Consider the following 48,632-nt stretch of genomic DNA (forward strand, 5'->3'; position numbering starts at 1 on the left):
CGGAAGGCGTGACCGCCATCGTCGGCGGCTACTGCTCGGGCGCCGTCTTGCCGACATTAAAGATCTATGGTGACGCCGGCATTCCGTTCGTCATCATCGGAGCGAACTCGACCAAGCTGGTCGCCGCCAATCAGGGCAATGCCTTCCTCGCCAATTCGACCGGCGACATGCAGGCGACGACAGCCGTCGAACTCTTCAAGAAGAACGGCTACAAGAAGTTCGCGTTCGTGGACGAAGGCGATGCCTATTCGTCCGACCTGGCCAAGTTGACCGCCGAAGCTTTCAAGAGCGCTGGCGGCGAAATTGCCGCCAAGGAGACCACCACGGCCGGCGAGCAGGACTATTCGGCGGTCGTCACCAAGATCAAGTCGAGCGGCGCCGATGCTGTCTTCTGGACCGCCTACCATGCCGGTGGCGCTCTGCTCACCAAGCAGCTCCGGCAGGCCGGGTTCCAGGGCGGCATCGTGCTGGGCGACGGCAACAATTCACCGGAATATCTGGAGATCGCCGGGTCGGCCGGTGAGGGCGTGTACCTGTTGTCTCCGCCGACTGTCGACCTCTTGTCCGGCGCCGCCGACTTCAAGGCCAAGTACAAGGAAACCTATGGCCGCGACGCCGGCGCCTATGCGGCGCTCTCCCACGATGTGGGCGACCTGATCGTCGATGCGATCTCGCGGGCCAAGTCGGCGGATCAGAAGGCGATCATCGAGGCGCTCAAGGCCAGCGATTTCAAGGGCCTCGCCGGTGAAATCAAGTTCACCGACAAGAACACGCTCCAGACCTCGAACTTCCGCCCGGTGATTGCAAAGGGCGGCAAGTGGGTGGCTGTCGAATAAAGGCCAGCCGGATTGATGCCGAGGCAGGCCTTGTGGCGGCCTCGGCGTCACCGCCGATTGTCTGGTGCGCCGACGCTGCGCCCAGACAAGACTTTTTCAATTCTGCTCTGGAGCATCAATGACGCTCGACCTGCTTATTCAGCAACTGGTGAACGGTCTTATCGTCGGCTCGTTCTATGCCCTGATCGCGCTTGGCTACAGCATGGTCTTCGGCGTCATCAAGCTCCTGAATTTCGCCCATGGCGACATCTACATGAACGGCGCCTTCGTCGGCCTCATCGTGTTCTCCTTTGTCGGCATATGGGTCGGCAATGGCTGGCTGGGCGTGGTCTGCGCCCTGCTTGTGTCGATGCTGGCTGTCGGCTTGCTCGGCGTCATCATCGAACGCTTCGCCTATCGGCCGATGCGCAATGCGCCGCGCCTCTCCATCCTCATCACGGCGCTTGGTGCCTCGATGGTGTTGAACGGCACGGCACTCGCCCTGACCGGCGGGCGGCATTACGCCTTCAACACCGACCTCGGTTTTGCCGGTGTCGACATTTCCACCGTTCATATCACCTACACGCAGATGGTTCTGGTGGCCGCCTCCATTGCTCTTATGGCAGGCATGCAGGCCTTTGTCTCCCGCACCATGTACGGCAAGGCGATGCGCGCCGTGTCCATCGACATGGGGGCGAGCCGCCTGATGGGCATCGATGTCGACCGGGTGATCGCCTTGACGTTTTTCATGGGCTCGGCGCTCGCTGCCGGCGGTGGGGTCATGGCCGGCGCCTATTATGGCAGTGTCCATTTCTTCATGGGCTTCATCATGGGGCTCAAGGCCTTCACCGCCGCTGTCATAGGCGGGATCGGCAGCGTGCCGGGCGCCATGCTCGGCGGCTTGCTGCTCGGCCTGCTCGAGGCTTTCGGTTCGTCCTTGCCCTTCGTCGGATCGGAGTGGCGTGACGTCTTCGTTTTCGGGACCCTGATCCTGTTCCTTGTGTTCAAGCCGACCGGCCTTCTTGGACGCTCTGTCGTGGAGCGGGTGTGATGATCGACGAAGTCAGAACCATGCCGACCGCCGTGCAACCGCAATTGATGCGCTGGTCCGTCGTGCTGCCCGGCCTGACGGCACTCGCCGTCGCGCTGGTGTTGCCGCAATTCGCCAACGGCTATGTGACGGAGGTGGCAACCACGGCGCTGCTCTATGTCGTTCTGTGCCTCGGCCTCAACATTGTCGTCGGCTATGCAGGCCTGCTCGACCTCGGCTACGCCGCCTTCTTCGCAGTCGGCGCGTACACGTCAGGCATCCTGACCGCCGAATTCGGGTTCAATTTCTGGCTCACCATCCCGGTCGCCATGGCGGCAGCCTGCGTGGCTGGCATCATCATCGGGGCTCCGACATTGAGATTGCGCAGCGACTATCTGGCGATCGTGACGCTGGGCTTCGGCGAAATCGTGCGCATCATCGCCCGCAACCTCGATATCACTGGTGGCGCGAGCGGACTCATCGGCATCGAGCGCCCGGAGATATTCGGCTTCAGGTTGATGCAGGTGCAGCACTTCTACTATGCGTTCCTGGTGCTTGCGCTGCTCACCGCCTTCGTCTGTCTGAGCGTCGAGCGATCGCGAATGGGACGAGCCTGGTTCTACGTTCGCTACGATGAGGACGCCGCCGCTGGCATCGGCATCAACCGTGTCACGGCCAAGCTGCAAGCCTATATGATGGGCGCTGTGATCGCTTCCGTGGCCGGATGCCTCTACGCAGCCAAGATGACGGCCATCTCGCCGGAGAGTTTCACCTTCAACCAATCGCTGCTCATCCTTCTCGGCGTCGTCCTGGGCGGCATGGGCCGCATTCCCGGCGTCGTCCTTGGTGCTGTTCTCGTGGCCCTGCTTCCGGAGGTGCTGCGCGGCGCGGGGACCTATCGTCCGCTGGTGACTGCGGTTGCGCTGCTGGCAATCATGCTCTTCAGGCCGAACGGGCTGTGGCCGGACAAGCGAGTTTGACCATGGCGCTGCTGGAAGTCCGCGATCTGCGCCTCAGTTTCGGAGGACTGAAAGTCCTTCACGACATTTCGTTCTCAGTTGAGAAAGGCGCCATCAACAGTCTTATCGGGCCGAACGGGGCCGGCAAGACATCACTCTTCAATTGCCTGACCGGCTTCTACAAGCCGAAGGGCGGCTCGATCAGTCTGGGCGGCCGGCCAATCACCGGCTTGCCGCCGCATCGCATCACCGCGCTCGGCCTCGCCCGTACGTTCCAGAACATCCGGCTGTTCAAGGAAATGACCGTTCTGGAAAACGCCATGTCCGGCCAGCATTGCCGCAGCCGCCACGGCATCATGTCGGCGATCCTGCACTTGCCGGCACAGCGGCGCGAGGAGGAGGCGATCCGCGCGGCTGGCATGCGCTGGCTCGATTTTGTCGGCATCGAGCAGCATGCGCATCGCCGTGCCGGTGGTCTTTCCTATGGCGAACAACGGCGGCTCGAACTCGCAAGAGCCCTGGCGTCGACGCCCGAGCTCATCCTGCTGGACGAGCCCGCCGCCGGCCTGAACGAGCGCGAGAAGCTGGACCTTGTGCACCTGATCCGCCGCATCCGTGACGAAACCGGTGTCACCGTCCTGCTGATCGAGCACGATATGGGCCTGGTCATGCAGGTGTCGGAGAAGATCGTGGTGTTCGACTATGGGCAGAAGATCGCCGACGGACCGCCGGAGGCCGTGCGAACAGACCCCAGGGTCATCGAAGCCTATCTCGGCACGGAGGAATGATGGACGCCGAAATCGTTCTTTCCGCGGACCGCATCGTCGCGCGCTATGACGGCATCGAAGCCCTTCATGGTGTCAGCCTTTCGGTCAAACGCGGCCAGATCGTCGCCCTGCTTGGCGCGAATGGTGCGGGCAAGAGCACCACGCTGCGCACGCTGTCCGGCCTCGTTGCCGCATCCTCCGGATGTGTCCGCTTCCTGGGCGAGGACATAACCAAGGTCCCTGCCCATCGCCTGCCGCATCGCGGGCTCGTCCACGTCCCGGAGGGAAGGCGTATTTTCGGCGACATGACGATCAAGGAGAACCTTGACCTGGGCTCGTTTACGCTTGCCGACGACGCCGAGCGCCGCAGGCGGCTGGATCATGTTTTTGAGCTCTTCCCCATCCTTGCGCGCAGACAGAATGGCGATGCAAGGAACCTCTCGGGAGGCGAGCAGCAGATGCTGGCGATCGGCAGAGCCCTCATGGCCGCGCCCAAGGTGCTGTTGCTCGACGAGCCTTCCATGGGTCTGGCGCCGCAACTGATCAAGGAAGTCATGAACATCGTGCAGCGCCTCAATCGTGAAGGCGTGACCATCCTGCTTGTTGTGGAGCAGAATAGCAAAGTCGCCTTGAAATTCGCCGACTACGGCTACGTTCTCAAGGCTGGACGCGTTGTTCTTGAGGGACCAGGCAGCGATCTCGCGAGCAATGAAGCGGTTATCAGCGCCTATTTAGGTGGCGTCGCTGCTTAGCTGGCAAAGCTGCCAACGCCCGGATTTTTACAAAATGAGGCCGCCGCTCCAGTCCAGCCCCTAACATATTGATTTGTGCAGGAAGCACTGACCCTCAGAGACTAACATAATCATTATTTGTCAACAGGTTACGAAGCGGTCCGCTCAAATCGATTCAGGAAGCTGATCCAGCCATTTCGCTGACCGAATTTATCTCAAGCCGAACGGCGGCTTTGCGCCTCAAGTCGGTCATTAAGACCAGCTTCGCCGTTTCCCGAAAGCGACATCATCGGACTACGCTGGCTTAAGATAACTGTGCCTGTAGACGGACGGCGGCGACAGGATGAAAAGCGCTTGCGCCTGCTTGGTGGCGGAACTGTTGCGGAAGGTGTGGAGGCGTCTTGGGTCGAAGGTCATGGCGTCGCCTTCGAGTAGGACGACCTCAATTGATGGCGCAGGCTGAGCGTAAAGGAATGGGTCGTGGCCTGTGAGAGCAAGACGAGCGTCGAGTTCCAGGAACATCCGTCGTTGATTTGCGTTTGCTCTCCGAGGTTAGACGTTTTCAAACCGAAGGAGAACGGTGTCATGGACTGGAACCGCGTGGAAGGAAACTGGAAACAGGTGAAAGGCAAGGTCAAGGAGCAGTGGGGTAAACTCACGGATGACGACCTTGACCGCATCGCCGGCAAGCGCGATCAACTCGAAGGCAAGATCCAGGAGCGTTATGGCCTCGAAAAGGACCGTGTGCGGCGCGATATCGATGACTGGTACGGTCAGCAGGGCTGGTAAGCGCGTGAGGCCCGGGCCGCGGCCAATTCCAAGACGCGGCCCAACAGTTGAATTTTGCAGCAAGGATTTCGTACTGTGTCAGAAGATATCTCTCGCAAGCAAGAGCAACGGGGGACAAGAAGGATCGTCATGTGGGCGATCGCAGTTATCGCTGTGATTTTCCTTGTTCTGCTGGCTACATTCGTGTTCGGCCCACTGGTATGATTTTCGTCGCGATGGTTGAGCTGTCTACAGCAAGATCCGGGGATGATCGGGCTTTTGAGGGCGCTTGCAGCGGTCACCGGGCCGCGTCTTGCGGCGGCAGCAGGCGCGGATGAGCCGACAACCCGTCAGGCTGATGCCACTGCCTTGGGTGGCAGGCGTATCCGCGGCGGTCGTCATTGTTCCGGTGGGTTGCGCCATCAACTTGGTCCGCGGCGACAATCTCCGGGAAACCACCATTGCACAGGCCATCGGGGGCGACCCTGACCGGGCCGTCCCGGCAATGATCCGCAACGGCTGTGGCGGATGTCACGAAATCCCGGGAGTGCCCGGCGCCCGTGGCACCGTCGGTCCGTCCCTGCAAGGCGTCGTCGAAAGAGGATATACCGGGCCGTCGCGAGCCACCCCGGATGCGATGATGCGCTGGATCAGCAGGGCGCGGGACGTTGACCCGAAGACGGCCATGCCCAATACAAATCTGTCGCCTCAAGAGGCGCGCGACATTACCGCCTATCTCTATGCGCGAACATGAGGCTCGCTTAAGTCGCCCTACGGCGCAGGCGTCTTGCCAGCAAAAGCAGCAGGCCAAGCATCAACACGGCGGCGCCCGCTACAAGTGATTGAACCGCCAGAATGATGATTGTCTGGCTGGTTGTCGTTCCTGCCCGCATCTGGCGTACATCGGCCGCGGTGACGCTGAGGTCGGGATTTCCGAACCGCGCGGTGACGTAATTTGCAAGAGCTGCCACCTGGCCATCATCCAGCCAGCCGCCGAAGGCCGCCATCGATTGACGCCCGGCCACGTCACCAGCTTTTACGCCTTCAAGGATGGTCATGACGACATCCTCGGGCGTGGCCGCGCCGGGGGTGCTGTTACTGGTCAAGGACCGATAGGATCCGTCTGATGATCCGCCTCCGTTCGCCCCATGGCACGTCGAAAAAAGCGATCGATAGAGATCATCGCCGGTTGCGGTTCCGCTGCCTTGCGTCATCCCTTCGGTTCCAGCATCGCCGTCGGCCGCGGCCGCGGCCGCGTTACCCCATGAGAAACGCGGCTGCTTCTCGTCTCCCGGTTGGGCGGGCACGTCCCTGAGATAGGCGACAATAGCCTGGATGTCGTCGTCGGAAAGATGCTGCAGGCTGTTCATGACCGTTTCCGCCATCGGCCCGCCTGCGTAGGCCTTCCCGGGCACGACGCCGGTTTTGAGGAATCGAGACAACTCTTCGTTGCTCCAGCCGCCGACGCCTGCGATCTTGTCGCTGGTGATGTTGCCAGATGCCGGCGGTGCCGCCGGCAAGCTTGTGGTCTTCATCCATGCCGAACGTCGCATTCCTTGGCGTGTGGCAGGCACCGCAGTGGCCGAGCACCTCGACAAGGTAGGCTCCCCTGTTCCATGCGGCGGTCCGGCTCCGATCAGGCGTGAAACTGCCGCTTTGGAGGTTCGTGAGCTTCCACAGCGCAACCGTCCAGCGCTGGTTGAATGGAAAAGGCAGAATGTTTCGCGGCCGCGGCTGGGAAATCGGCGGCTGCGCAAGGAGATAGGCCCGGATCGCAAGCACGTCCTCGCAGCTCATTGCGGCGAAGCTGTCATAGGGCATGGCGGGGTAGAGATCGGCTCCGTCGCGCCTGATACCTTTCTGGACGGCTCGCACGAACTCGTCCGCGGAATAGCGTCCGATGCCCGTTTCGAGATCTGGTGTGATGTTGGTCGAGTATACATCGCCGAAGGGTGTCGGCACGCGATAGCCTCCAGCGAAGGGGCGGCTCGGATTGGACGTGTGACAGCCGATGCAGTCGGCCGCTCGCGTGAGATATTCACCCCTCTGGATTTCGCTCGCCCGCAGCTCGGTGCAAAGCGCCAACGACGACCGCCCGAGAAATGACGGCTGGGAATGGAATGCCCGTGGCAGGCCAAAGCGCGTACCGGCGGCGGATGGCCAATCTCCGCGTCTTTGGCGTCGTCACAGTTCGCACCCGCTGAAGATCAGCCCTGCCACCACTTGCGCCAGCAAGATGAGCGTGAACAGCGCCCCGATGCCCACCGAAGTCCTGGCAAGGAACGCGCGCGTGCGCGCCTTCCGGGGCGGGATCGTACCATGCCCGCGGTCATGAACGGCGTGCCACGACAGGAGCGTGCCTGCCAGGGCGACAGCGGCGCCTATCAATGAGAACAAGGCAGTGGGACGAAAGCCGGCATGGCACTGCCAGGATGCAATGGAGTAATCGAGCTGCAGGGCTATTGCCCATGCAACTGGCCCGCTGACCAGGCCTGCCCAGGAAACGCCGGTACGGATCGCCTGCATCTCACATCCTCGGAGCCCAATAGATAACAAGATAGAGCACGACCCATGAGACGACGACGAAGTCCCAGTAGAACGCATTGTCCGAGACGTCGCTGAAGCGGCGGCCCGCCTTGCCTTTTTGCGTGAACATGAGAACCGCCAGGACGATCGTGTCGCCGACATCGGTAAGAAGATGCGTGGTATGCAGTCCAAGCAGGAACCACACGATCGATCCGTAAGCGTTCTGATCCCAGGAAATCCGCAGAGCCGGAAATTCCCAGATGCGAACGATCAGCGGAAGAATCCCGACGACCGACATGACGACCATGCCAAGGCGAACTTTCGCGAGGTCCTGGCGACGCGCCCAAAACTCGATCAGGTGGTTGGGCACGACGCTCGCAACCAGAATGATCAACACTGCCGTGCCCGGCAGCAAATCTGGCGCCGGGGCTCCGATGGGCCAATGCCGGGCCAGCACGGCCAAATAGAAGTAGGTGCCTATCGCCAAGGCAAAACCTGTTGCCTCGAGAGCAATGAAGGCAAGGGTTCCCCACCACATCGGGCTCGCCGACCCGAAATCATATGTGGGCAGGTGGCTGACGTCGGCGACGGGACGGTGCCTCATTCCTCGTCCTCCGGCTCGCCTTTCGGCCAGAACCAACAGATGAAGCCGATCGAAACCGGGATCGCTCCCCAGACCACCGCCCATGGCGTGTATATCGAACGGAGAAATGCACCGCCCACCGCAATGGCCGACAGAAGCGGCCAGATGGAGTTGTCAGCCGATGGCACCCTTAGTTGCGGCACCGCATCGGCGACCGTGCCGGCGAGCACCTCGCGTGCGTCGACACGCAGACCCTCGACCACGGGAAGCGTATCGGGCTCGGCCCAAAGCGGTTCGAGGTGAGTTACCACGGGCAGCCGCGAAAAATCGTAGGAGGGCGGCGGCGACGTCGTCGCCCATTCGAGCGTGCTCGCGCCCCAGGGATTGTCTCCGGCAATGCGGCCGTTGCGAAGGCTGAGCAGGAGGTTCAGGAAGAAAAGCGCAAAGCCGGCGAACACCACCAGTGAAGAGAGGCTGATGAAGAGGTTCATCTCGCCCCAGCCGCTCGCCGGCGGATACGTATAAACGCGGCGCGGCATGCCTTGCAGACCGAAAATATGCATGGGGAAGAAGGTGAGATTGAACCCGAGGAAGACGAGCCAGAAATTCCAGCGGCCGAGCCTCTCGGACAGCATGCGTCCGGTGATCTTGGGAAACCAGTAGTAAACGGCGCCGAGCAGGGGGAAGACGGCGCCCCCGACCAGCACATAGTGGAAATGGGCAACCACGAAATAGGTGTCGTGTACCTGCAGGTCGAGCGGCACCGAGGCGACCATGACCCCGGTCAGGCCGCCGATCACAAAGGTGAAGATGAAGCCGAGCACGAAAAGCATGGGCGTGGCGAAGATCGGCCGGCCGCCCCAGATCGTCGCAATCCAGCAGAAGATCTGAATGCCGCTCGGAATGGCGATCATCATCGAGGAAGCGGTAAAGAAGCTTTCGCCGAGCTGCGGCAGGCCGGTAGCGAACATGTGGTGCACCCACAGGCCGAAGGAAAGAAAACCGATCGCGATCAACGACAGGACGATCCCGAGATAGCCAAAGATCGGGCGGCGAACGAAGGTCGGCAGGATCGCGGAGACGAAGCCGGTCGCCGGAATGAAGATGATGTAGACCTCGGGATGGCCGAAGAACCAGAACAGATTCTGCCACAGCAGTGCATCGCCGCCTGCAGCGGGATCGAAGAATTTCGTGCCGACCAGGCGGTCCAGGATCAGCATTGTGCTCGAGACCATCACGGCCGGCATGGCGAACAGGATGACGAAAGCCGTGACGAGGACGGACCAGACATAGAGCGGGATGCGGTCAAGCGACATGCCGGGAGCACGTTGTTTGAACACTGTCGCGATGATCTCGACCGCTACCGCGAGCGCGGACACTTCAGTGTAGGTCACCATCTGCGCCCAAAAATCGGGGCGCTTGCCGATGCCATATTCGGGTCCGGCGAGCGGTACGTAGGAAAACCAGCCGGCATCCGCACCGGTTTCGAAGGCGAAGGCGATCCAGATCATCAGCCCGCCGGAAAGATAGACCCAGTAGCTGAATGCATTGAGCCGCGGAAAGGCGACATTGCGAGTGCCGATCATCAGCGGCACCAGGTAAATGGCGAAAGCTTCCATCACCGGCACGGCGAACAGAAACATCATCGTCGTGCCATGCATGGTGAACAGCTGGTTGTAGAGATCGGGGCCGATGTGGCCGGCCTCAGGCTGGGCAAGCTGGAAACGCATGGCGAGCGCTGATAGACCCGCAAGGATGAGAAACAGGAAAGCCGTCACGATATAGCGCCGTCCGATCAGCTTGTGATCGACCGTGACCAGCCAGCCGTAGAAGCCTTTCGGCGTTCGCCAGGCATGCCCCAGAAAGGCGCGCAGTCTCACCTCTTCGAGGCCGGTGTCACGGATGCCTTTCAGGCCCTCCTGGGTATGCTCGGCCGGCTTTCTCCCAAAGCCGCTCATTCGAGGCTTCCGAGATAGGCGACGACCGCGTTGAGATCGTCGGCGCTAAGGGCAATGCGCGGCATCTTGGCGCCGGGCTTTACCGACTGTGGATCGGCAATCCAGGCGGCGAGCGCGCCAGGGGTCATGGCCAGCGTATCTGCGGCCAGTGCACGTCGGCTGGCGAGATGCGTAAGATCAGGACCGACCGTTCCGCTGGCAGGCGTGCCTCTTATCGTATGGCAGAGCGCACAGCCGGTGAAAAGAAATGCCTGTTGGCCGCGGCGTTCTTCCTCGCCGCCAGGCGCGGATGCGACGGCGTTTTGCCTGGATTGCCATGCGTCGAACGCTTCGCGGCTTTCCGCGATGACGGTGATGGCCATATGGGCGTGCTGATAGCCGCAAAATTCGGCACACTGGCCACGATAGATGCCGGGCTTATCGGCGATGAGGGTAAGCTGGCTTGGCCGGCCCGGAATGAGATCGCGCTTACCGGCAAGGTTCGGCACCCAGAAGCTATGAATAACATCGAGCGAATCGAGTTCGACCTTGACCGGTTCGCCAACCGGGACATGGATTTCATTTGCCGTGACGATCGATTGCGAGGGATCATTACCGGCATACCGGACCTCCCACCACCATTGGTGCCCCGTGATCCGCACGGCAAGCGTTTCCGTTCCGCTCAGCGAAGCAATGGATTTGCCGGCGAAAAAACTCGCTATCGTCATCATGACGAGCACCAGAACGGTCAGCGCAACGGCGCTGCCGACAGCGCGGGTAAATCGGCGCTCCTGATGTGAATCGATCTCGAGCGGCGAGCGCGTTGTCTCGGAGAGGCGGCGACGCAAAAGCGCTGCCGCCAAGACCAGCATGACAAGCAGCCACGTGGCCGCCGCGACTGCGCTGAAAGACCAGATCAGATCAAGGATTCTCCGGGCGTTCGCACCGTGTGCATGGAGGGCCGATTGCCGATCGCCGCAACGTCGACGCTGCGCTGACCCACCTCAAACGCGGTTGCGCAGCCTTTCCCGGAACAATGCCAGTCAGGATTTGCGTTGGACATGTAAAGGCAAGCGACATTTGCGGTCATGTCCGCCTGCGAGAGCGGGCCAACGGACTCATGCACCTCGCCATGAAGAATCCACCATCGTTGCCAAGGCCATAACGCAGCTGGCTGAAAAAGGATGCTTGGCAACACCGCCCGGTGAAAACCGACGTGAAGCGGTGCGGGTTAGACGATGCGCAACTCCTGGGGAGCCTGATGCCGCCGGCTGCTCGTTTGAATCCAGAAAGCGACCGAGAGCAGTGCGGCTCCGCCATAGATCAGGCCAGCGGGAATCCACATGATCAAGCCTGCAAGTTGCTGGTCCTCGAGCGGGCTGAGCCCCCACAGATCCGAGCCGACGGCATTAGCCGGATACCACAGCTTTGGCGAGACGACGAGCAAAACCCCGAGCAGCCCGGTGTGGAGCGAGGTGAAGAAGAGATGCATCACCGCATTGCCGCAAGCGTGCTCGCGGCCAGGGCGAGGCAGCAGCACCCACCAGAACAAAAGCCCGGTACCGAGGAAGCTCGCATGCTGGGCATAGTGCAGGAAACCCTGCTGGAGGGCAGCCTCGAACAGCGCCGGGACATGCCAAATCCATATCGCGGCTCCGTGCAGGACGGTCGCGACCACAGGGCGGCTGATGAACGACCAGATCGCCCGAAGCGTATTTGCATGTCCGGCCGCTCCGAATATCTGGCGCAGCTGTACCGGCAGTGCCCACATCATCGCCGCTGTCGGGCGGGAGGCAACCAGCAGAGGCGCTGCGACCGCCATCAGCAATTCATGCTCGATCATGTGCGCCGCAAACACATGTTCGCCCAACGCATGGATCGGGCTTACAAGGGCGAACGCCAGGACGGCCCAACCGGCAGCAAACTGGAAGTCCTGCCGTGATCGCAAGCGACGTCCGCGTCCGCTCCGTCGCCACAGTCGGCTGGCGCCCGCTGTATAGAGCGACACGACTGCCAGGAGCGGCAATGTGATTGGAAGCGCCAGTGTCCAACCGGCTTGCGGGGCGCCGTTGCCATAGCAGATCAGGTCGAAAAGAGCGCGTCGAAGCTCATGATCCGCATCCGTCAGCCGGAAGAGCACCGGAGCTCCGGTTCATCTGGAAAGATCCAGATTGAAGCCACTGAGGCGCTGTTCTCACCTCCGTGCCTCTAGGCGTCCATCATCGATTTCGCCGGCTCCCGGGCGATGTTTTCTTCTATGCGTTCGTGTCCCGGCGTCCGCGGCAGGGCCTGGCGGAAGTTCTTGGCGTAGTCTGCCGGCATTTTGGGCGGCATCAGCGGCTCATACGCATCTACCAGCGCTTCGATCACGACTGGGCCTTGCGTGGCGAAAGCCTGGTCGAGAACCGTCTCGATCTGATCGGCCCGCTCGATGCGAAAACCCTTTGCGCCCATTGCTTCCGCCGCCATGGCAAAATCGATCGGCTGCAATTCGCAACCGAATTGCGGATTGCCCAGAAACATCATCTGCTCCCAGGCGATCTGATTGAGCATGTTGTTCTTGATCACCAGAACCTTCAGCGGGATCTTGTAGCGCACCGCCGTCGAGAATTCGCCAAGCTGCATGGCAAAGCCGCCATCCCCGACGATGGCGGCAATCGGTCGACCGGGGAACGCGATGCCGGCAGCGATGGCGTAGGCGAGACCGCAAGCCATCGACGCCAGCGATCCGGACACCCCGAATGCCTGGCCGCTGCGAAGATCGACATGGCGTGCGGCCAACTCCGTGTTCTGACCGGAATCCGTGGCCAGCACTGTGTCGTCGGCCAACCGTTGTCCGAACGCCCGGGCAATCGCTTGTGGCTTCAAGGGTTGCGCCTGCATGTCTTCCGACTGCCGCATCATCTCGCGCCATTTTCTCATGGTCTCCTGGGAACGGTGCAGGAATTCATCGGAGGGCTTCTGCGTCAGACGTTGGTTGAGCGCGCGCAATGTCTCGGCCGCGTCGCCGACAAGGCCGGCCTCGACCGGAAAGCGCAAGCCGATCCGCTGCGCATCGCTGTCGATCTGGACGCCACGGGCCTGCCCGGGCTGCGGGTAGTATTCGATATAGGGAAAGGTCGAACCGACAATCAGCACCGCGTCACAGCTCTCCATCGCCTCTTGCGAAGCCAGGGTTCCAAGAATGCCGATCCCGCCGGTGGTGTAAGGATGGTCGTCCGGCAGCACCGCCTTGCCCAGCAAGGCCTTCGCGACAGGCGCCTGCAACAGGCGCGCCGTGTGTTCGAGTTCGGCGGCCGCGCCGATGGCGCCGCGTCCGGCCAGGATCGCAACCCGCGAAGCGTCATTGAGAATGGCGGCGGCTTTGTCGAGCTCAACCTCCAGCGGTACGCTGTGACCGGCGAACATATCCTGCGGCGTGTGCGCCGGGCGATTGCGCTTGGAGCGCTTCGACGGATCGCTCTCCTGCTCCTGGATGTCGCTGGCAATTGAAAGATGGGCGACGCCCTTGCGCGCCAGCGCGGTTCGGCAGGCAAGGCTGGCGACGTTTTCCATATGCGCGGCGTCGGCGACATGTGCATTGTAAACGGAGACATCGTGGAACACGCGCGTCAGATCGACATCCTGTTGCGTGAACGTCTCGATCAGATCGTGGAACTGCATGCCCGTAATCGCCAGCACCGGAGCCTGGTCGAGCTTGGCGTCATAGAGGCCGGTCAGAAGATGTGTTCCGCCGGGACCGGACGTCGCAAGGCACACGCCCAGCTTTCCTGTCCACTTGGCATACGCACATGCCATGAAGGCAGCCGACTCTTCATGCCGGACCTGAACGAAGGCAATCTTGTCGCGCCGCGTCCGCAACGCTTCTATGACGCCGTTTATGCCGTCTCCCGGCAAGCCGAACACCACCTCCACGTCCCAGGCGACGAGCGTATCGATGAGAATTTCTGCTGCATTTGGCATGTCGGGGTAGCTCCGGTGGATGGTGTCCGAACCGGTGAATCCCGAGTTGGTTCCTTCGTCACAATAAATCGTGGAAGCGATCTTCCAGGAGCGGTCTATTCGATCTGCTCAAACGTGCATTGCCGTGGCGCCTTGTCGGGGCGCCAGCGCAGCAGTTTGGTGCCGTGGCGGAACCGATTGCCGGTAACGTGGTCGAAGCGGACCTCCACCACCAGTTCAGGCTGCAAGGGTTCCCATTGTCCGCTGCGCTCCGTGCTCCAGCGGCTCGGGCCGCCGGGCGCCTTGCCGGTGAATCCGGGCTCTGACCGCAGCCCTTCCAGCCGGCGCGTGAGCGCTCCTCTGTCGGTCCTGGCGATGGTCGACGTGAAGCCGACGTGATCGAGCTTGCCGTCGTCATTGTAGAGGCCGAGGAGCAGCGAGCCAACCTCACGACTGTCCGCGAGATAACGGAAACCGCCGACAACGCAATCGGCGGTGCGCCTCGGCTTTACCTTCACCATCGCACGTTCGCCGCACAGATAATGCTCATCAAGCACTTTGGCCATGATGCCGTCGGTCGATGCATGGCCGGAGCCGTGTAGCCATCGAGCCGCCGTGGCTGCATCATAAGTGCACTTCGACAGGCGAAGATCTGGACTGTTCGAGGAGGTCACCAAGTCCTCGATCGCTCGCCGCCGTTCCACAAGTGGCTTGCCCGTGATGACCTCGCCGCCCGGCCTGGCAAGCATGTCGAAGAGGATCAGACTGGCAGGCGTCTGCGAACTCAGTTTGCGGATTCTGCTTTGTGCCGGGTGAAGGCGCATCTGCAGCGCCTCGAAGGAAAGCTCACCGTCAACCTCAATGACAATCTCGCCGTCGATGACGAAGTGCCCGCGCTTGAGGTCACGCAAAATGTCCGTGATTTCCGGAAAATAGCGGCCGAGCGGCTTGCCGGATTTGGCGCGCAGGTCAACGGTGTCGTCGCTCTTGAAAGCCAGGCAGCGAAAACCGTCCCATTTGGGCTCGTACTGCCAGCGGTTTCCATCCCGGGGGATTTCATCGGCAAGCTTGGCCTCCATCGGAGACGTGTCCAGCGGGAGCGGGAAGGCGTTTATTGGTTCATGCACGGGTAGGCCTCCAAAACCGGTTCAGGAACGGCTCCGGCTTTTTTCAACTTCCAGGACTGGCACCGCGTTCCATCTGACGGTTCATGCCTGGTTCTTCGCGATGGGACATTTTCATTTGCCGCGGAACCCGGATGACGGCTGGCCGCTTTGATGTCATCGGCAGCGCTAACGGAGATGCCCCATCGATCCCTCATTGTGGATAGCTTTTGTCGGAACCGTCATTCTCATGCAGGTGCCGCCAGGTCCCGACAGCATGCTGGTGATGGCCCGCGGCATTGGACAGGGGCGCGACGTGGCGCTGTTCACGGTGCTCGGCATGACGCTGGGCGCCGGACTTGTGCAGCTTCCGCTGATTGCATTCGGCCTGTCCTCGCTTGTCCACGCCTCGCCCCTGGCGTTCAATCTGCTTCGATGGGCCGGGGCGGCCTACATCGTCTGGCTGGGTGTCCGGCTGCTGCTTTCATCCTCGGCAACCATTCCCACAGGTGACCTCAAGGCCCTGCGGCCGCTCGCCGCCGCCCAGGAAGGAATGATCGCCAATCTGAGCAATCCCTGGCCTTTGATGTTCATGGTTGCGTTCCTGCCGCAGTTGTCGATCCGCACAGGGGCTCCGTCACGTTGCAGCTGGTGCTGCTTGGCGCAACACAGAAGATAACCGGTGTGCTGGTGCTGGGAGCCTATGCCTTGGCATCGGGCGCGGCCGGCGCATGGGTCATGCGGCACCCTCGCGCAAGGCTTTGGCAGCAGCGGCTCGCCGGCTGTCTCATCATCGGCCTCGGCTTACGGATGGCGATCGGCGGCGGTACGAGCCGCTGACCAAGCGGATGAACGGGCTGGGCCGAACACTCGACTTTGGCGCCGCGGGATTTTCTTTCGGGGAAAGTTTTGTGCCAAGTCGCCTGAATGACAGGCTCCGACACCCTTCTTCAGTGGAGCGGAGCATTCGCTTGGATGTCCGCTCCGCCGAAAGAACCCGCATCGGATGAAACGTCGTCGCGGGCCGGGACTGGTCCAGGAACAAAAAGCCTGACCAGAGGTTCGAGCCTCGATCTCAATGCAGCTTGAAACGGCTGCTTCATCGCCGTCCGATTGGAATGTTCGTCATGATTTCTTGCGTGGCCTCGGTAAAGACGCGCCTTCAATGAACAAGCCACCTGACGAGGGCCAAAGGGCAAGCGGGCAAAAAAAGGGCGGCGTCGTTCGGGCTCTCGGGCTTGGTCTGATCACCGGCGCGGCCGATGACGACTGCTCGGCCATCGGTACCTACGCGAGCGCCGGAGCGCGGTTCGGGCCTGACCTGCTGTGGACGGCACCTGTCACGCTGCCGATGATGTATGTCGTCGTCTATCTTTCATCCAAACTAGGCCAGGTTTCGGGTCGCGGGCTTTTCAAGGTCATATCGCACTTCTATCCGCGTTGGCTGCTATGGTCCGTGCTGGTGGGCGTGCTGATTGGCAACACGATCGAGGCAGCCGCAGATCTTGGCGCCATGTCGGCGGCCATCGTGCTGTTCGTTCCTCTGCCTGCTCCCTTGGTCGTCATTGCCGTTGCGGTGGTCATTTTTGCCCTGCAGGTGTTCGGATCGTATAAATTGATCCGAAATGTGTTCCGGTGGCTGGCTCTGGCTCTGCTTGCCTATGTGGTCTCCGCGGTGCTTGCCAAACCGGATGCAGCCTCCGTTCTGCGCGGCACGCTATTGCCAAAAATCGAATTCAGCCGCGAATACCTGTCCATCCTCGTGGCCATCATCGGGACCACGCTCTCCGCATACCTTTACACGTGGCAGTCCAATCAGGAGGTGGAGGAGGAGATAGCCAAGGGTCGAACGAGCCTCGAAGAGCGCAAAGGCGCCACGGAGAGCGAACTGCGCCGATCCCGCCGCGACATCCTGATCGGCATGACGTTCTCCAATCTGATCATGTATTTCATCATTCTTTCGACAGGTTCGACGCTCTACAAGGCCGGGCAGACGCAGATCGAGACAGCGGCACAGGCGGCCGAAGCGCTGCGGCCGCTTGCCGGCGACGCTGCCAGCATTCTGTTTGCGGCCGGTGTAATTGGCGTTGGCTTTCTGGCCGTGCCGATCATGACCGCTGGCGCCGCTTTCGATTTCGCTCAGGCGATGGGATGGAAGAATAGCCTGCATTCCAAACCCCGCCAGGCTCCCAAATTCTACATCGTGATCGGGATCATAACGCTGGTGGCGGTGGGCCTCAATTTCTTCGGCTTCAACCCGATGAAGGCCCTGGTCTGGTCGGGCATTGTGCAAGGATTTTCAACGCCACCTCTGCTGCTTCTCATCCTCATCATGACCAACAACCGCAAAATCATGGGCGACAAGGTCAACAGCACAAGCACGAACATCCTGGGCGGCGTGACGACCCTGGCGATTTTTGCGGCGTCGGCGGGACTGGTGGCAAGCTGGTTCCTGTAGCTCGCCGGGCGGGAAGGATGTTCAGGCGCGGTGGAACATCGGCGGTCAATTCTCGTTGAGACGCTTGTGGGAGAGGAGATGTCCATGTCAAAGTTGCAGGCCGCCACTCCGGATCGTCTAAGACAACTCAGGCTTGAGGCGTCGGCCCATTTCGCTCCGTTAATGCTGCACGAGGCTTTGCTGCGTCTTTCCCATGCCTGTGGGAGTGAAAGTCTTGAGCGGTTCGAGAAAGCCATGGTCAATCGCATCGAAGAAGCAAAAGACGATCGTGCGGACTTCGAAACTATCAAGGAATTAGCGATCGAGCAGTTATATTCCTTGATTCGAGACGCGAACGATTCGCCAAAAAAGAAACAGCCGCTGGAGAACATAGAAAGTCGCAGAACGCACGGCCGCTCCGAAGAACCCCAAACACTCGAGGATCAGTTACAGGCAGGATTGGAGGATTCTTTTCCGGCCAGCGATCCGCCTGCGGTCGTATCCACAGCAATTCCGGGTGGAGCGAAGAAGCTGGTCGGAACCGACGAAGTTTTGAAAAAGCAGCGAGAACAAGCAGCTAGAAAGAGCAGCTAATCATAGGGCGCCGTGCCAGAAGGCTAGGAGGCGAACCACCCAGATTGCGGCAGCCGGCATCTTGCCGGCTGTTATCGCGTCAAAGCTTTACAGCCGCCTCCCTTGCCCAGAGCCGCAGTTTGCGGCACGACTGCACAAATGTCTCGACCGAGGCTGCCGTATCCAATGCTATCAGCCCCTCATCGGCATCGGGAGCGACGCCTGCTTTGGCCAGGAGCGGCTCGGCCCCCGGGGTGAAGCCGATGAACTTGCAGTGCGCAAACGCGTCAGACACGAAATCCTTCGCAGCGGCCTCCTTAACCAGCAACTCGGCGCCCGCCTCGGAGAGGAGCAGCACCACCGCGTCGAACAACACGGACGGACCGCCGTCGATCATGTGCCTTGCCTCGATGTGAGTGCCGTCGGCGGCTTCGACGCCGCCCACCTTGGGCGCAACCACCTCCATCACCGCGCCTTCCGCTTCGATGGCGGAACGAAGTTCCTCGAACAGCGCGACATCGGCTCCATCGCTAAGCATGACACCGACTTTGCGGCCCTCGAAACTGTCAGGCCCGTTTTGGATGATGCTGAGCGCCGGCGACGGCGGCAAGTCATCGCGCGGTGAAACGGCGGCTTCGGCAGGTTGGGGCATGTCACGGATGCCGAGCTTGTCGGCGACCGTGGTCGCCAGCGTTTCATCGATGTTCAACAAATGCGAAACCATGCGCTCGCGGATCGCCGGCGCCTGGACCTTGCTCAGTTCAAATGTCAGCGCCATCGCGATGTGACGCTGCTCCGGTGGTGTCTGGCTGTTGAAGAATTGCCGGGCCTGGCTGTAGTGATCGGCGAAGCTCTCCGCGCGCAGACGTACTTTCTGCCCTTCTTCGGCATCGGCGAAAGAACGGAAGCCACGCTGCGGATCCTCGCGCGGTCCCAGTCCCCATGAGTTCGGCTCATAATTGGCGCGACCGGCCGGATTGCGCATGGCCATGTGCCCATCCTGTTGAAAATGGGCGAACGGGCACTTCGGCGCATTGATCGGCAGATGGGTAAAGTTCGGGCTGCCCAGTCGCTTCAATTGGGTATCGAGATAGGAGAAGTTGCGGCCTTGCAGAAGCGGATCGTTGGAAAAATCGATTCCGGGCGGCACATTCTGCGTCATGAATGCAACCTGCTCGGTCTCGGCGAAGAAATTGTCCGGCATCCGGTCGAGCACCAGCCGACCGACTGGAATTGGCTCGAGGATCTCCTCCGGAATGATCTTCGTTGCGTCCAGGATATCGAAGTCAAAACTGTCGGCAAATGCCTGATCGAACAGTTGCACCGTCAACTCCCATTCCGGGAAATTGCCGGCCTGTATGGCCTCCCACAGATCGCGGCGATGGAAGTCGGGGTCGGCGCCATTGATCTTGACCGCCTCGTTCCAGACCACCGATTGCATGCCGAGCTTCGGTTTCCAGATGAACTTGACGAAGGTGGATTCGTCCTTCGCGTTGACGAGGCGGAACGTGTGCACACCAAAGCCTTGCATGAAGCGGAAGGAACGCGGGATCGCGCGATCCGACATGATCCACATCACCATGTGCATCGATTCCGGCATCAGGCTGATGAAGTCCCAGAAATTGTCGTGCGCCGTCTGTGCCTGGGGGAAGGCACGGTCCGGCTCCTGTTTGGCGGCGTGGATCAGATCGGGAAACTTGATGGCGTCCTGGATGAAGAAGACCGGGATGTTGTTGCCGACCAGATCCCAATTGCCCTCCTTGGTGTAGAGCTTGACCGCGAAGCCGCGCACGTCGCGGGCGAGATCGAACGAGCCCTTGTTGCCGGCAACAGTCGAGAAACGAACAAATGCCGGCGTCTTTTCGCCAACTCGCTGGAAAATGTCGGCACGTGTGTATTTGGCAAGTGACTCGTAGGTCTCGAAAAAACCATGCGCGCCATAGCCGCGGGCATGAACGACCCTTTCCGGGATGCGTTCGTGGTCGAAGTGGAAAATCTTCTCGCGAAAGTGAAAGTCTTCGATCAGCGATGGTCCGCGCTCACCGATCCGCAATGTGTTTTGGTCGTCGGAGACAGGCGTTCCGAGCGCCGTCGTGAGCGCAGGCGTTTCGTCCCCCGCGATCTGGTGCAACTCGCCGCCATTTCCGCGCGCGCTATTCTGATCCAGTCCACTTGCCGATTGGCGAGCGGAGGGGCGAGCGGATTTGGCCATGACAGGTCCTCGATCGATACCGGAAGGTTGAAGTGGTCAAGCCATCAAACTGCCGGTGAGCGGCTTTGTTCCCGTAAAAATGGACGCTGAAGACACCGCTGTCGGTGGAGCCGTGACTGCTGCGGCGATGGTGCGCGCCAATCGGATGACAGATATCTCCGCCTGCGCAGAATTTATGAAGAGTTGCCTCCAGCAGGAGGAACGAACCAAACTTCCATGCATTTAGCTGGGGCTGCGTTCACACACTCTTTCTTCTGGGAGCTGGACCATTGTCATCCGGAGGCTGCCTTTTGGCCGACCAGGAAACCAATGAAGTTTCCATCGTTGACCTGATACCTGCTCTGCGGGCATTCGCGCGCACCTTCTGCCGCGTCCCCGACGACGCCGACGATCTCGTGCAGGAGACACTGACCAAGGGTCTCGCCAACATCGACAAGTTCGAACCCGGTACGCGCATGAAGTCGTGGCTCTTCACCATCATGCGCAACACTTATTATACCCGGGTCAAGATCGCTGCCCGGGAATCGCCAGGCTTGCTCGACTGCGCGTCTTCGAGACCAATTTCGGAAGCCACCCAGGAATGGACCGTTCAGAGCAAGGAAGTTCACGGCGCCATTCAAAGGCTGCCTGAACACCAACGCGAGGTCCTGATGCTGATCGGCGTTTTGGGAGTGAGCTACGAGGAAACCGCCGACATATGCGGTTGCGCGGTCGGGACGGTCAAAAGCCGCCTGAACCGTGCGCGCGCCAACATCCTTGAATTCCTGGGGGAGAGTTCGCTGCAGACATTGATGGAAAGACGAAACCAGCTGTCGGATGGTCAGCTCGATGTCGAGGTCGACGGCCGGAGATAGTCAGTTCTTCACGTCGCGCCGACGTTTCCCGACGAGCGCGTTCTGCAATTCGATCGCCAGCTTGGTCAGGCGGTCTGGAATTTTTTCCTGCTCTATGGCGGCCAGCAGGGAAGCAATCTCCTGATCCACAGCCATCTCGACATGCGGATCCGGGGTATCGTCGCTCGAACGAGACATCACATTCTCTTGATAGCGGGTCCCTTGATCCTAGTGTGGTGATAAGCGCCTGGCATTACAAGGCGGTGTCCGCCGCCAAGAAGCTCACCAGCGGCCCCTTGCACAGATTTATTTCCTTGCTGCTCCTTCGTCGTCCCGGGCCATGGACGCGCGGCGGTGGCGTTCAATCCCTAGGCAATCGGTCAGCGGCGTGATCCTGATATTGATCGGGCTTGATCCGATTGCCGTCCAGCCCGCGCTCCTGGCCATGCTGCTTCTTGTTGCGATTCGACAAGACCGCGTTTTCTTCGATCTTGTCCCTCTCCAGGGAGGTCATCGCGCCGGCGCCGGCACTCTTGCCTGGCTGCTGCGGCCGAATTGTTTTTTACCGCCGGATGCCATGATTATCCTCCTTCAAATAGGGTACACTCGTCGGTGCCCGTTGTTCGACGTCCGAACTGGCATCGCGCTGTAATGTTCCGCTTCACCCAGCGAGCAGAAAGGCGCTGCCATCCCACGACCGAAACGGCTTCTCGCCGTTGATGAGGACCCGCAATTGATGAGCTTGCGCCAGACGGCCGATATCATCGCGGTCTGAGAGAAGTGATCCGCGATAGGAATAGTTCAGCAAGGCGAGCCAGCCCGGCCGTTTCAGAACGCGCGCAATTTCGTCGAAATGCCGATCAGCCATGCCGGCCAGAACCAGATAGGGAAAGCTGTCCACCGCCAGCACGCAATCGAAACTGGCATCGGCGAATTCGGACAGATCGAGACCGGAGGTTTGTCGCAACTCGACATTGCCGAGTGCGGCGCATTGCTCGGAGGCGATGGAGATCATCCGCGGCGATATGTCGATGCCGACCATCCACTTGAAGGATTTGCACAGCGCGCGCTCGAAACGGCCGATGCCGCAACCGATGTCGAGAATGCTCCGTTCCCTTCCGGTGAATCCTCGCGCTTCCAGCCATGCGACGATTTCGTTGGTCGTGACTGTGAGCCTTGCCTCATCGCCGAGGGATGCCAGTTGGACACTCGCGGCTCCCGAAATCGCTGCCGCGGCATCGAAGCTGGAGGCCAGCCGCATGACGACAGCGACATTCGTCTCGTCCTCATCGCGCTCATGCCGAACGGCGCCACCCGTTGCCCGCAACATGGCGAAGACGTCTGGTTTGCAGCGCAGCAGTCCGGCGACCTTTCGCAGCCTTGCTGCGTCGCCGGCATCCGCCGGCTGGACCTTCAGCACGACCTCCGCCAATTCCGCCGCTCCAATTGTGGGCGGCAGGTGGAGCGCCAGCCTGACGAGAACACCTTCGGCGCAAATGCCATCGGCCATGCAGTCTTCAACCGCCAGCCTGACCGATTTCGTGCGCCGGGCGGCTTTCGGTGCGGTTACACTCATGCATCAACTCCGCGTCCAGACCCTGCGCATCGTCCACCTGTCGACGGCGCCCCAGCCATATTTATAGGCCTCCTGCCCGCGCAGAAAATCGAACTCGCGCGCATCTTCGCGGATCGCTTCCGCGATTGCGTGGCCAATCAGGATCGCACCTGGGCTCTCCTCGGCATAAGCAGGGTCGAAACCACCGAGATAAGCATAGGCACGGCCGCGGTGGTGAAATCCGTAATAGGCGCCGACGGTTCCGCCATCGATCGCGAACAGCCAGCATCGCACCAGACCGTGAGCGTCGAGCAAGGGAAGTGAGAGCCGATGGAATTGCTCGACGGCGGCGTTGGCCAACACACCGCCTCCTTGTTCGGCCCAGCGCATATTGTGCAGGCGGATCAATTGATCGAGGAAAGTTTGCGGACTGCCGCTTGCCGACAACAGCGCGATCCGGCCGCATCTTGATGCGGCTTGACGCGCCCGACGCAACTGGCGTCTGCGTCTTGCGGGGACGCAGCCTGCAAGCGTTTCGTCGCCGGCGAGGGCGAGCACGGGGCAGGCGGCATGGGCGGTCGGCCAATCGATCTCGGGATGCGTCATCGCAAGGGAGAGGCTGTCCTGCGGCAAGTCCGACAAGATCCATTGCGCCCACCCGATCGAGAGGATCGACTCGGCGACAATGTCGACGACCTCGGCTTCGCTCCCAGGGACAGCCAGAATGTCCAGATAATCGCTGAGCGAAATGCCGACCGGAAGCAGCTTCGAACCGGATATCCCATGCTCGAGGTAGAATGGCGCCAGCCCGACCAGATCGTCGCCACGCCAGACCGCGACCGTCGCCAGTTCACCAGGTGCGAATGCGTGCCACCACGGCACCAGCCAGGCGGGAGATTGAAACGGAGTCGCCGAGGGACTCTGCTGCCACAGTTTCCACCAGTGCGGCGTCAAGGCGTCCAATTGTGCGAGGTCACCGATGATTTCGCTGCGCAGCACAGTTTAGCTCACGGCGTCGCCGCGAAGCGCCGGCGACCAGTGCCAAGCTGTGCCAGCGCCTGATAGGCGTCCATGTAAGACGAGATCATCCGTTCCAGCGAAAACCGCCGTCGCGCTTCGGCCCTGCATGTCTCGGCATCCAAGCTGGGCGCCGCAAGAATGGCTTGGGCCATCTCGTCGACCGTATCGACGAGAAAGCCCGTCCTGCCGTGCTCTATGACATCGGGAAGCGCACCATTTGGAAAGGCGACCACCGGAGTACCGCAGGCGAGGGCCTCCATGGCCACAAGCGAGCTGGTCTCGGCTGCGAGACTCGGAATGACCAGACAGCGCGCTGCATTGAGAATGCGTCGCTTGGCGATGAAGCCGAGCGGACCAAGGAAGCGGCGGCGGCCATCGAGGCGAGGTTGGACCTCATCGCGAAAGTACCGCGTATGCGTTTCATAGGGATAGACCTTGCCGCCGATGACCAGTTGCACATCTGCCTGTTTGGCTGCGTCGAGCGCCAGGTGGACGCCCTTTTCCGGACAAACCCGGCTTAGAACAAGGGCAAAGTCGCGCTTCGACTGCAGCAGGGTCAGTGCTTCGATGTCAACGCCGTTCGGAATCGGCGCCGTCAGCCGGGCGTCTGATGGCGCGGTTTTCTGCTGGGTGGGCGAGACCGCATGGAGCCAGAGGTCACCGCGCGTCGGGCGCAATGCCGCGGCCGGATACCAATCCAATGGCAGGTGGAGGGTCACCAAGGTCGGACCATCGTCGGGCAGATAAGCGTCGAAATCTATGCCGTGCAGATGAACCACGTCGATGGGCCATCGGGCACGGGCAGCCGCGATCGCCTCGCGATGGGCCTGTTGCGCGCGGCTCTTCGCCGCCTCGTCGAGTACGCCGTTTTCGGCCGGTATTTCCACAAGCGTGCCGCTCGCGCTGGAGCCTCGGCAGCCAATGACGATAGATCGATGACCGGCCTGAACCAGTGCCCGATCCAGCATCGACAGAACCTGTTCGGCACCGCCGACAGCGTCGGGGCCGACGGGCGCGAGAGGGTAGGCAACATTGAGGACGGTGAGTGTCTCGCCTGGGCGCGTCTCGTTGCCCTGCGCCGTATCTCCACCCGTCAACGGCGTCGCGAAGTCCTGCATCTGATGCATGGGCAGCATGACATTTCACGCGGCCGAGGCCCGCTGCGTGGGGAGCGAGGCGGATGTCATGCCAGGCGCATAGCGGCGGATCATGGTTGAACAGAATTCAGCGAACTCCTCCGGCACCAGGGGCGGGCTGGTGTGGTGGGGCATCATTCCGCGGTGCTGAGGTGTGAAGCAGAAGGTGACCGTCACATCGAAATCGGCGAGTGCTTCCATCTGCCGGTCGAACCAGTCCAGCGCATTCGGCCGAAAACTGTCCGCCCAGGAAAGCCCGGTACGCATATTGGTGACACCCAGCCGCTTCATCCAGGCGACGGCATCGTCCAGCCGCGGGTCTTCGAAATGAAACCACTGCACCAGGCCCATTGCGGGTGTATGGCGCAGGAATTCCTCCAGCGCGGGCTTTGGCGTGCCGTCCTGGCGTAGCAGCCCCATATGGAAATGCCGGTAATAAGAGGAGCCCTCGGCTTCGCGGTGACGCGTCGTTGCTTCCCATTCACGCGGAAGATCGTAGAGGCTGTACCATTGGATGCGTGGCGCATTGCCGAGCAGCAATTCAGCTGTGCGCTTGAGCCCCCAGACTTGGATTTCCTCGGCGCCGAAGGTCGATACGCCGACTTCGCTGACCCAGATGGGAAGATCGGTGACGGTCGCGATCTCGCCGATCTTCTGCGGCCATTCCTGGATCTGCCACAGATTCCAGTCGAGGGGAAAGCCGTGCACGGCGACGGCATCGACATGATCCAGCACGCCGAATTCCTTCATGCGGGTGATGAACCCCGGATCTATCGGCGAGATGCCACCGAGCACTTTGGTCAAAGCCGGGTTTTCAGATGCGATTGCGTCCGCCGCCAGGATTGCCATCCTGGCGAAGCGGCTCCAATCTGGATCGAGCTCGGGATCCCAATGCGATTTGTTGTTGGGCTCGTTCCAGATCATCGCGGCTTCAATCATGGCGCTGTCCTTTCGAGGGGTAGACGGGACCCCCACTGGCCGCGCCGCCGGCGGCGCGGCAGAAATAGACCTCCTGCTCCGGATGCAGGACGATTTCAAAGCCGGCGCTGCGCAGCATCGCTTCGGTGCAGGCGCGGTTGGGTATCCACCAGTTGGTCGGGTCATCGGCATAGCGGTGCTCGATGAAATGGAGCTTGGGAAATTCCGGCCGGTCGAACAGGTCATGCGTCCAGAAATGATAGTTCTCTTCCATCTCGGGCAGATCTGTGCTGCCGCGCTGCATGGACTGGAAGATCATCAGGTCACCGGCGACGTGCTCACGGATAAGGTCGAGCGCGAGCAAGGGGTGGCGCAGGTGATAAAGCACCCCCATGAACAGCACGACATCGAACGTTTCACTCAGGGCGCCGACGTCGTAGACCGAAAGTTTCTGGAATTCGATCTCGCAATCGGCGATCTCGGCGGCAAAGCGGGCCTGCGCCAGATAGGCCTCATCGAAATCGATGCCGAGGACACGGGCAGCACCTCGCCGTTTCATCTCGATGGAATAGAAACCGGCATTGCAACCAATATCCAACACCGTCTTGCCTGTCAGATCGGCGGGAATGGCCTCGGCGAATTTGCGCCATTTGATCAGCGGATAATTGCCGAGAAAATGGTTGGGAGCGGTTTCGACACCCGCCAGTTCCATGTTGTGGAACCACGGTCCGAGAGCATCGATACGGCGGCGGATTTCGGCATGGGAATGCAGCATGATCAGGCTCCTTCGCCGGGAACGACAGGCACATGCGAACGGGCACCTGGCATAATCGTGGCGGGTTGGTGATGGACGGGTGCGGCGCCGTCCTCGAGCAGCCGCAGGGCCGTGCGATAGCCGTTGAAAGTGCCGACATCGACATAGGCGGACCCAGCCTTGACGCCGGAGGCTTGACCTCCGGCCGCAAGGTAGGCGTTGACCAACGTGCCGATATATTCGTCACGGCATTCCCGTTCACGCCAGAGTGCCGCAAGCTGATGCAGGATCGACCCCGGCATCTTGAACGCACCCCAAACCCAGTTCGTGGCGGCGTCCTGTTGCTTGACCTGGATTTCGATCACGCGCTCGTGGTCATCGACAACGACGGCGTCGAAGAATTCGGGACGATCCACCGGGAAGAGCAGAAATGAAAGCTGATCGTCAGGCAAATGACAGAAGCCGTCCTCGGGAAACCAGATCGTGTCGGGAAGGCCGACCAGGACGACCTCATCGGACGCGACGAGAGGCGCTGCCCGAAAAATCGCATCGCAAAGTCCAACGGGAATGGGCTGCACCACGAAGAGAGCCGCGGCCTCACCATAGCCGGCAGCGTAATATTCGAGGATGTCGGATTTGCCCGATCCAATGATGAAACAGATCTTGTCGACGCCAGCGTGCACCATCCGCCGCACCAGATACTCGCTCACGGCGCAGGGACGCTCGGTCTGTCCATCGATCCGGCTGCCGACCGGCAGCAGCTCTTTCGAGAAGCCGAGCGGTTGAATGCGGCTGCCGCGCCCGGCAGCGGGCACAATGCCCAACATCAGACTGCTTCCATCATCGGTTCGCCGGGAGATCTTTGAAAGGCGTCGTTTAGAATCTGGTCCAGCTCCGCCGCGCGCCGGCCAGAAGTGTGTTCGTCGAGAACCCGTTGGCGCGCACGGGTTTTGATAGCATCGAGTTCTCCTGCGGGTAAGGCGAGCGCCGCGACCACGTCATCGGTGTCGTGGGCCAGCAGGATCTCGCTGCCGGGTTCGAAGAAGCTGCTTAGGCCCGGCCATGTGTCGGTTACGATAGGCACTCCACATGCCGCTGCTTCGAACAACCGGCCCGAAGGGCACCAGCCCTTTTGCGCCATCGCCTCGCGGGTCACATTCAGTGTCAGACGAGAGGATGAGAAAAACGCCGGGTGATCGGCCGGCGGAAGGTGCCTGACGAAGAAGATGTTGTCGCTCCACGGGAATTCCTGCGGATATTGTGCGCCGCCGATGATGAAGCGCTGGTCCGCCAAGCGCGCAGCTGGGCGAACCAGCAGATTCTCGACGGCCGCCTGGCGATCGGGCGCGTAGGTTCCGAGATAGGAGAGATCGGCCTTGAACTCGGCCCGCGGCGTAGCCGGCCGGTGTTGATCCGGATCGACATGCCCATAGAGCGGCACCACGTGACGCGCGCCCAGAACCGCCTTCAGCGCGTCGACCGCCGAGCCGCCTGTGTAGCTCAGGACGAGGTCGAAATCGGCAAGACCCTCGGGGCCGAAATAGGGTGGACGCTCACCTTGTTCGATGCGGGCAAGCGTGACCGGAGTGTCCAGATCGTAGAAGACCCGCAGTCCGCGCCCTGCCTGCTGCGCCAGCCGCGAGGCGTCCACGGCATCGGGACAATAAGAGGTGACGATAACGACATCCGATCGTTTGATCGTTTGCTCCGCGACCCGGCGGATATCCTCCCAGTCCGGATAGAGCACGATGTTGCCGCCGTCCAGATGATCAACATCGCGCGTTCCGGCATAGTAGGGTGTGTCGCGTTCGAAGAAGGTGATGGACCAGCCGCGCCGGGCGAGGGCTCTGATCAGTCCCCTCCATAAGGTGGCATGGCCGTTACCCCATGAAGACGTGACGGTAAGACCGAAAATGACCATCTGCATCCGGCAAATCCTCGTCAGGCAACTTCGTTCAATCGGATCAGCTTCGCCCCCCAGTCGCCCGACACGATCGTGGTGATCGAGGCGGGATCGATGTCGAAGCGAAAGCAGTCGCCGGCCGGCAAGCCAAGGACTTTGCAAACGGCGGCCTTGATCACATCGGCGTGGCTGACCAGGGCGACACACTGATTCTGATGCTGCTCGTGGACAGCGTTCATCACCGCGACGACGCGCTGCTGGACATCCAGCATGGTTTCGCCGTTTGGTGTCCTGGCCTCCTGCCGCTGGTCGTTCCAGGCTCGCCAGCCGGCGTTGCCGCTCAACTCATCGAAGGTCTTTCCCGACCAGTCGCCGAAGTCGATCTCGTCGAGTTCGGCACAGATCGCGATTTCCCCGACGCCGCAGGCGAGCGCGATTGGCAGGGCCGTCTCCCGGGTCCGCTCGCGCGGGCTGCACAAGATCGCTGCAATCGGCTCCCGGGCCATGCGGCAGCCAAGCTGCGTTGCCTGCGCCTTACCAGCATCCCCGAGGCAAACGCCGTCCATACGGCCTGCCAGATAGGAGCCGACATTGTCGTGTGCCGCATGGCGGATCAGAAAGAAGGTCGTCGTCATTCCGCGGCATCGAGCAAAGGCTCGTCCTTGCCGGCGATGAACGCAAGCGTGCGCTGCCGCGCTTCGGCGTCGGTGAACTGTTCGGGAGGCGACTTCATGAAATAACTGCAGGGACCGGTCAGCGCTCCGGCCATGCCGCGATCGAGCGCCAGTTTGGCGCAGCGTACCGCATCGATCACCACGCCGGCCGAGTTGGGCGAATCCCAGACTTCCAGCTTGAGCTCGGCGTTGAGCGGCACGCCGCCGAAAGTCGTGCCTTCCACCCTTATATAGGCCCACTTGCGATCGGTCAGCCACGGTACGTGGTCGCTGGGCCCAACGTGGATATTGCCTGGCTCCAGGGGAACATCGAACTGGCTGGCCACGGACTGTGTCTTCGAGATTTTCTTCGATTCCAGCCGCTCGCGTTCCAGCATGTTGAGAAAATCGGTGTTGCCGCCGAAATTCAGCTGATAGGTGCGGTCGATGCGTACGCCGCGTTCGCGGAAGAGATTGGCCAGCAGCCGGTGCACGATGGTCGCGCCGACCTGGCTCTTGATATCGTCGCCGACCAGCGGCAGTCCTCGCTGCTCAAAGCGCCGGCGCCATTCCGGGCGTGAGGCGATGAAAACTGGTATGCAATTGACGAAGGCGCAGCCGGCCTCGAGCGCGCATTCGGCATAGAAGCAAGTTGCCTCCTCAGAACCCACCGGCAGGTAGGAAACCAGCACGTCAGCGTTGCTGTCGCGCAGGATCTCGCTGACATTGGCTACGGGATCCGGAGCTTCTTCAATCTCGTCGCGCAGATATTTACCGATCCCGTCCAACGTCGGCCCGCGCTCGACGCGAACGCCGGTTGTCAGCGCGTCGGCGAAGCGGAACGTGTTGTTCGGGGCGGCGTAGATCGCTTCCGCGACGTCGCGGCCAACCTTGCTCCTGGCGACATCGAATGCGCAGACAATCTCAATGTCGTCGACATGATAGCCGCCTAGGTCGGCATGCATCAGCCCAGGGATTGGTTCGTTGCTTTTCGCGTGACGATAAAAGGAGAGGCCCTGCACCAGGGAGGATGCGCAGTTGCCGACCCCAACGATACCAACACGAACCTTTTTCGATCCCACGAAACCGCCACCCTATGTTGTTCAAAGGTAAGTTCCTGGCGCCGAACCATCAGCGTGCCGGAATGTTCCTCCGCCCATCGAAAAATTGCGCGAGACTGCATGGATCGAAGCTGCATTCGATGCGTTGCCGCACGGCAACATTGGAAAACCGATCGATGATCGTCTACGGCGACCACAGGCAGACCGAGAGCGCAGAGCAGCTTCGGGAAGCAGCAAACGAAATGGCCGAAAGCCTGGATCGGATGTCTCATGGCGTCCAACGCCATGCTGCATTGGTCGGACTATTCATCAGCGTGTCGGAGCTGGTTCAGGCGCTTGCCGATGTCGATTTCCAAACCAGCGGCATCGACATCTTTTCGCCGCGACAACAGCAAGGCGCCAGGTTGTTGGTCGGACTTGCGGCAGAGGTGGCGAAGTCGTGGCAAAGCGGTTTCGGCGTCGGCGGTGGCATCGATCCGGGACTTCTCAAACAGCTGGCCGGGCTCGACTGCAAGGCCGAGGTTGTGACCGGCTCTGCCGAGGGTTATGCGCACTATGCGCTTTATCCCGAAAGCTATTTGGACACGGCGCAGAAGTCGGGTCTCGATGCGAACACATGTGTGATCGGCGTCCGCAGCATCGGCCTCGGGCTGGCAGCTATGGTGGCGGCCTCGATTGGTGCGCCGGCACCGTTCAGCGTTCGCCCGATCGGCCATCCCTTCCGCAGGTGTATCAACGCCGATCCGCAGTCGATCGCCACTTGGATGAACAATCCGTCGGCGCGTTTCGCCGTTGTCGACGAGGGTCCTGGCCTGTCCGGCAGTTCGATGCATGCCGTTATCATGTGGCTGCGTGAACTGGGTATCGATACGGACCGCATTCACCTGTTTCCCAGCCATTCAGGCGGCCCGGGCATCGAAGCGTCGCGGGAGGCTCGGGAGACATGGTCGCGCTGTCCGAAGCATGTGGCGACGGCGTTTGAATGCACCTTCTCCGAAAGCTCGAAAATTCCCACGTTGCGCGATTGGGTGGCCGAGGCGGTCGGCAGGCCGGAATTAGGCCTGACCGAGCTATCTGGCGGCGAGTGGCGGGCCGCCCACTACGCCGACGAAGGGCGCTGGCCGCCGAGCCCTCGCGGTACCGAGCGGCGTAAATTCCTGGCGTCCGCCGGGCGTGACCGCTGGCTCGTCAAATTCGCGGGCCTCGGCGAAACCGGACGGCGCAAGAAACGAACCGCGACGATGTTGCATGAAGCCGAGTTCGGATCGCAAGTTGTCGCGCTTTGCCATGGCTTTCTGGTTGAACGGTGGATTGACGGCACCACGATGGATCAGGCGCCGCTACCCAGGGAAAGACTGATCGCGGAGTTCACAAATTACCTGGCCTGGCGTGCGCTCAATCTTCGAACTTGCGAACCGGGTGCATCATTGCTTGCACTCGCGGAGATGGCTGTTTCCAATACGTCGGAAGCCTTGGGCGAAAAACGCGCGGCAGCCTTGCGCGGTTGGCTCTCGAAACAGGCCCCCGCGAGCGGACTGCAGCGCGTTGAAATCGATGGAAAGCTCCAACCATGGGAGTTTCTCGTTCGCGCCGACGGCAGGGTGCTTAAGACAGATGCCGTCGACCATTGCCGGGCACACGATTTGATCGGCTGCCAGCCAATAGAGTGGGACATTGCCGGCGCCCGTGTCGAGTACGGGCTATCCGACAGCGATGTGAGGACCCTGGTCCAAGGAATGAAGCTTGCCATCGACAACTGCCACATCGGCTTTTTCGAACCGTGCTATTTGGCATTCCAGCTCGGGCTCTGGAGCACGGCTGCGCAATCCGAAAATGGCCGGGAAAAAGCAAGGCTCGCCGCGACGGCAGACCGATATAGGATGCGACTGATAGGATTCCTGGACGAATGCCTGATATGATCGTTCCGATCAGTCCAGCCTTCGCAGCATGTCTGCTTCCTTCTCGAGAATAGCGGCCACTTCCTCGCGCTGCAGATGCGTCATCATCAAGCTGACGCAGCACTCGAGATAGGTGATCGAGGCGCGCCGCAGATAGGCAGCCGTCTCGCGTTCGGCCATCTGGTCGATATCCCTCGCGGGTCGCTTGGGTTGCATGAGGATGATCCTCCGTATCGGTTCCTCCCGCCAAACCACAAGCTTGGGCGGATGTTCCGCGCGATCTCGGGAAAGATTCGGCGGCCGTCTCGCATCACGCCGGAAGGTTCTGCAGCCCGCCGGATGCCGGCCTCGCTCTTTTGGCAAAGCCTGTCATCTGATCGCCGATGCGACTGCCTTCGAGCGCCGCGAAATAATCGATCGTCAGCTTGAGCCCTTCGTTGAGGGGCACCTTCGGTGTCCAGCCGAGCAGCGCTTTTGCACGCGAAATATCGGGCTGCCTGCGCCGAGGATCGTCTTGCGGCAGCGGCAGAAATCTCAGATCCGATTTGGTGCCGGTCATCGCCTTCACCAGCGCCGCCAGTCGCACGATGGTGAATTCTCCGGGATTGCCCAGATTGACCGGCTTGCCCGGATTGGGATCGATATCCATCAGTCGCCTCAATCCATCGATCTGATCGGAGACATAGCAGAAGGACCGCGTTTGCAAGCCGTCGCCGAAGATCGTCAGAGGACGTTTTTCTAACGCTTGCATGATCAGGTTTGAGACGATGCGGCCATCCGCCGGATCCATTCTCGGACCGTAGGTGTTGAAGATGCGCGCGACGCGCACGTCGGCTTTGCCGGCTCTAAGATAGTCGAAGCAAAGCGTTTCGGCAGTGCGCTTGCCCTCGTCGTAGCAGGCGCGCGGGCCTGTGCAGTTCACATGGCCAACATAGTCCTCCCTCTGGGGATGTTGCTCCGGATCGCCATACACTTCGCTCGTCGAGGCCTGTAGCAGCCGCGCGTCATATCGGACAGCGAGTTCGAGCAGGTTGAGCGTGCCGATCACGCAGGTTCGCGTGGTGTGTATCGGGTCGGCCTGGTAACGCGGCGGCGAGGCAGCGCATGCCAGGTTGTAGATGCGATCCACGGGCTCGCCGAGATCCAATGGCCGGCAGATGTCCTGCTCGATCAATCGGAAACCCGGCTGATCCATGATCGAGATGATGTTTTCCATGCGCCCAGTCAGGAAATTGTCGGCGCAGATCACGCGCCAGCCGTCGCGGAGCAATGCTTCGCAAAGATGCGAACCGAGGAATCCCGCACCGCCGGCAACAAGCACTGCCTTTGCCCTTTGCGCGTTTCTTTTTTGTCGCATCGTCGTTTTCTCCTGTATGCCGGTCATGCTGCGCTTCCGATGTCGAAATTGAGGGCCGCCGCCCTTGGCTGTGTCAACGCCGTCACGAATTCGCGGGCTCTGGCCGCACCGGTGTGGGATGCGAGGACGCGTTCGCGGGCCCGGCGGGCCATGGCGAGGCGTGTGCGCTCGGACTCGCCGAAGAGGATTTCGATGACATCGTCCGTTTCCCCGGCGTTGTGGATCGCCGATGCGGGAAAGAAGCTGTCGAGCCCTGGCCAGCGATCGCTGATGATGGGCGTGCCGCAAGCAGCCGCTTCGAACAGGCGCACACTGGGTGACCATCCGGCAGCGATCATGGAACTGCGTGTGACGTTCAGCGTGTAACGCTGACGGCTGTAGAACGCGGCATGATCGGCCGGTGGCAAATGTTCGATGCGTTCGACATTGTCCGGCCAGGTCATGTCGGATGGGTATTGCGAGCCGGCTACGACGAAACGGCGGTCCGGCATACGCCGTGCTGGTTCGAGCAGCAGCGCGTTCAGCGTTGCCTGCCGGTCGGCACTGTAGGTGCCGAGATAGCCGAGATCCCAGCGGATCGGATCGCCGGTCCGGTGGTGCCGTTCCGGGTCGACCGAGCAGTAGAGCGGTTCGGCGCGGCGCGCGCCGAACTCCTCCACCAGACGGCCAAGCATCGGCCCGCCGGTGAACGAGAAGTAGACATCAAAATACGGAATCTGCCGCCAGCTCAGGTAATCGCAATCATCGGCTGAAAGCTGCGCCACGGTTACCGGCGTGTCGATGTCGTAGAAGCAGAAGCGCCCTTTGCAAAATGAAGCGACGATGTCGATGACCACGCGCCCTTCCGGCACGAAGGAGCCCATGACGACAATGTCGGCCTGCTCCAGGCACCGGGCGTAGTCGCGTTGCAACTCCGCAGTGGTTTCGTAGTAGCGCAAGGTGCAGAAATCCGGATCTCGCAGATCGCGGTGGTTGGCGTACCACGGCACGTCTCGCTCCAGAAAGGTCACGCGGTGGCCGAGTTCGTGCAGACCTTTCAGCAGGCCTCGAAACGTCGTGGCGTGGCCGTTTCCCCAGGACGAGGACAGCGACAGGCCGAGAAAGACGATGTCCAATTGCTTGGTCATTCCGCTGCCTCCACGGTCCCCTGCTCGAAATGACGTTTGAAGACGGCATCGGCCACGTCCGCCCGCAGCGCGTAGGTATGGTCGGCCAGCACGCGGCAAAGTGCGGCCTGACCGATTGCCTTCGCCCGACTGGAGGTCAGCGAGCGCATGATCTCGGCGACATCGCCGCCGTCCCGTGCCACCAGGATCTCCTCGTCTGGTTTCAGGAACAGTTCCACGCCCAGCCATGCGTCGGTGATGAGGCAGGCACCGGCGCCGGCCGCCTCGAAGACACGCGTGGCCGGTGAAAAACCGTTTACGGCCATGCTGTCGCGACTGATGTTCAGCACGGCCTTGGGAGTGACGTTGAAAGCATTATGATCGCGGGTGCCAACGTGACCGAGCCAGCCGACATTGGCGGGAAGCGGCTTGTCCCCCCAGCCCGATCCACCGAGCAGAAAGCGCTGTTTCGGCAGCTGGCTTGCGGGATCGAGGAAGAATGCTTCGACACGCGCCTCACGATCCGGCAGCCGGTTGCCGAGGAACGCCAGATCGCAAGCGAAACGGGCATTGCTGGCGACCGGGTGATGCGTTTGGGGATCGAGCGCATTGTAGATCGGCACGCATTCGTTCGCCCCCATGGCACGGTAGGCCCAGACGACGGGGTCGCCGCCGCCATAGGTCAGCACAAGGTCGATTTCTTGCAGGGCGCCATGGAGCGGATGGTCCGGTTCGTCGCGAAGCTGGGCAAGGGTTGCCGGAGCGTCCACGTCCCAGAATACCACCAGCGCGTCGCTGCGGGCATGGTCGAGGATGGCGCGCAGCAGCGCCTCGTCCTCGAAACCGACGCCACTCGCCTTGATGACGATGTCGGCGCTGGCGGCGCGTGCCGCGACCTGCATCAACGCGTGCTGGGTCGCTTCATAGACGACCACAGTGCACCAGTCAGGGGCCTCGATGTCGCGGTTCTTCTGCCGGTCGTAGACGTCGGGCTCATAGAAGGTGATTTCGTAGCCCAATTGGGCAAGCGCCTTCAGCAAGCCGCGATAGTAGGTCGCGGCACCGTTCCAGTAGGACGACAAGAGGCTCGATCCATAGAATGCCATCTTCATGCGGCGGCTTCCTTTGCGGTGGTCTTGTTGATGGTATGTTCGGTGGTGCATTCCATGAGCACGCCGAACAACTCGTCGACGCGGTGCTGGCAGGTGTGCCGCGAGCGGATGGTCTCGAGACCCGAAGTCACCAGGGAAGCCGCGAAATCCGCATCGGCCAACACCGCCCGCAGGTGTTGCCGCATTTGCGAGCCATTGTGGGCGAACAGGAAGTCGACGCCGGGTCTGAACAGCTGCTCGACATCGGACCATGGTGCTGAAATCAGCGGAATGCCGCAGGCGAGTGCCTCGAACATGCGGATCGTCGGAATTCCAGGCAAACCCTCACGATAGGGGCGCCGCGGGATGTGGACGGTGACACGATGCGCGGCGAACGCCTTCGGCACGTCGGCATTGGCGATCCATCCGTCATAGCGCAGTCCGGCGGTGGCCAGATCCGCAAGTGCGGGCTTGGGGTAGCGTACTCCGTGCACGGTGGCATCGAGACCGAGATCGTGTACCGGCTCAATTAGAAACTCCTTGAGTTCGGCGGTCCTCTCATCGTCGCCCCAGTTTCCAATCCAGACCAGATCGGACGTGGAGTGGATCTCCGGGTGTGGCTTGAACAGGCGATCGTCCGCGGCTTCATGCCAAGTGAAGACGCGCTTGCCCCAGCCGGCGCGCAGATAGCTCTCGCGCAAGGCCTCGCCAAAGGCGAGAACGCCGTCATAGTGCTCCAACCGCAGCGCCGAGATTGCCTCGGTCGCCGATACCGCCCGGTGGTGGGTGTCATGAAACAGAAGGATGAAGTTGCCGCCAGCGGCCCTGGCACGGCCGATGCGTGCGACAAGCTCCGGATCCGTCCACTCATGAACGATCACAACGTCGGCCTCAGCGATCCAGGCCTCGTGATCGAACCCGGCATCGTAGGTCACCGGCATCAGTTCTGGGAAATCCTTGCGGAAGCGTTCGATGGCGAAGGATCCCTTCTCAGCCAGCAGGTTCGAACGGCTCCAGCTGTCGGACGGCTCCAGCGCGACCGCCTGGTGCCGGCGCGCGACCAGTTCCCGCATGATACCGCGCAGGAAATGGGCATTGCCGTGGTTCCAGTCGGAAACGACCGAGTGGGTGTAGAACAGAAAGCGCATGGTCAGCGCCCCGCCATGGCCTGGGCCGCCTTGTCGTAGACGCCTCGCATGGCCGCCGCTTGCCTGGCCAGTGTAAACCGGCGGCTTCGTCGCATGGCTGCCTGACCGAGCTCTCGCCTGAGCTCGGCATCGCTGGAGAGACGATTGAGGCAGGCAGCGAGGTCGTGGGGATTGCGCGCGTCAAAGAACATCGCGGCCCCATCCCATAGTTCGCGATAGGTTGCGATGTCGGAAAGCACCAGGGGCGTCGCCGACATGGCAGCTTCCAGCGCGGCCAGACCGAATGGCTCATAGATTGATGGCGACACGAAAATGCCGGCGCGCGCCATCAAGGAGCGCACCTCGTGAGACGGCAGTGCTCCCAGAGGAACAGCATAGCTGAAGCTGGTACGCCCGCCGTTGGGACCGTGCATCGAACCGGCGGCAAAAACGGGCCATTGCGTCAGCGACGCGGCCTGGTCGATCACCGCCGCATTCTTGCCCTCGTCCCACCAGCGGGCAGCGGCGAAGACGAGCGGTTGGCGCTTTTCGGTCTTCGGCACCGGACTTGCACTATTTCCGACCACACTCAGACGCGCGATCGGGCCATAGCAGGTCTCAAGCATGTCGGCATGGCTGCGGCTCGGCACGATGACTGCGTCGGCCCGATCCAAGCCGCGCCTGTTGCGCTCCTTCTGCCAGGCCCATGCGCCATCCACCGCCTGTTTCCTGACGGCGTGGAACCATGTCGTCACGCAGGAATGGGAGACCACCACGGCTGGGCATGGCGCATCGAATCCCGATGCCTGCGTCGGCGCGTTGAAATGGACTAGGTCGATGGCGTGGTCGCGCATGGGCGCAAGCAATTCCCGCGGCAGCGCGTCGAGGTCGCCGCCGCTGCTGGTCATCCAATCCGGCGGCGTATTCAACCAGATCAGCGTCGTGAAAGCCTCCGCCTCCTCGGCCTGCTGCCTTGACGGTTGCGGACCGAGGCCGGCAAGCACCACGCTGTCGCCGCCGTTCACAAGTTCCCCTGCCAGATCAAGGGCATAGCGCCATACGCCGCCCACGGCATCGACGGTCATCAGGATGCGCCGCGAGCGCGGCGTCAGTGTCCGCAACATGTCGCCTCCAGTTCCGCCAGCGGCCGCGGCCGCCTCTCCTGGATGTCACTGAATTTCTGGAAAGATGCGAGGTAGTGGTCATGGGCGCGTTCCCAAGCAAGGTCGTCGGGTTCGCCCCAAAGCTCGCGGTAGCTGGGCGAACTCGGATACGGATAAAGCGGCACAGGTTCGTTAGCCCATACGCCGTGGTCGATCAGGTGGGTTCGCCAGTGCTCGACCAGGGCGGGATCATCCTCGACCACGCCGATCAGATTGGCCTGAACGAATGGAACGTGACGTCTGGCATCGACGAGCAGCGCGGCGAGTTCCTCGGTACCCAGCCGGCAGCGCTTGGCCAGCATTGCCCGACCTTCGACGGTCAGGCTTTCGAGACCGGCCTCGATGGAGACGCAGCCTGCGGCGCCCAGCAATTCCAGTAGCTCGGGCTTCCACAGATCGATGCGGGTCTGTACGCCGAATTTCACATCGCGATCGACCAAGGCTTCCAGCAACGCTTTTTGCGGCAGGAAGATCTCGTCGATGAAGTAGATGTAGCCGACACCTTGGGCAATCAGCCGATCGATCTCCGCTACCACCGCTTCGTGGTTTCGACGGCGATAGGCATCACGGAAATCGATCTTGGCGCAGAAACTGCAGTTATAGGGACAGCCGCGCGATGCCTCGACTTCCGCACCGAACCCCACCTGATTGTCATCGAACCTGTGATGGTGGTGCGAATGGGCTGCGATCCAGTCCGCTGGCCATTCGAGTGGCGGATGATCGACAAACGAGCTGGCGTGGACGCCTCCGTTCGAAACCACCCTGGCATCCCGCAGATAAGCGGTTGAGGGCACGGCGCTCCAATCGTCGCGCCGGGCAAGTTGCTCGACGACTTCTTCACATTCGCCGCGCACGACGGTGTCGACGCCGAGCTTGCGCAAGGTCGGCGCGGGCGTCGCCGAGCCGTGCGGCCCGACCGCGACCGTGCGTCCACCGCGCCCGGCGAGACGGTTGAGGAAATCGGCCGGCACACGCAATTCCGGCGGTGCGCAGCGCCAGAACAGATAGGTCGGGGCGGTACTGACGACGGTCATAGCCGGGGCGAAATCAGCCACCCGCTCGCAGAGACCGGAATTGTCGAGCTTCTGCAACTGCCCATCCAGCATCAGCACCTCATGTCCGGCGGCTTCGAGCAGGGCCTTCGAATAGCCGAGTTCCAGCGGCAGATGCGGTTGGCGGCAGCCGAAATAAATGCTGTCGTCATACGTCCAGGACGGGTTCACCAGGGCGATTTTCATGCAACGTACCTCACGGCTTCAGGGCGAGGCTCGAGCCGATGGCGCTGCAGCCAGTCGGCGAGGTCGCGGATGCCTTCGCGCCATGAAACATGGGCCATCCACCCAAGCGCGGTTTTGATCTTGCGGGTGTCGGCGACGAAGAAGGGCTGGTCGCCGGTGCGTTCCCCATCATGGCGAATCGAGAGCTCAAGGCCGGTCAGGCTACGGATCTCGCTCAACAGCCTGCGCAGGCTGACCGCATTTTCCGGGCCGCCGCCAAGATTGAATGCCTGGCCTTTGGTGGTCTCGATGCGATCGAGCACGGCCCTGTAGGCGGCGACGGCATCGGAGACATGCAGGATATCGCGCACTTGCCTGCCGTCGCCGTAAATGGTGATTGGGCGTCGCGTCAGCGCGCTGAGCAGGAAGTGTGCGACCCAGCCCTGGTCCTCGGTTCCGAACTGGCGCGGTCCATAGATGCAGCTCATCCGCAGCACCGCCGTCGGCATGCCGTAAGATTTGGCATAGTCGAGCACATACTGATCCGCCGCGCCTTTGGAGCAACCGTAGGGCGTGCAGAAGTCCAGGCCCCGAGCCTCATCGATGCCGTGCGCTTGGATGACGCTGTCGCAAGGCACATAGCGATCGCCGTCCTCGCGGACCGCGACGTCAGGCAGGCTGCCATAGACCTTGTTGGTGCTGGCGAAGATCACCGGGATACGCTCGCCGCTCAGTCGTGCCGCCTCCAGAACGTTGAACGTTCCCCGAAGGTTGATGTCGAAATCCTCGCCCGGCTGGACCAGGCTTGTGGTGACGGCGGTTTGCGCGGCCAGATGGAAAATTGCCTTCGAAACCATCAAGACAGGCGCCAGGGCGTTGGCGTCTCGCACGTCGATCGTCTCCACCGTGAGGCGACCGCCGTGTTTTTGCGCCAGCCATTCAAGGTTCTGCTCGACGCCCGGACGGCTGAGATTGTCGATCACCAGTACCGGCTCGCCATCCGACAACAGGCTGTCGGCGAGGTTCGATCCTATGAAGCCGCTGCCGCCGATGATGGCGACCGGCGCGTCGCGTCGATTGCGTGTGTTCATGAGACCAACCCGCGTTCTTCGAGCTCGCGCTTCATGTCGGCGCCGCGGTCGACGGCGGACGTGTTACGCACCCAGGAAACGAACTCGCCGAGCGAATTCTCCAGTTGCCGCACCGGCTCGAAACCGAGCAACTCACGGGCCTTGGAAATATCGGCGAAGCAGTTGCGGATGTCGCCGGAGCGGGCTTTGCCGAGCAGTTCCGGCGAGCGATTCGGTGTCCCCATGGCCTCGGCCAGCAATCGCGCGACTTCGCTGATCGCATAGGCGCGGCCGCTGCCGATGTTGATGACATGACCCTTTGCCTGGCGTTGCTGCAGAGCAAGGCGAAAGGCGCGGGCGACGTCCTGCACATGGACGAAATCGCGCTTCTGTTCGCCATCCTCGAAGATCATTGGCCGTTGGCCGTTGGCGAGACGCGAAGCGAAGTTGGCCAGCACGCCGGTATAGGGATTCGACAACGCCTGGCCGGCGCCGAAGACATTGAACAGGCGCAGCGCGACCGCATCGATGCCATAGGCCTCGCCGAAGATCAGCACGGCGCGTTCCTGGGCGTATTTTGTCAGCGCATAGATGGAGGCGAGATCGACCGGCTTTTCTTCGTCCGTCGGCAGCGGCGAGAGGGCGTCTCCACCTGGCGACAGCGGGTTCCATTGCCCGCTCCTGATGTCGCTCGCCTTGCGCCGAGCATTGTCGATACGCCGGCCGTCTGGCGTTGCATAGAGCCCTTCGCCATAGACGCTCATCGACGAGGCGACGACGATCCGTTCGACCGGGTGTTTGATCAGCGCCTCGAGCAGCGTTGCGGTGCCGAGATCGTTGGCGCCGACATAGCGCGCGATCTCATACATCGATTGCCCGACGCCGACTTCCGCCGCCAGATGAATGACCGCGTCAACGCCTTCCAGCGCATTGGCGACCGCCTCCCGGTCCCGGACATCGCCCTTGATCAGCTCGGTCCCGGCGGGAAGCGCGACGGCTTCGCCCGCATGCACCTGCTCCAGCAAGGCATCGAGGATGCGAACCGAATAATCCTGCTCGACGAGTTCCTGTGCGACATGCCGGCCGATGAAGCCGCAGCCTCCTGTAACCAATATGCGTTTCACGACGACTCCTCAGACAAGCAACCTCGGCGCCCCGAACTTTTCGGCAAAAGGTTTGTTCCCTTTGCTTCAACAAAGTTCCTTTGGCCGGCTTCGTTGGGAGCCGGCGCCGCGATCACCGCGCTGTGCTGGAACATTGACGCCCTTGTGCTGTTAGGACGCCCGACAGCCCGCGCGTCCCATGTGGCAACGCCGATCAAAGGAGATTTCAATGTCTCAGTCGCAAACGACCACCAACCATGACGAAATTCGCAAATGGGCCGAGGAGCGGGACGGCCGGCCGGCGGTGGTGCGCACCAAAGGCGAGGGCGGTATACTGCGGATCGACTTCGGCGAGCCCGAGGAAGCATTCGAGCCCATCGAATGGGACGAGTTCTTCCGGATATTCGACGAGAATGATCTGGCCTTTCTGTATCAGGCCAAGACCGGTGAGGGGAAAGCCAGCCGTTTCAACAAATTCGTCGAGCGCAATCAGAAGGGCTGATGACGCCGGTCAAGCGGCCTATCTGTACGGCCAAGTTTTCGAGATGTGGTGAACGATGTGGTGAACAATGACGGCCCCGCGGCTTGGAACTTCAGCCTGAGAGGCCTTGGAAGGTAAAATTAATGCATCAGTTTTGCGCCGCGGGTTTTCGCCATCTCTCGCATGATGCCGTTGAGCCAGTTTTCAGTGGATTGACCAAGCTGTCTGCGGTCGACATCCAGGATCGCTTGCTCGAGCGTCCTCTCGACGAGCCGATCCGATGCGTCGACGTCTCCCAGCAAAAGGCGCGCCGCAAGTCGCAGTTTGGGCAAAAGCGCGAAGACGTCGTCGGACGGGTCCGGTCCGGGGGTCGCCCGTCCCGATGCCGGCGGGGGAAAGAGTGCGTTGAACACCGCCTGGCTGCCCGAGGATTTCCGCAAATTGCTGGCGTAGCGGAGATGATCGGGAATGGCGATGTCGTCATCGCCACTGAAGAACACGAAGGGGACACCCCGGCGCATCAACTCATCGGCGATTGGAAACACGCGTCGGCCATTGAGATTGACGTCGAGAATTGCAGCTTCGGCCGTCCCGGTGTGTTTGGAAGCCTGTTCGACGGTCGCTGCGGGACCAAGGATTATGGCGCCCATATTGCTGAAAAACCGCGCAAGATCTCCCGCCATCGTCCATTCGTCTTCGACTATCAGAATATGCAGCCCCCGCAGGTCGCGCACGTCGTCATCCTTTCTTGGAACGGAGGTTAGAATGCAGCGGATTTGCTTTCCGAATTCTGTCATCCAAGGCCGCCTGCAACCGTTTCGCAAGCGTCAGCATGCGATCCGGGACGGGCCCCGCATGGGAAGCTTCGAGCGATCCAGGCGCTCCTGATACCACCGGCGTCGGGAGTTTTATGTCAGCAGATCGTTTTGCCATTGAACCACCATTGATATCGGGTTCAACGTCATCCCTGACGTCTTGTTCCATCCGTCTTGCGCGCTATATGGTTGTGTCCTGTTCGATCCGGCCTTGAGGAGACTTCATGTCGGGTCGGCGAAAGGGGGACATGCCGTGACTGCCCGATCGACTAGATTTCCCATCGTGGGCATAGGCGCGTCCGCGGGCGGCATTCCCGCGATGGAGGGCCTTTTCAAGGGCGTGACCGGCCAGCCCGGCATGGCGTTCGTCATCATCACGCATCTCAGCCCCAACAGGGAGAGTCTGTTGCATGAGGTTGTCAGCCGCTACACCGAGATGCCTGTTTCGGTGGTCGAGGATGGCACGGTGGTTCAACCTGACCACGTCTATGTGATGCCGCAAAACGTGACATTGGCCATTGAATCGGGGGTGCTGCACCTGCGTCGGCCCAATGGGCTTACCCAGGAGCGCAAGCCCATCGATATCTTCTTCAGCGCACTGGGTGAAGACCAGGGCGAATATGCCGTCGGCGTTATCCTGTCGGGCGGTGATTCCGATGGAACCTTGGGCGCCAAGGCCATCAAGGAGCGGGGCGGGTTTATCGTCGCGCAAGCGCCGGACGGCTACGGGCCGCGCAATCCCGACATGCCGCAGAGCGCTATTGCCAGTGGGCTCGTCGATGTCGCAGTGACTGCCGAGGAGATCGGGGCGAAGCTGGAGGCTTTCGCCCGCGGCTTCGACACGCTGGACGGGTTGGCGGAAGACGATGGCGATGAAACGCCCGACATCGACAAGGTGCGAGAACAAATCTACGCCATTCTGCGCAGCCACTCCGGCCATGACTTCTCGGGCTATAAGACCAAGACGTTCCTGCGCCGCGTGAAGCGACGCATGCAGATCGCCCAGGTCCATTCCATCAGCGGCTATATAGACTGGCTGAAAAAGGATGCTCGCGAGGTGATGAACCTTTTTCGCGATTTGCTGATCAATGTCACCAACTTCTTTCGCGACCCCGATGCCTTCGAGTTGCTCGAGCGAAAAATCGTACCACAACTGTTCGAAGGCAAGACAGCCAGCGACACTGTCCGGGTCTGGGTTCCCGGATGCGCCACGGGCGAGGAGGTGTTCTCCATCGGCATGCTGCTGCGCGAACACATGGAGACGCTTACGGTCGTTCCGCGCGTCCAGATATTCGCCACCGACATAGACGAGCCGGCGCTGGCGGTGGCGCGGGCGGCACGCTATCCGGAAGCCTTGCTGCAAGGTCTTTCTCCCGAACGCAAACAGCGGTTTTTCAACGGCGATGGCGAAAGCTATGTCCTCAGCAATGAGATACGCGAACTGTGCATCTTCTCGCCGCACAGCGTCATTCGCGATCCACCCTTCTCGCGCATGGACTTGGTCTCCTGCCGCAATCTGCTGATCTATTTCGGCCCGATCATCCAAAGCCGCGTCATCCCTGTCTTCCATTATGCGCTGAAGCCGGGCGGTTACCTTTTCCTCGGCACCTCAGAAAGCGTCGGGCAGCACGACGATCTGTTCGCCACCATCGACAAGAAACATCGCATCTTCCAGGCGCGGGAGCATGCCTCACCGCACATCAGACTGCCGGCCCTGCTCGGGGAGAGCCATTCCAACCTCTTCCCATCGGAAAGCGCCGGCTCGAAGAAGGGACTTGTCGGCTATCCCATGCGGCAGGCGGTCGAGGCGCAGGTGCTGGAACGATTCGCGCCGCCGCATGTCCTGGTCAACGCCGACGGCGATGTCGTCTATTATTCGGCCAGAACCGGCAGATATCTCGAAGCGTCACAAGGGATTCCCAGCCGGCAGTTGCTGACGATGGCAAGGCGTGGGCTGCGGCTGGACCTCCGCGCCGCACTGCGCGAAGCGACGACCACACGCCGCACAGTGGTGCGGGAAAACCTGACCGTGGAGGAAGACGACGAACGGGTCCAGCCGATCAGGCTGACGATCGAGCCCCTCGCCGAACGCGGCAATGGCGAGCCGCTTTATCTCGTCCTGTTCGAACCGTCGGGGCCGACCCAGGCCCGGTCCAACGAAGGTGGCGGCAGCCGTGACAGTGACACCACCGCCGATCTCGAGAGGGAACTGCGCGACACCAGAGAGCGCCTGCAATCGACGATCGAGGAATACGAGACCGCGCTGGAGGAGGTCAAATCGTCGAACGAGGAACTCGTCTCCGTCAATGAGGAGGCGCAATCCACCAATGAGGAACTCGAAGCCTCGAAGGAGGAGATGCAGTCGCTCAACGAGGAGCTCAACACGATCAACGCCGAGTTGACGGCCAAGATAGAAGAGCTCGACCACGCCAACGGCGATCTGCGCAACCTGTTCGAAAGCACCGACATCGCGACTATTTTCCTCGACCGCAGCCTTGTAGTCCGCACCTTCACGCCGGCGGCGTCATCCTTCTTCAGCCTGCGCCCCTCCGATGTCGGCCGGCCGCTGACGGATCTGTCGAGCCAACTCGACTATCCCGAGTTGAAGCAGCACATCGACAAGGTGTTCGAGACGGGCGAGATCCTGAATCACCATCTGGCACGCGATGCCAGGGGCCTGTTCCACATGGTCCGCATCAATCCCTATCGCGACAAGGGAAACAGGATCCAGGGCGTGGTGGTGACACTTGTCGATGTCACCACGCTGGCACAGGCGGAAGAGCATCAACAGGTGCTCATCTCGGAACTCAACCACCGGGTCAAGAACATGCTTGCGGTGATCGCCAGCATTGCAAGCCGCACGCGGGAAAGTTCTGATACGAAGGAGGAGTTCGCGGACGCGCTGATCGGTCGCCTGCATGCCATGTCGCGGGCCTACGGCCTGCTGACCCGGGAGAGATGGAAGGAAGCCTCGGTCAGGGAATTGCTCCAGCAGGAGCTCGAACCATTCGGCATCGAGCGGATCGAACTCGATGGCGAGGATGTCAAACTAGGTCCGCAACAGGGGCTTTCCCTGAGTATGGCCATTCATGAACTGGCCACCAACGCGGCCAAGTACGGCGCTTTGTCAAAAACCGATGGCAAGGTCAGTGTGCAATGGTCGATCGAGGACGACAGTTTCACATTTGGCTGGCGAGAAAAGGACGGCCCTCTTGTCAAGGCGCCGTTGGAGAACGGCTTTGGCCTGACCCTGCTGCAGGGAGAAATCGGTTACAGGCTCGGCGGCAATGTCGAGACCGTGTTCCACAAGGACGGCCTCAGTGTCCAGATCGCGTTTCCAGCAAACCACAAGGAGGCGCCGTGAGCGACGACAGGCCGCGCGTTCTGGTGGTCGAGGACGAATGGCTGATCGCCGAAGACATCGCGTCACGCCTGCGTGCGGCGGGTTATCCGGTGATCGGCCCGGTCTCGTCGGCCGCCGCGGCTCGTCAGCTTATCGATGCAGGCAAAGCCGACGTGGCGCTGCTGGACATTCAATTGAACGGTGAAACAAGTCTGCCCGTGGCCGAAACATTGCTGGCTCGCGGCATCCCCTTCGCCTTCATGACCGGATTTGGGCCGCGCGACGTTCCCACACCCTTCCGAAACTGCAAATTCGTGCCGAAGCCGGCAGGCGACGCTGCACTTCTCAACACCCTGGCCGACCTGGCATCGCTTCGTCCCGACAAACACTCGCTGTGATTTCAAGAGGCCGGTTTCGATCAGTCCAGGGGCTTGTCCGTCGGCCTAGGCGTGGTGCTCGCCTGACGCGGCCGCCCCGCGTTTCGATTGGCAACCGGATTGTTCAGCGGCGGAGCCGATGGCCGGGACGTGCCGGCGGTTTTCGGCGTCAGCGGCTTGGCACCGGCATCCGTGTCACTGGCGTCCCGTCTCGGGTGCGGCAGAGCATCGGGGTTTGGCGACCGGACGCTGGGTTTCGATGTGGAATTCTCATTGCTCATGGCGATAGCTTCCTTCGCAGCGGGCGGGCACGACAGTCTCGTCGCCCTGAGTTTATTCTGCGGGTCAACCGCCGCCACGGTCGAAAGTTCCAGGTTCCTCGGCGTCGGTGCTATCCTTGGCGGGGAATCCGCGCAAGGTGGACCCCGTGCAAGATGCCGACATCTCAGCCATGCGGTCGCATTACCACCTTGATGCAGCCATCCTGCTTGTCACGGAACGTCTTGTAGAGGTCTGGTCCCGCTTCGAGGTCTGCCCGGTGCGTGATCACGAAGGAGGGATCGATGTCGCCCTTCTGCACCATGGCCAGGAGCGGTTCGAGATAGCGTTGAGTGTGCGTCTGACCCATCCGGAAGGTCAGGCCCTTGTTCATGGCGGCGCCGAACGGGATATGGTCGACGAGGCCGATATAGACGCCGGGGACCGAGATGGTGCCGCCTTTGCGGCACGAGTAGATTGCTTCGCGCAGCACATGCGGTCGGTCGGTGCCGAGGTAGACCGCGGCCTTGACCTTGTCGAGCATGGAGTCCGCACTGGCGCCGGGATCGGACTCCGTACCGACACAGTCTATGCAGCGATCCGGACCGCGGCCATCGGTCATCGCCATCAAGGCGTCGTAGATATCGGAGTTGCTGAAGTCGAGCGTCTCGGCCTTGCCGTGCTCGCGCGCCATCGCCAGCCGCTCCGGCACCTTGTCTATAGCAATGACGCGGCCGGCGCCGAGCATCCATGCGCTCTGGATGGCGAACTGGCCGACCGGACCGCAGCCCCATATAGCGACGGTATCGCCTGGCTCGATGCCGGCATTTTCGGCCGCCATATAGCCGGTTGGGAAGATGTCGGAGAGGAACAGCACCTGTTCGTCGTCCATTCCGTCCGGCACCTTTATCGGACCGACATCGGCGAAGGGCACGCGCAGATATTCGGCTTGCCCTCCCCAATAGCCGCCGACCAGATGCGAATAGCCGAACAGGCCAGCCGGGGATTGTCCCATCACTTCGGCAGCCTGCTTGGCATTGGGATTGGACCTGTCGCAAAGCGAGAACAGCCCCTTCTGGCAAAACCAGCACTCGCCGCATGAGATGTTGAAAGGCACCACGATGCGGTCGCCCTTTCTAAATTTCGAATGGCCGCTGCCGACTTCGACGACCTCGCCCATCGTCTCGTGTCCGAGCACATCGCCAGATTCCATGGTCGGCATATATCCGTTCATCAGATGCAGGTCCGAGCCGCATATAGCGCAACAGGTGACTTTGATGATGACGTCGCGATCATCCTCGATGGCGGGATCAGCCACCTGATCGCATCGAATGTCGCCTTTGCCGTGCCATGTGAGCGCTTTCATGATGGTGCTCCTGTCTTGGAAGAAGATCGCCGGACTTTTTTGGGGTTGGCGTGAAGGCCGAAGGTCAGTCTTTGGACGCCGAACCCGGCTCGGCCATCTTGCGGTGCTGTTCGGCCAGCGTGCCTGCCGGCGTCACATGCGCTGCGGCGACCTGCAGCTTGTTCTTCCAACCGCTGATGACCTGTTCCTCACCGTCCATCATCGCCTCGTAGCCGGCCTCGGCGACATCGGCGGGATTGTCCTTCTCGTCGGTGCCGACCTTGGTATCCATCATTTCGGCGCGTTCGAAGAACCGCGTCTGCGTTGCCCCGGGCATCAGCACGGAGACTGTGACTCCTGTGTCCCGCAATTCATGACGCAGTGCGATCGAGAAGGAGTCGATGAATGCCTTGGTGCCGTTGTAGACCGCCTGGAAAGTGCCGGGCATGAAACCAGCGATCGATCCTGTGAAGAGGATGCGGCCTCGGCCGCGGCGTGCCATCCTGGCTCCGAGTTGATGCGCGAGATAGACGGTCCCGGTGATGTTGGTGTCGATGATGCGGCGGACTTTTTTCCAATCCTGATCGACGAAACCACGGCCGAGCCCACGTCCGGCATTCAGGAACAACAGGTCGACATCGCGATCGCCGATCCCGGCGATCAAA

General features: G+C 61.4%; 46 protein-coding genes and 2 pseudogenes. 15 read left to right on the top strand and 33 right to left on the bottom strand.

Annotation, left to right across the window (positions count from 1 at the left end; all coding sequences use genetic code 11):
• The 7 genes from EN749_RS02205 to EN749_RS02235 all read left to right on the top strand — a co-directional run.
• A partial coding sequence (locus EN749_RS02205) for a branched-chain amino acid ABC transporter substrate-binding protein (RefSeq protein ID WP_128362481.1) occupies positions 1-836 on the top strand: 836 nt, incomplete at its 5' end.
• 118 nt (positions 837-954) lie between these two features.
• The gene (locus EN749_RS02210) at positions 955-1,866 is read left to right on the top strand and encodes a branched-chain amino acid ABC transporter permease (protein ID WP_023809510.1); all 912 of its coding nucleotides are present in this window, start codon (positions 955-957) and stop codon (positions 1,864-1,866) included.
• On the top strand, positions 1,866-2,825 hold the full coding sequence (locus EN749_RS02215) for a branched-chain amino acid ABC transporter permease (RefSeq protein ID WP_245466214.1): 960 nt from the start codon (positions 1,866-1,868) through the stop codon (positions 2,823-2,825). Before EN749_RS02210 ends, EN749_RS02215 begins: the two co-directional genes overlap by 1 nt.
• 2 nt (positions 2,826-2,827) lie before the next feature.
• Positions 2,828-3,592: an ABC transporter ATP-binding protein gene (locus EN749_RS02220; protein WP_127398881.1), complete on the top strand. Its 765-nt coding sequence runs from the start codon at positions 2,828-2,830 to the stop codon at positions 3,590-3,592.
• Positions 3,592-4,323: an ABC transporter ATP-binding protein gene (locus EN749_RS02225; RefSeq protein ID WP_128362482.1), complete on the top strand. Its 732-nt coding sequence runs from the start codon at positions 3,592-3,594 to the stop codon at positions 4,321-4,323. Before EN749_RS02220 ends, EN749_RS02225 begins: the two co-directional genes overlap by 1 nt.
• Positions 4,324-4,887: 564 nt before the next feature.
• Complete coding sequence (locus EN749_RS02230) at positions 4,888-5,091, top strand: CsbD family protein (protein WP_127326428.1); 204 nt, start codon at positions 4,888-4,890, stop codon at positions 5,089-5,091.
• A 313-nt stretch (positions 5,092-5,404) separates the two neighbouring features.
• On the top strand, positions 5,405-5,824 hold the full coding sequence (locus EN749_RS02235) for a c-type cytochrome (RefSeq protein ID WP_127397877.1): 420 nt from the start codon (positions 5,405-5,407) through the stop codon (positions 5,822-5,824).
• A 7-nt stretch (positions 5,825-5,831) separates the two neighbouring features.
• Here the strand turns inward: EN749_RS02235 and EN749_RS37555 are convergent, their stop codons facing one another.
• The 9 genes and pseudogenes from EN749_RS37555 to EN749_RS02275 form a co-directional block, all read right to left on the bottom strand.
• Positions 5,832-6,605, bottom strand: coding sequence for a c-type cytochrome (locus tag EN749_RS37555; RefSeq protein WP_189367311.1), 774 nt, complete (start codon positions 6,603-6,605; stop codon positions 5,832-5,834).
• Between the two features lie 649 nt (positions 6,606-7,254).
• Complete coding sequence (locus tag EN749_RS02245; RefSeq protein WP_127266688.1) at positions 7,255-7,596, bottom strand: hypothetical protein; 342 nt, start codon at positions 7,594-7,596, stop codon at positions 7,255-7,257.
• A 1-nt stretch (position 7,597) separates the two neighbouring features.
• Positions 7,598-8,200, bottom strand: a complete 603-nt coding sequence (locus EN749_RS02250; RefSeq protein ID WP_128288175.1) for a cytochrome c oxidase subunit 3 — start codon at positions 8,198-8,200, stop codon at positions 7,598-7,600.
• Complete coding sequence (gene ctaD / locus EN749_RS02255; protein WP_128362483.1) at positions 8,197-10,137, bottom strand: cytochrome c oxidase subunit I; 1,941 nt, start codon at positions 10,135-10,137, stop codon at positions 8,197-8,199. The genes EN749_RS02250 and ctaD overlap by 4 nt, the downstream gene beginning before the upstream one ends.
• A complete protein-coding gene (locus EN749_RS39385; protein WP_281040165.1) occupies positions 10,134-10,484 on the bottom strand; it encodes a c-type cytochrome in 351 nt (116 codons plus the stop codon). The genes ctaD and EN749_RS39385 overlap by 4 nt, the downstream gene beginning before the upstream one ends.
• Positions 10,461-11,048 (bottom strand): annotated as a pseudogene (gene coxB, locus EN749_RS39390) (cytochrome c oxidase subunit II); the annotation flags it as partial. The gene EN749_RS39385 and the pseudogene coxB, both read right to left, overlap by 24 nt.
• 299 nt (positions 11,049-11,347) lie before the next feature.
• A complete protein-coding gene (locus EN749_RS02265; RefSeq protein WP_245491231.1) occupies positions 11,348-12,064 on the bottom strand; it encodes a cytochrome c oxidase assembly protein in 717 nt (238 codons plus the stop codon).
• Between the two features lie 260 nt (positions 12,065-12,324).
• Entirely contained in the window at positions 12,325-14,079 is a 1,755-nt protein-coding gene (locus tag EN749_RS02270) for a thiamine pyrophosphate-dependent enzyme (protein ID WP_128362484.1), read from the bottom strand.
• Positions 14,080-14,174: 95 nt separating this feature from the next.
• Positions 14,175-15,185 (bottom strand): ATP-dependent DNA ligase, encoded by a 1,011-nt coding sequence (locus EN749_RS02275; protein WP_128362485.1) that lies wholly within the window; start codon positions 15,183-15,185, stop codon positions 14,175-14,177.
• Between the two features lie 226 nt (positions 15,186-15,411).
• Between EN749_RS02275 and EN749_RS02280 the strand changes: the two genes are divergently transcribed.
• The 3 genes from EN749_RS02280 (at position 15,412) to EN749_RS02290 (ending at position 18,192) form a co-directional block, all read left to right on the top strand.
• A complete protein-coding gene (locus tag EN749_RS02280) occupies positions 15,412-15,840 on the top strand; it encodes a LysE family translocator (RefSeq protein WP_245481686.1) in 429 nt (142 codons plus the stop codon).
• 399 nt (positions 15,841-16,239) lie between these two features.
• Entirely contained in the window at positions 16,240-17,619 is a 1,380-nt protein-coding gene (locus tag EN749_RS02285) for an Nramp family divalent metal transporter (protein ID WP_348629335.1), read from the top strand.
• An 84-nt stretch (positions 17,620-17,703) separates the two neighbouring features.
• Complete coding sequence (locus EN749_RS02290; RefSeq protein ID WP_127397664.1) at positions 17,704-18,192, top strand: hypothetical protein; 489 nt, start codon at positions 17,704-17,706, stop codon at positions 18,190-18,192.
• A 79-nt stretch (positions 18,193-18,271) separates the two neighbouring features.
• Here EN749_RS02290 and EN749_RS02295 read toward each other — a convergent pair whose 3' ends face one another.
• Positions 18,272-20,383 (bottom strand): catalase, encoded by a 2,112-nt coding sequence (locus EN749_RS02295; RefSeq protein WP_127809652.1) that lies wholly within the window; start codon positions 20,381-20,383, stop codon positions 18,272-18,274.
• 290 nt (positions 20,384-20,673) lie between these two features.
• On the opposite strand from EN749_RS02295, the gene EN749_RS02300 reads away from it, so the two are divergent.
• Positions 20,674-21,237, top strand: a complete 564-nt coding sequence (locus EN749_RS02300; protein WP_127326434.1) for a sigma-70 family RNA polymerase sigma factor — start codon at positions 20,674-20,676, stop codon at positions 21,235-21,237.
• Here EN749_RS02300 and EN749_RS02305 read toward each other — a convergent pair whose 3' ends face one another.
• The 11 genes and pseudogenes from EN749_RS02305 to EN749_RS02355 form a co-directional block, all read right to left on the bottom strand.
• Positions 21,238-21,414, bottom strand: coding sequence for a hypothetical protein (locus EN749_RS02305; RefSeq protein WP_127809653.1), 177 nt, complete (start codon positions 21,412-21,414; stop codon positions 21,238-21,240). It lies immediately after the preceding gene.
• A 163-nt stretch (positions 21,415-21,577) separates the two neighbouring features.
• Positions 21,578-21,795, bottom strand: a pseudogene (locus EN749_RS38570) (hypothetical protein).
• A gap of 82 nt (positions 21,796-21,877) precedes the next feature.
• Positions 21,878-22,792 carry a class I SAM-dependent methyltransferase gene (locus EN749_RS02315; RefSeq protein ID WP_128362486.1) on the bottom strand — a complete coding sequence of 305 codons (915 nt, stop codon included), beginning with the start codon at positions 22,790-22,792 and terminating at the stop codon, positions 21,878-21,880.
• Between the two features lie 3 nt (positions 22,793-22,795).
• Positions 22,796-23,770, bottom strand: coding sequence for a GNAT family N-acetyltransferase (locus EN749_RS02320; RefSeq protein WP_164873812.1), 975 nt, complete (start codon positions 23,768-23,770; stop codon positions 22,796-22,798).
• Positions 23,771-23,778: 8 nt separating this feature from the next.
• Positions 23,779-24,927, bottom strand: coding sequence for a glycosyltransferase (locus EN749_RS02325; protein WP_128362487.1), 1,149 nt, complete (start codon positions 24,925-24,927; stop codon positions 23,779-23,781).
• A gap of 6 nt (positions 24,928-24,933) precedes the next feature.
• Entirely contained in the window at positions 24,934-25,866 is a 933-nt protein-coding gene (locus EN749_RS02330) for a beta-xylosidase (protein ID WP_127380957.1), read from the bottom strand.
• Positions 25,859-26,620 (bottom strand): TIGR04290 family methyltransferase, encoded by a 762-nt coding sequence (locus EN749_RS02335; protein ID WP_127326439.1) that lies wholly within the window; start codon positions 26,618-26,620, stop codon positions 25,859-25,861. The genes EN749_RS02330 and EN749_RS02335 overlap by 8 nt, the downstream gene beginning before the upstream one ends.
• Positions 26,621-26,622: 2 nt before the next feature.
• Positions 26,623-27,426: a sugar phosphate nucleotidyltransferase gene (locus EN749_RS02340; RefSeq protein ID WP_128362488.1), complete on the bottom strand. Its 804-nt coding sequence runs from the start codon at positions 27,424-27,426 to the stop codon at positions 26,623-26,625.
• The gene (locus EN749_RS02345; protein ID WP_127398006.1) at positions 27,426-28,526 is read right to left on the bottom strand and encodes a glycosyltransferase; all 1,101 of its coding nucleotides are present in this window, start codon (positions 28,524-28,526) and stop codon (positions 27,426-27,428) included. Before EN749_RS02345 ends, EN749_RS02340 begins: the two co-directional genes overlap by 1 nt.
• 14 nt (positions 28,527-28,540) lie before the next feature.
• On the bottom strand, positions 28,541-29,137 hold the full coding sequence (locus EN749_RS02350) for a histidine phosphatase family protein (RefSeq protein WP_127320166.1): 597 nt from the start codon (positions 29,135-29,137) through the stop codon (positions 28,541-28,543).
• The gene (locus EN749_RS02355) at positions 29,134-30,237 is read right to left on the bottom strand and encodes an inositol-3-phosphate synthase (protein WP_127809658.1); all 1,104 of its coding nucleotides are present in this window, start codon (positions 30,235-30,237) and stop codon (positions 29,134-29,136) included. Before EN749_RS02355 ends, EN749_RS02350 begins: the two co-directional genes overlap by 4 nt.
• Positions 30,238-30,251: 14 nt before the next feature.
• On the opposite strand from EN749_RS02355, the gene EN749_RS02360 reads away from it, so the two are divergent.
• Positions 30,252-32,135: a hypothetical protein gene (locus EN749_RS02360; protein WP_245491233.1), complete on the top strand. Its 1,884-nt coding sequence runs from the start codon at positions 30,252-30,254 to the stop codon at positions 32,133-32,135.
• Between the two features lie 9 nt (positions 32,136-32,144).
• On the opposite strand, the gene EN749_RS02365 is transcribed toward EN749_RS02360, so the two are convergent.
• The 9 genes from EN749_RS02365 to EN749_RS02405 form a co-directional block, all read right to left on the bottom strand.
• A complete protein-coding gene (locus EN749_RS02365) occupies positions 32,145-32,330 on the bottom strand; it encodes a hypothetical protein (RefSeq protein ID WP_128362490.1) in 186 nt (61 codons plus the stop codon).
• Positions 32,331-32,424: 94 nt separating this feature from the next.
• The gene (locus EN749_RS02370; protein ID WP_027036338.1) at positions 32,425-33,471 is read right to left on the bottom strand and encodes a UDP-glucuronic acid decarboxylase family protein; all 1,047 of its coding nucleotides are present in this window, start codon (positions 33,469-33,471) and stop codon (positions 32,425-32,427) included.
• Positions 33,472-33,494: 23 nt separating this feature from the next.
• The gene (locus EN749_RS02375) at positions 33,495-34,598 is read right to left on the bottom strand and encodes a glycosyltransferase (RefSeq protein WP_128362491.1); all 1,104 of its coding nucleotides are present in this window, start codon (positions 34,596-34,598) and stop codon (positions 33,495-33,497) included.
• The gene (locus tag EN749_RS02380; protein ID WP_128362492.1) at positions 34,595-35,689 is read right to left on the bottom strand and encodes a glycosyltransferase; all 1,095 of its coding nucleotides are present in this window, start codon (positions 35,687-35,689) and stop codon (positions 34,595-34,597) included. Before EN749_RS02380 ends, EN749_RS02375 begins: the two co-directional genes overlap by 4 nt.
• Complete coding sequence (locus EN749_RS02385) at positions 35,686-36,816, bottom strand: glycosyltransferase (RefSeq protein ID WP_128362493.1); 1,131 nt, start codon at positions 36,814-36,816, stop codon at positions 35,686-35,688. The genes EN749_RS02380 and EN749_RS02385 overlap by 4 nt, the downstream gene beginning before the upstream one ends.
• Positions 36,817-36,818: 2 nt before the next feature.
• Complete coding sequence (locus tag EN749_RS02390) at positions 36,819-37,919, bottom strand: glycosyltransferase family 4 protein (protein ID WP_128362494.1); 1,101 nt, start codon at positions 37,917-37,919, stop codon at positions 36,819-36,821.
• Positions 37,904-39,196, bottom strand: coding sequence for a TIGR04295 family B12-binding domain-containing radical SAM protein (locus EN749_RS02395; protein WP_128362495.1), 1,293 nt, complete (start codon positions 39,194-39,196; stop codon positions 37,904-37,906). The genes EN749_RS02390 and EN749_RS02395 overlap by 16 nt, the downstream gene beginning before the upstream one ends.
• Positions 39,193-40,266 (bottom strand): NAD-dependent epimerase/dehydratase family protein, encoded by a 1,074-nt coding sequence (locus EN749_RS02400; RefSeq protein WP_127809663.1) that lies wholly within the window; start codon positions 40,264-40,266, stop codon positions 39,193-39,195. Before EN749_RS02400 ends, EN749_RS02395 begins: the two co-directional genes overlap by 4 nt.
• Entirely contained in the window at positions 40,263-41,369 is a 1,107-nt protein-coding gene (locus EN749_RS02405; RefSeq protein ID WP_127809664.1) for an SDR family NAD(P)-dependent oxidoreductase, read from the bottom strand. The genes EN749_RS02400 and EN749_RS02405 overlap by 4 nt, the downstream gene beginning before the upstream one ends.
• A 208-nt stretch (positions 41,370-41,577) precedes the next feature.
• Here EN749_RS02405 and EN749_RS02410 point away from each other — a divergent pair, with 208 nt between their 5' ends.
• Positions 41,578-41,850: a hypothetical protein gene (locus EN749_RS02410; RefSeq protein WP_023809470.1), complete on the top strand. Its 273-nt coding sequence runs from the start codon at positions 41,578-41,580 to the stop codon at positions 41,848-41,850.
• Positions 41,851-41,969: 119 nt separating this feature from the next.
• Here the strand turns inward: EN749_RS02410 and EN749_RS02415 are convergent, their stop codons facing one another.
• Entirely contained in the window at positions 41,970-42,563 is a 594-nt protein-coding gene (locus EN749_RS02415) for a response regulator (protein WP_164873962.1), read from the bottom strand.
• 334 nt (positions 42,564-42,897) lie between these two features.
• Here EN749_RS02415 and EN749_RS02420 point away from each other — a divergent pair, with 334 nt between their 5' ends.
• Together EN749_RS02420 and EN749_RS02425 are read left to right on the top strand one after the other, a co-directional pair.
• On the top strand, positions 42,898-46,008 hold the full coding sequence (locus EN749_RS02420) for a CheR family methyltransferase (protein ID WP_128362496.1): 3,111 nt from the start codon (positions 42,898-42,900) through the stop codon (positions 46,006-46,008).
• Positions 46,009-46,031: 23 nt separating this feature from the next.
• Positions 46,032-46,385 (top strand): response regulator, encoded by a 354-nt coding sequence (locus EN749_RS02425; RefSeq protein WP_245482750.1) that lies wholly within the window; start codon positions 46,032-46,034, stop codon positions 46,383-46,385.
• Between the two features lie 424 nt (positions 46,386-46,809).
• Here EN749_RS02425 and EN749_RS02430 read toward each other — a convergent pair whose 3' ends face one another.
• Together EN749_RS02430 and EN749_RS02435 are read right to left on the bottom strand one after the other, a co-directional pair.
• Entirely contained in the window at positions 46,810-47,988 is a 1,179-nt protein-coding gene (locus EN749_RS02430) for a zinc-dependent alcohol dehydrogenase (protein ID WP_127809666.1), read from the bottom strand.
• Positions 47,989-48,052: 64 nt separating this feature from the next.
• A partial coding sequence (locus EN749_RS02435; protein WP_128362497.1) for an SDR family NAD(P)-dependent oxidoreductase occupies positions 48,053-48,632 on the bottom strand: 580 nt, incomplete at its 5' end.

The organism is Mesorhizobium sp. M7A.F.Ca.ET.027.02.1.1 (assembly GCF_004022985.1).
GTDB lineage: Bacteria > Pseudomonadota > Alphaproteobacteria > Rhizobiales > Rhizobiaceae > Mesorhizobium.

What these genes read in the sequence shown, in the direction of transcription:
- EN749_RS02210 (WP_023809510.1), top strand. Translation starts at nt 955, where the DNA reads ATGACGCTCGACCTGCTTATTCAGCAACTGGTGAACGGTCTTATCGTC.
- EN749_RS02215 (WP_245466214.1), top strand. Translation starts at nt 1,866, where the DNA reads ATGATCGACGAAGTCAGAACCATGCCGACCGCCGTGCAACCGCAATTG.
- EN749_RS02220 (WP_127398881.1), top strand. Translation starts at nt 2,828, where the DNA reads ATGGCGCTGCTGGAAGTCCGCGATCTGCGCCTCAGTTTCGGAGGACTG.
- EN749_RS02225 (WP_128362482.1), top strand. Translation starts at nt 3,592, where the DNA reads ATGGACGCCGAAATCGTTCTTTCCGCGGACCGCATCGTCGCGCGCTAT.
- EN749_RS02230 (WP_127326428.1), top strand. Translation starts at nt 4,888, where the DNA reads ATGGACTGGAACCGCGTGGAAGGAAACTGGAAACAGGTGAAAGGCAAG.
- EN749_RS02235 (WP_127397877.1), top strand. Translation starts at nt 5,405, where the DNA reads ATGAGCCGACAACCCGTCAGGCTGATGCCACTGCCTTGGGTGGCAGGC.
- EN749_RS37555 (WP_189367311.1), bottom strand. Translation starts at nt 6,605, where the DNA reads ATGAAGACCACAAGCTTGCCGGCGGCACCGCCGGCATCTGGCAACATC.
- EN749_RS02245 (WP_127266688.1), bottom strand. Translation starts at nt 7,596, where the DNA reads ATGCAGGCGATCCGTACCGGCGTTTCCTGGGCAGGCCTGGTCAGCGGG.
- EN749_RS02250 (WP_128288175.1), bottom strand. Translation starts at nt 8,200, where the DNA reads ATGAGGCACCGTCCCGTCGCCGACGTCAGCCACCTGCCCACATATGAT.
- ctaD (WP_128362483.1), bottom strand. Translation starts at nt 10,137, where the DNA reads ATGAGCGGCTTTGGGAGAAAGCCGGCCGAGCATACCCAGGAGGGCCTG.
- EN749_RS02270 (WP_128362484.1), bottom strand. Translation starts at nt 14,079, where the DNA reads ATGCCAAATGCAGCAGAAATTCTCATCGATACGCTCGTCGCCTGGGAC.
- EN749_RS02280 (WP_245481686.1), top strand. Translation starts at nt 15,412, where the DNA reads ATGCAGGTGCCGCCAGGTCCCGACAGCATGCTGGTGATGGCCCGCGGC.
- EN749_RS02285 (WP_348629335.1), top strand. Translation starts at nt 16,240, where the DNA reads ATGCAGCTTGAAACGGCTGCTTCATCGCCGTCCGATTGGAATGTTCGT.
- EN749_RS02290 (WP_127397664.1), top strand. Translation starts at nt 17,704, where the DNA reads ATGTCAAAGTTGCAGGCCGCCACTCCGGATCGTCTAAGACAACTCAGG.
- EN749_RS02295 (WP_127809652.1), bottom strand. Translation starts at nt 20,383, where the DNA reads ATGGCCAAATCCGCTCGCCCCTCCGCTCGCCAATCGGCAAGTGGACTG.
- EN749_RS02305 (WP_127809653.1), bottom strand. Translation starts at nt 21,414, where the DNA reads ATGTCTCGTTCGAGCGACGATACCCCGGATCCGCATGTCGAGATGGCT.
- EN749_RS02315 (WP_128362486.1), bottom strand. Translation starts at nt 22,792, where the DNA reads ATGAGTGTAACCGCACCGAAAGCCGCCCGGCGCACGAAATCGGTCAGG.
- EN749_RS02325 (WP_128362487.1), bottom strand. Translation starts at nt 24,927, where the DNA reads ATGCTGCCCATGCATCAGATGCAGGACTTCGCGACGCCGTTGACGGGT.
- EN749_RS02330 (WP_127380957.1), bottom strand. Translation starts at nt 25,866, where the DNA reads ATGATTGAAGCCGCGATGATCTGGAACGAGCCCAACAACAAATCGCAT.
- EN749_RS02335 (WP_127326439.1), bottom strand. Translation starts at nt 26,620, where the DNA reads ATGCTGCATTCCCATGCCGAAATCCGCCGCCGTATCGATGCTCTCGGA.
- EN749_RS02340 (WP_128362488.1), bottom strand. Translation starts at nt 27,426, where the DNA reads ATGTTGGGCATTGTGCCCGCTGCCGGGCGCGGCAGCCGCATTCAACCG.
- EN749_RS02345 (WP_127398006.1), bottom strand. Translation starts at nt 28,526, where the DNA reads ATGCAGATGGTCATTTTCGGTCTTACCGTCACGTCTTCATGGGGTAAC.
- EN749_RS02350 (WP_127320166.1), bottom strand. Translation starts at nt 29,137, where the DNA reads ATGACGACGACCTTCTTTCTGATCCGCCATGCGGCACACGACAATGTC.
- EN749_RS02360 (WP_245491233.1), top strand. Translation starts at nt 30,252, where the DNA reads ATGTTGTTCAAAGGTAAGTTCCTGGCGCCGAACCATCAGCGTGCCGGA.
- EN749_RS02365 (WP_128362490.1), bottom strand. Translation starts at nt 32,330, where the DNA reads ATGCAACCCAAGCGACCCGCGAGGGATATCGACCAGATGGCCGAACGC.
- EN749_RS02370 (WP_027036338.1), bottom strand. Translation starts at nt 33,471, where the DNA reads ATGCGACAAAAAAGAAACGCGCAAAGGGCAAAGGCAGTGCTTGTTGCC.
- EN749_RS02375 (WP_128362491.1), bottom strand. Translation starts at nt 34,598, where the DNA reads ATGACCAAGCAATTGGACATCGTCTTTCTCGGCCTGTCGCTGTCCTCG.
- EN749_RS02380 (WP_128362492.1), bottom strand. Translation starts at nt 35,689, where the DNA reads ATGAAGATGGCATTCTATGGATCGAGCCTCTTGTCGTCCTACTGGAAC.
- EN749_RS02385 (WP_128362493.1), bottom strand. Translation starts at nt 36,816, where the DNA reads ATGCGCTTTCTGTTCTACACCCACTCGGTCGTTTCCGACTGGAACCAC.
- EN749_RS02390 (WP_128362494.1), bottom strand. Translation starts at nt 37,919, where the DNA reads ATGTTGCGGACACTGACGCCGCGCTCGCGGCGCATCCTGATGACCGTC.
- EN749_RS02395 (WP_128362495.1), bottom strand. Translation starts at nt 39,196, where the DNA reads ATGAAAATCGCCCTGGTGAACCCGTCCTGGACGTATGACGACAGCATT.
- EN749_RS02400 (WP_127809663.1), bottom strand. Translation starts at nt 40,266, where the DNA reads ATGAACACACGCAATCGACGCGACGCGCCGGTCGCCATCATCGGCGGC.
- EN749_RS02410 (WP_023809470.1), top strand. Translation starts at nt 41,578, where the DNA reads ATGTCTCAGTCGCAAACGACCACCAACCATGACGAAATTCGCAAATGG.
- EN749_RS02430 (WP_127809666.1), bottom strand. Translation starts at nt 47,988, where the DNA reads ATGAAAGCGCTCACATGGCACGGCAAAGGCGACATTCGATGCGATCAG.